We start from the raw sequence: 54,061 nt of genomic DNA on the forward strand, positions 1-54,061 counted from the left end.
CGGCCTTGTTGCCGGTGCGCAGAACATTGGTGGCGCCGATATTGCCGGACCCGATACTGCGCAAGTTGCCCAGTCCCATGACCCTGGCGATGATCATGCCGAAGGGAACGGACCCCATAAGGTAACCGATCACAGCCCACAGGATCAGTTGGGTCATGGTACTGTCGATCAGGGGCATCAGGTTCTCCGGTAAACTTCTTTGCCAGCGACAAAAGTCGCTGTGACCTTACCCTGCATCCGCTGGCCGTCAAACGGTGTGTTCTGCGACTTGGATTTCAGGGCGAACCGGTCCAGCACAAAGGGGACATCGGGATCGAACAGCACCAGATCGGCCGGTGCGCCCTTGGACAGGCGACCGCACTCCAGGCCCAACCGTTTCGCCGGGTTCAGGGCCATGGCGCGAAACAGCGTCGGCAGGTCCAGCTGCTCGGCATGATAAAGGCGCAGCGCGGCGGGCAGCAGTGTTTCCAGCGCCACCGCGCCCGAGGCGGCTTCTTCAAACGGCAGACGCTTGCTTTCTTCGTCCTGCGGCGTGTGCATCGAGCTGATCGTGTCGATCAACCCGGTGCGCAGCGCCTCGATCACCGCCAGCCGGTCGTCTTCGGACCGCAGCGGGGGTTTGACCTTGAAGAAGGTACGGTAGTCGGCCACGTCCAGTTCGTTCAGCGTCAGATGATGGATCGAGGTGCCTGCAGTGACGTCCAGCCCATTGCGCTTGGCGCGTTCCAGCGCGGGCAGGGCGCGGGCGGTGGTGATCTGGTCGGCGTGGTATTTTGCACCGGTCATTTCCAGCAGGGCGATGTCGCGGTCCAGCCCCATCCGCTCGGCCATCGGCGATACGGCGGGCAGGCCGCGCAGGGCAGCGATCTTGCCACTGGTCGCGGCGGCCCCGGCGCTCAAGCCTGGTTCCTGCGGATGCGCGATGATCAGTGCGCCGCAAGATTTCGCGTAGGTCAACGCGCGAGAGAACACTTTGGTATTGGCGATAACGTGATCGCAATCGGTGAACGCAACGGCTCCTGCGTCTTGCAGGAAACCGATCTCGGTCATTTCGCGGCCTTCGCGGCCCTTGGTCAGGGCGGCCATCGGCAGCACGTTAACCGGTGTATCGGCCTGAGCCCGACGGGTGACGAATTCCAACGTTTCCGGCGTGTCGATGGCGGGGTTGGTGTCGGGCCGGGTGACCATGGTGGTCACACCTCCCGCAGCAGCGGCGAGACCTGCGGATTTATAGCTTTCCTTGTGCCGTTCACCCGGTTCGCAGACCTTTACGCCGATATCGACAATGCCCGGTGCCAGACAGTGGCTGCCGCAGTCGATGATTTGGGAGTCGCAAACCGGTGCCTGCCCCTCTCCGCGCGCCACAATCCGGCCCTCGGCGACCTGCAGCCACCCGGTTGCATCCGTTCCGGCCTCGGGGTCGATCAGGCGGGCGTTTGAGAAGAGAACGGTGCTCATGAAATGGCCCTTTCGATTGCGGCTTTGGTGGCGGCAGGGTCTGCCTGGTATTTGATCAGATGTTTGTCACCGCTTTTGGTGACGATCTGGACGAAGCTGCCTAGGATGTTGACCGCATCGATCTGGTTCAGTGGCACATTGCGGGGGCCGGGGCCGGTCAGGATGGTATCCGTCATCTGCCATGTGGCAACCAGTTCTTCGGAGGCCAGATACCAGGCGCGGATGCCGATGGCGGCAAGCCCCGCGGGTGCGCCGGTCCAGACGTAGGGGTTGCCGATCAGCCAGAGAACCAGCATCGCACACGCCATGGCACCGGCAGCGAGCCAGGCGTTGGTGCGGATATAGGCGCCTTTGTCCGGTGCGAAACTTACAGGATCAGCCACAGGACACCTCCGATAACCAGAAAGATCACCAGAGCCAGAATGGCCGACCCCATACGGCGCGGTTTGTCATCAACAGGGGCGGTCAGAGGCGCCGAGAACGGTTTCGCGCTTTCGGTTTCGATCGGGCCGCCGGTCCAGTTGGTGGCCTCTTCGGTATAAAGACCGGTCAGGTGCAGCCTCGGGTCCGGCGTCAGTGTTACCGGGCGGTCGCCAAAGGCGGCACTGCGCACGACCATCACCCAGCCTTCGATGGCGTCCAACGCGGCGCGGTCCAGTTGGTCGGCAGAGACGCCGCAGCCCTCGTTCAGATAGCCGTAAAGCCCGAGGTCTTCGAGGTCCGAGACCGGAAAAACGTCGATCTGGTCCGGGTTCAGTCCGTCAACCCCCAGAACCTGATCGGCAGCGCCCGGTTCGCGCAGGAACTTCGCCTCTTCGGAACGCATGTCCAGCGTGAACAGGCGGATCACGCCGCGTTCGTGGGGGGCGACAGTCAGATCGCTCATGCGGCCTCGCGCAGGTTGCGGGCCAGCAATTCCATTGCGGCCATCCGCACCGCGACGCCCATCTCGACCTGTTCCTGAATGACGGACCGGTTGATGTCATCGGCCAGTGTGCCGTCGATCTCGACGCCACGGTTCATCGGGCCGGGGTGCATGACGATCGCGTCGGGTTTTGCCAGCGCCAGCTTGGCGGCGTCCAGCCCGTAGCGATGGTAGTATTCCCGTTCCGAGGGGATAAAGCCGCCATCCATCCGCTCTTTCTGAAGGCGCAGCATCATGACCACGTCGACATCTTTAAGGCCCTCGTTCATGTCGTCGTAGATTTCGGCTCCGAACTCGGCGAATTGCGCAGGCACCAGCGTCGGCGGGCCGATCAGGCGGATGCGGTTCTCCATCTTGCCCAGCAGGATCAGGTTCGAGCGGGCCACACGGGAATGGGCCACGTCTCCGCAAATGGCGATGTTCAGACGGTGTAGCCGGCCCTTGGCGCGGCGGATCGTCAGCGCGTCCAGCAGCGCCTGCGTCGGGTGCTCGTGCCGCCCGTCGCCCGCGTTCAGCACGGCGCAGTTCACCTTCTGCGCCAGCAGATCGACCGCGCCGGAATGCGGGTGCCGCACCACCAGCAGATCGGGATGCATCGCGTTCAGTGTCATAGCTGTATCAATCAGCGTCTCGCCCTTTTTGATCGAACTGGCCTGCATCGCCATGTTCATCACATCCGCGCCCAGCCGCTTGCCCGCAATCTCGAAGCTTGCCTGCGTGCGGGTCGAGTTCTCGAAGAACATGTTAATCTGGGTCAGCCCCGCCAGCACATCCGAGTGTTTCGACGACTGGCGATTCATGTCGACGTATTTCTCGGCCAGATCCAGAATGACGGTGATATCGGATTGCGACAGGTGTTCGATGCCAAGAAGGTGACGATGGGCGAAACGCATGGGCGGGCTCCTGTCTGACAATCGGGCCGCTTATAAGAAGCCACGCAGCGCAAGGCAACCTAAGGATCAGAGCTCTCGGGCAGTTTCTCGCACCCGCCTTTCGGCAGGCACTGCTCGCCGGGTTTGCACCATTTGCCATAACCGCAATCGATGGCCCGGACCGGCACACAGCCCTGATTTCTGGAGCATTTGAAGCCGGGACGGCACTGCGATCCAGTTTTTTCGCACAAAAACCAGCCCGGACGGGAGCAACCGCCAGCCGTTAGGCAGGACGATCCCGCAGAGCAGACATTCCCGTCGTCGCAGGCGCTTGGCAGCCCGGGGTTGAACTCAGGCGTGATCCGTTCGCATTCTCCGCGCCCGTTGCAGAAACTGTTGCTTGGACAATCCAGGCGCGACGTGCATTTGTTTGCCCCTGCAGGCGCACAGCGGGTGCCGCCTGCCACGCAGCGTTCAAATGGCCCGCAAGACCGGCCCCCGCCGCAATAGGTTCCGCCTGCGCGGATGCAGTGGCCGTCAAAGCTGCACCGCTGTCCTCCGCTGCAGCAGGTGCTGCCGCATTGGAACTGCCCTGCGCGGCACTGCCCGTGCTTGTCGTGAAAGGTCGCCATGGCCGGTCCGCTGCCAAAGACGTTGAACAGCAGCAGGAGCAGGAGATATCTCAGAGCAATCAGCATGTGCATGGCCATCGTCGGTGCGACCGGGTGCCATGGCAAGGTCTATTCGCTTTCCCTCGGGCCAAAGCTGGTTAGATTATGAGGCATGGAATCGGCAATGGACCATCATACCGCGCGCGCCCTGCTGGAATGGCAGGTTGAACTGGGCGTCACCGACGCTATCGGTGACGCGCCGGTTGACCGCTATGCCTTGCCGGATACCGCGCCGAAGGCCCGGACACAGGTTGTTGAACATTCGTCGCAAGAAAAGCCGCGACAGGCGGACCCAATTGCGGCTGCCGAAAAGGCCGCGCGCGGGGCAGGGTCGCTGCCGGAATTGCGCGCAACGATGGATGCGTTCGATCTGTGCGACCTGAAGCGGGGCGCACGGCAGCTGGTGTTTGCGGATGGCACCCCCGGCGCGCGGGTGATGATCATAGGCGAAGCCCCGGGCCGGGATGAGGATCGCGAAGGCAAGCCGTTCGTGGGTCGCGCCGGGCAATTGCTGGACCGGATGCTGGCTGCCATTGATCTGAACCGGGCCGAGAATGTCTATATCACGAACGTCCTGCCATGGCGCCCGCCGCAGAACCGTGATCCGAAGCCCGAGGAAATCGGCATGATGAACCCGTTTCTGCAGCGTCATATCGCATTGGCAAACCCTGAGGTTCTTGTGGTGATGGGCAATATCAGCTGTCAGGCCGTGCTGGGAAAACGCGGCATCACGCGGCTGCGCGGGAATTGGGAACAGGCGCTGGATCTGCCGGTCATACCAATGTTTCACCCTGCCTATCTGCTGCGGCAGCCGCAGATGAAGCGGCAGGCCTGGGCCGATCTGCTGGAACTCAGGGCGTGGCTGGAGGCGAAGCGATGAAAATACTGGCGTTCTCGGACCTGCATATGGCGCGCAACCGCGCCGCCGATCTGGTTGCGGCCAGTGCAGAGGCCGATCTGGTGATCGGGGCCGGGGATTACTGCAACATGCGTCAGGGTCTGGACGAAGCGATGGCCATGCTGTCCGGTATCGCGGCACCGATGGTTCTGGTGCCGGGCAATGCGGAAAGCGCTGAAGAGCTGGCAGATGCCGTCCCCGACGGGGTGCATGTGCTGCACGGGTCCGGTATGACCGTCGACGGGCTGCGGCTGTTCGGTCTGGGCTACGGCGTGCCGGTTACGCCTTTTGGCGACTGGTCCTGTGACATGACCGAAGGCGATGCGACAGAAATGCTTGCGCGATGCGTCGGGACTGACATCCTGATCGCGCATTCACCGCCGAAAGGATACGGCGATAAGACGTCTCAGGGGCTTTCAGTCGGGTCTACGGCCATCCGGAATGCAATTGAACGGATTCAGCCCGCGTTGGTGCTTGGTGGCCATATCCATGACAGCTGGGGGTATCGCGGTTCGATCGGCCGGTCGCAGGTCGCCAATCTCGGTCCGCAAGTCAACTGGTTCGAGGTCCGCGCATGATCGAGACCGTGACGCTGCTGGCCTTTGTGCCTGCGGCCATCGCACTGAACCTCACGCCGGGTGCGGATATGATGTTCTGTTTCGGGCAGGGGCTGCGATCCGGCACAAAACCCGCGATTGCCGCCAGCGCCGGAATTTCGATGGGCTCGATGATCCATGTTTCGCTGGCCGGACTGGGATTGGGCGCGGTTGTTGCCGCTGTTCCGTGGGTGTTCGACGCGATCCGCTGGCTGGGTGTCGCCTATCTGCTGTATCTGGCATGGGGTGCGATACGGCACGGCGCGATCTCGGCCGAAGGTCCGGCAAAACCGACACGCTATGCCTTTCGCGACGGGTTTCTGGTCAACCTGACCAACCCGAAGGTCATTCTGTTTGTCCTTGCCTTTATTCCGCAATTCGTAAACCCCGCCTCGGGGTCCGTTCTGCTGCAATTCCTGATCTTCAGGGCGATCATTTCCATCGGCGGGTTCGTTATCAACGGGCTGGTGGGCGTGTTTGCCGGGGGCGCGGGTCAAATTCTGATCAACAGCCCCCGCGCGTCCAGAATTCTGGGCTGGGTCAGTGGCGGCATCTTCACCGCTCTGGCGATCCGGCTTGCCATCATGGAAAGGGCCTGACGCCAAATGTCACGCATTGATGAAACCATGGAGTTCATCCCGGTTCGTATCGCCGTTCTGACCGTGTCAGATACGCGCTCGATCGAGGAAGACCGTTCAGGCCAGACCCTGGTCGGCCGGATTGAACGGGCCGGCCACACCCTTGCCGACCGCAAAATCCTGCCGGATGAGCGCAGCCAGATCGCAGATCAGCTGCGCGCCTGGATCGCCGAGCCCAATATTGACGTTGTCCTGTCGACCGGGGGGACCGGCCTGACGGGGCGCGATGTCACGGTCGAGGCGCATCGAGACGTCTATGAAAAGGAAATCGAGGCGTTTGGAACCGTCTTCACCATCATCTCGATGGAAAAGATCGGCACTTCGGCTGTTCAGTCGCGCGCAACAGGCGGCGTGGCGGGCGGGACCTATCTGTTTGCCCTCCCCGGCAGTCCCGGCGCGTGCAAGGACGCCTGGGACGGGATTTTGGAAAAACAGTTCGATTACCGGCATCGCCCCTGCAATTTTGTGGAAATAATGCCGCGATTGGACGAACATCTGCGACGGAAGTAGACTGGTCATACGTTCAAGTCCTTATAACCGCCTTGTGGCTTGGCTTATTTTCCGGTCCAGCTACATTTCGCGTATGGCAGCCTGTTGCAACTTGGGTGAATGATTGATGCGATTTCTGAGGCAAAGCCTTGTCGGTGTCTTTCTGGCGTCCCTGACGCTGGCCCTGTTGTTTGTGGCTGCACAGATGATCGCAAATGCGCTGCAGGATGTGTTGACCAGGGACGAAAACCGCCCGCCAGCGCAGGAGAGGGTATTTGCGGTCAGCGTCAAACCCGCGCTGGTGGAAACGGTAATCCCCTATCTGGATGCATTTGGCGAAGTGCAAAGCCGCCGCAGGCTTGAGTTGCGCGCAGCTCTGGGTGGGCGGGTTGTGTCCCTGGCCGAGGAATTTGAAGATGGCGGCGTTGTGTCCGCTGGCGAGGTGCTGGTTGAACTGGACCCCGCCGATGCGCAATCGGCGCTGGACCGTGCCAAGTCCGATCTGCTGGATGCCCAGTTCGAAGAGCGCGATGCCGAACGGTCGCTGCTGCTGGCGCAGGACGAGTTGAACTCGGCCGAAGCTCAGGCCGAGTTGCGCGGACGCGCCCTGCAGCGCCAGAAGGATCTGCAAAGCCGTGGCGTTGGTGCCGCCGCCAGCGTGGAAGAGGCTGAACTGGCCGCAGCGTCGGCTCAGCAATCGGTTCTGGCCCGGCGGATCGCACTGGCGCAGGCCGAATCCCGTGTCGATCAGGCCACCACGTTGCTGGCCCGCGCGCGGATCGCCTTGGAAGCGGCCGAGCGGGATCTGGACGACATGACGATTCGCGCCCGGTTTGGCGGCACGCTGACCGATGTCACACTGGTAGAGGGCCGATTGGTGACGGCCAATGAAAAACTGGCCGAACTGGTCGATCCGGACGCGCTGGAAGTGGCGTTTCGGGTGTCGACCGCACAGTATGTGCGCCTGCTGGACGCGCGGGGCGAGCTGATCAAAGCCCCCGTTTCCGTGTCGCTGGAAGTGACCGGCACTGACCTGGTCGCCCTTGGCCGGATCAGCCGCGACAGCGGATCGGCGGGGGAAGGGCAGACCGGTCGGTTGATCTATGCCCGCCTGAATGATGCGTTTGGTTTCAAACCCGGTGACTTCGTAACGGTCTCGGTCGAGGAACAACCCGTCGAGAATGTTGTTCGCATGCCGTCGACGGCTCTTGATGCGTTTGGCACCGTACTGGTGCTGGGTGATGGCGACCGGCTTGAGGCGCTGCCTGTGCAATTGATCCGCCGACAGGGCGATGAGGTTCTGCTGCGCGGGCAGGGGCTGGAAGGGCGCGAGGTGGTGATCGGGCGCACCCCGTTGCTGGGCGCGGGCGTACGTGTGCGCCCCTTGCGGGCCGAAGCCCGGGCGCAATCGGACACGGATATGGTCGAGTTGTCGGATGAACAACGCGCGCAGTTTGTGGCGCAGGTCGAAGCCAGCGCAGGCATGTCGCAGGACGCCAAGGCCCGCGTGCTGGGCCAGTTGAGCGAGGCGAAAGTGCCTGCATCGCTGGTGCGCCGTCTTGAAAGCCCGACAGGGGGATAAGCGTCATGATGCGCGAAATCCCCGGTGCAGCAGGCGGTATCCTGAGCTACTTCATCCGGCACCGGACCGTGGCCAATCTTTTGCTGCTGGTGATGTTGGTTCTGGGCGCCGCCGCGATTCCGAACATGCGGGCGCAGTTCTTTCCCGATGTGGTGCTGGAACGGGTGGACGTCACCGTCAATTGGGATCAGGCCGGCCCCGAGGATATGGACAGTGCCATCGTCAGGGTTCTGGAACCGGCCCTGCTGGCTGTCGAGGGCGTGACCAGCACCGAATCCAGTTCGCATCCCGGACATTCGCGCATCCGGATGGAGTTCGAACCGGACTGGGACATGGCCCGCGCCGTCGAGGAGGTGCGCACCGCTGTTGACGCTGTAACCGATCTGCCGGACGACGCTGACGAGCCTATTATCCGGCGCGGCGCCTGGCGGGATCGCGTCACGGACGTCGTACTGACCGGACCGGTCGGGACCGAACAGCTTGCGAACTTCACCGATGAGCTGATCAGCCGCCTGTTCGCAGCCGGTGTGACCCGCACATCGATCCGCGGCATTGCCGCGCCGCGTGTGGTGGTCGAGGTGCCGACCGCGCAGCTGATTGCCAATGACATCACCCTGTCCGAAATCGCCTCGGCCATTGCGGCCGAGGTCAATGCCAGCCCTGCGGGGCTGGTAACTGGGGCAAATGCACGCATCAAAGCCGGCACAGAAAAACGTACGCCCCAAGAAATCGAAGGCATTGCGCTGCGCACGTTCGAGGACGGCGCGAAGCTGGTGGTCGGCGATGTGGCGCGGATTTTCGTCGAAGGCGTCACCCGTCATCGCAGCTATTTCGTCGATGACGACCCGGCCATGTCGATCCGCGTCGATCGCTCGAATCTTGGGGATGCGATCGACATCCAGCATCGGGTCGAGGATGTCGTCGCCGAGATGCAAGCCAGTCTGCCCGATGGTGTCACGATCGAACTGATCCGGACCCGGGCGCAGGCCATCACCGACAGGCTGAACATTCTTGTAGACAATGGTCTGCTCGGCCTGGGTCTTGTGGTCTGCCTGCTGTTTCTCTTTCTCAATGCGCGTATTGCGTTCTGGGTTGCAGCCGGAATTCCCGTCGCCATGTCCGCCGCGATCGCGTTCATGTATATCGGCGGGCTGTCCATCAACATGGTTTCACTGTTCGGCCTGATCATCACACTGGGTATTGTGGTCGATGACGCCATCGTGGTCGGTGAACATGCCGATTTCCGTGCACGGCGATTGGGCGAGGCACCGATGGTTGCAGCCGAACGGGCCGCGCGACGGATGGCGATGCCCGTCTTTGCCGCAACAGTCACGACGGTTATCGCCTTTTTTGGCCTGACCCTGGTTGGCGGGCGCTTCGGGGTGTTGATCCGCGATGTCCCGTTTACCGTGATTGCCGTCCTGATCGCCTCACTGATCGAGTGTTTCCTGATCCTGCCGAACCATATGGCCCATGCCATAAAACACTCGGCCAAGGAACACTGGTATGACCTGCCCAACCGGGTGGTGAACAAGGGGTTTCGCTGGGTGCGCGACCACCTGTTCCGGCCGCTGATCGGCTGGGTGGTCTGGGCCCGCTATGTGGTTGTCGCGGTGATGGTGGTGATTCTGGCCAGTCAGGTCGCGCTGTTTATCCGTGGAGATGTGAACTGGCGCTTTTTCAACGCGCCCGAGCGTGGTTCGGTCACAGGCAGCTTCATCATGCGCGAAGGGGCGACGCGGGATGACACGCTGGAAATGATGCGCATGTTGCAGCAGGCCGCCGAAGAGATGGGTCAGATCTATGCGGAGCGCCATGGGCGCAATCCCATCGAATATGCGCTGGCCCAGATCGGCGACACGCCGGGCTATGGGCTTGCGGCGGCAGACGGCAAGGACGGGTCGCTGCTGGGGGGTATTTCCATCGAACTGATCGATGCCGATCAGCGCCCCTATTCCAGTTTCGAGTTTGTCGGAGAATTGCAGGAATATGTTCCGCGCCATCCCAAGGTCGAGCTTGTCACGTTTCGCGGCTGGCGGTCCGGCCCAGGCGGCGATGCGATCGATGTTCAGTTTTATGGGGCTGAGATCGACACGCTCAAATCGGCGTCCGAGGATTTGCAGACCGAACTGTCGAAATACCCCGAGGTTTCCGCGCTGCAGGACGATCTGGCCTATGACAAGGAAGACTTCATCCTGGAACTCACAGCACAGGGTCAGGCCCTGGGATTCCGGATCGAAACGCTGGGCCGGGTTCTGCGCAGCCGCCTGAACGGCATCGAGGCCGCAACCTTCCCGGATGGTCCGCGCAGCGCCGAAATACGGGTTGAACTGCCCGAAAGCGAACTGACGGCCGATTTTCTGGAACGCACACTGATGCGGTCGCCCGAAGGGATATACGTACCGCTGGCCGATATCGTTTCGGTCCAGCGAAAGTCAGGCTTTTCCACGATCCGGCGCGAGAATGGCTTGCGGGTGGTCTCGGTAAATGGCGACATCTCCGAAGATGACCCCGATCGTGCTGCAGAAATCGAACGCGCACTCAGTCAGGAAATCCTGCCCAAAATCGCCTCCGAGCGGCAGGTCGAATGGCGCATGTCGGGGCTGAGTGAGCAGGAAGATGATTTCCTGTCGCAGGCGCGCACCGGCCTGATCCTGTGCCTGACGGGCATTTATCTGGTTCTGGCCTGGGTCTTTGCGAGCTGGACGCGGCCGTTGTTAGTCATGGCGATCATTCCATTTGGCCTCGTGGGTGCCATCTGGGGCCACTACATCTGGGCTGTACCGCTTAGCATGTTCACGGTCGTGGGCCTGCTGGGGATGACAGGGATAATCATCAACGACTCCATCGTGCTGGTGACGACCATCGACGCCTATCAACAGGACAGGGGGTTGATTCCGTCCATTGTCGAAGGCACAGCCGACAGGTTGCGGCCGGTGATGCTGACCACTTTGACCACGGTCCTGGGTCTCACACCGCTGCTGTACGAAGGCTCGCAGCAGGCGCAGTTCCTCAAGCCCACAGTAATCACGCTGGTCTACGGTCTTGGGTTCGGAATGCTTCTGGTTCTGTTGCTTGTACCTGCGCTGCTGGCCATCCTGAATGACGTGACACGTCCGATGACCTCAATGCGTCGCGCCCTGCGCGCGCCGGATAGGGTGGTGCAAGGGATGATTGTCATAACCGGTTTGGCATTGCTGGCCTGGTTTGCGGTGACGATGGTGTGGCCCGCTGTCGCGGGCACGCCGCTGACCGCTCTGGCCGACTTTTACCCCGGCGAAGATGGTTCTGCGGTTCTGCGTATGGGACTGGGTGTGTTCGCTGCCGGTGCGGCGCTGATCCTGGTGCTGAGCGTCGCGCTATCCGGTCTGATTTACGCGCGGCTCAGAGGCCGGATCGGGGCTTGACCCCGTCCAATGCGGTCTCCAGCAGGTCGGCGACACGTGCGCTCATATTCAATTCGCCGCGCGTGATCTGATCGATGGGAAACCAGCGCGCGTCCATCGCGTCATCGCCGGCAACCGGATCGCCGGCCTGATATCGGCAGGCTACGCCGACCAGCAGGTAATGCGACAGAACCTGCCCGTTGGGATCACGACGCAGCAGATCCAGATTGTCCAGATACTGCAGAGGTTCAGCCATCACCGATGTTTCCTCGTGCAATTCACGCTGCGCGGCCTGCATCACGGTCTCGCCCCATTCGACATGACCGCCGGGAAATCCCCAAAGCCCGGCATCCGGTTGCTTGGAGCGCTGAACCAGCAACACCTGATCCTGATGGACAACAACGGCCAGAGCGCCGATTTTTGGGTATTGCATCACCGGATCAGCCCGCGCTGCATCCCTGAATGTCAACCGCGTGGCTGCTGCCCAGCACTGTGATCCTGACGGCTGACCGGTCCAGTGCAAAGGGACTGCCCGATGCATTGACCACCTCGGTCCGGGCGATCAGCGTGTCGCCCTGCCGCCGGGTTTCGGGATGCGCGGCCCACAAGGCCGGATTGCCCGGCTCGATCACGGCGACCTCGGTCCCTCCGGCTGATGGCATGGTGATGCGCGCCTCGATTTGCATGCCATCTTTTGTGGGCGACAGGTGGCACTTGGCGCTGGCCACACGGGCCTCGTTGGCGGAATAGGGGCGTTGTGCCAATGCGGCGGCAATGGCCGGGTTGCGTCCTGCGTTCTTGTCCAGGGTATGATCGAAACCCAGCCGCTCGGGGATGCAGACATCCTTGCACACGCCCAGATCCATCTCACCGCGCAGACGCACTGGTTTGGCAGGGTTCTTTGGCGTGATCTCGACCGGAAGAACCAGCTGATCCTGATACCCGATCGAGCGCAACCCGTTCTGGTCAAAAACATCCGGCGCAGGCCAGGTGATCGAAATGTCGCCAACGTTGCGCGACCCTTTCCAGTCGAACTGTGGCGGGATGCCCGCATCGCCCGGCGCGCGCCAGTAAGTTTTCCACCCGTCTTTCAGGGTCAGGCGCAACGCACCCAGATAGGTGCCGTTGGCAGTGCGCCCGCCATCCAGAATATCCAGTTGCACAGGTTTGCCCACGCTCTGCGACAGGGCAGGCGAGGCAAGGGCAAAACAGGCGGTCAGCGCAACTGCGGCGGGTCTGAGAAGTGATCGCATACTACATAAATGCGCGCTCTGGCGCGCGATTCCAAGTCACGTTCCGGTCACTGGGGTGAAATACCGCTAAATGTCGGACGATCCCTTGCCAATTGTGGTCCCACGGGTTCATTGTTGAGACAGGACTCAGTCAGAAACGGCGGCTTATGGATCTTACCGGAAAACTGTTGATTGCGATGCCGGGAATGGGCGATCCGCGCTTTGACCACTCGGTTGTCTATATCTGCAGCCATGGTGAAGACGGCGCCATGGGGCTGATTGTCAACAAACCGTCGGACCTACGCATCAAGACATTGCTGGGGCAGCTCAATATTGCCTGCAACATTCCCGTCATAGGTGAGCGTCTGGTCCATTTCGGCGGTCCGGTCGAGATGTCGCGCGGCTTCGTCCTGCACAGTGCCGATTACGAAGCTAACCTCCACTCGATGCAGATTTCGACCGATTTCAGCATGACGGCTACGCTGGACGTGCTGGAAGATCTGGCTTCGGGGCGGGGGCCTTTGAACTCGATGCTGACGCTGGGATACTCCGGATGGGGCCCGGGCCAGCTTGAGGATGAGATTGCCATGAATGGCTGGCTGACGACCGATGCAACCTCGAAACTGGTGTTCGATGTCGCTGATGACGAAAAGTGGGAGGCCGCGCTGGCAACCCTTGGCGTTGATCCCCTGACCTTGTCGGCCAGCGCAGGACGCGCCTGATCAGCTGTCGCGCGGGGCCGCCGCGCGGCGCAGCCGGTCGTTGATTGCCGCCCCAAGGCCATGGTCGGGGATCGGCGAGACCGCAATCGGGCGGCCTGTTGTGTTCAGCGCATGAAGGGCAGAAAACAGGTTGGCCGCAGCTTCGGTCAGCACACCATCAGCCGAAAGATTCAGGTCACAGTCGACCGGTCCAAAGCCCAGCAGGACCTCATCCCCTTGTCGGGACAGCGCATTCAGCCGAACCGGCGCGTCCGGAGCGTAATGAGACTGTAATTGTCCCGGCGCCGTCAAAAGGTCCCCGGGCTGGTGATGATGCAGTCGTGTGTTCAGAACCTCCTCGATCTGTTCCAGCGCCACGCCCCCCGGACGCAGCAGCGCCGGTTCTCCGGCCAGGCCGACGATGGACGATTCCAGCCCGACACCGCAGGGGCCGTCATCCAGAATGGCTGCGATACGCCCACCCAGACCGGCGCGCACATGCTCGGCGGTGGTCGGGCTGATCTGTCCTGACGGGTTGGCGGATGGCGCGGCCACCGGACCATCGAATTCGGCCAGCAATGCCCGCGCGCTGGGATGCGCAGGCACCCGGACGGCCAGCGTGTCCAGCCCGGCTGTGACCAGCGATGAAATGCCATGTCCGTCGCGCAGCGGCAGGACCAGCGTCAAAGGCCCGGGCCAGAACGCGGCGGCCAGTCGCTCGGCCTGATCGGACCAGCGGACGAACCGCTGCGCTGCCTGAACGGATGCGACATGCGCGATCAGCGGATTGAAGCTGGGCCGCCCCTTTGCTTCATAAATCCCGGCGACCGCTTCGCCATTTCGGGCATCACCGCCCAGGCCATAGACCGTCTCGGTCGCAAACGCGACCAGAAGACCCTGCCGCAGCAGGTCCGCAGCGCGTGAGATGCCGGCCGGATCTGCGCTCAGGTCGAGTGTGCCGTGGGGGATCATGACTGGTGACGCCGCGTTTTGATTGCTTGTAACATGGGGAAGAGTAGGTAATGCCTTCGAGCCCAGATGCATAGTGCCGTGCGCGGATGATTCCAAGCCCGCCTGCGCAAACCGAACTGACAGCCCCGAGGGAAGCCATGACGTATCGCGCCCCAGTCCCAGATTATGAATTCCTGTTCCGCAACGTGATCGACTTTGACCAGATCGCAGCCACCGAGATGTTTTCAGAGGCCAGCGCGGACGTGGTCAGCGCCATTCTGACCGAAGCAGGCAGGATGTGCGAAGAAGTGATGGCCCCGCTGCAACGCCCCGGTGATCTGGAACCGGCGCGGCTGGAAAACGGGGTTCTGCGCTCGTCTCCGGGGTATGCCGATGGCTGGAAGGCGATATCCGAAGGGGGCTGGATCGGGATAAGCGGCGATCCTGAATATGGCGGCATGGGCCTGCCGATGACCTTGACCAGCGCAGTGAACGAGATGATGAGCGCGGCCTGCCTTTCGCTGCAACTGGCCCCGCTGATGAGCCAGGGCCAGATCGAGGCGCTGGAGCATCACGCCAGTGCCGAGCTGAAAGAGCTTTATCTGCCCAAACTGATGTCGGGCGAATGGTCCGGCACGATGAACCTGACCGAGGCGCAGGCCGGGTCGGACGTGGGTGCCCTGGCCTCAAAGGCGGAACCGAACGGGGATGGCACCTACGCGGTGACGGGTCAGAAGATCTTCATCTCGTGGGGCGACAACGATTTCGCGGAAAACGTCTGCCACCTGGTGCTGGCGCGCCTGCCGGACGGCGTTCCCGGGACCAAGGGAATTTCCCTGTTTCTGGTGCCCAAGTTCATCCCGGATGAGAACGGCAATCCAGGCGTGGCGAACGATCTGAAGGTTGTGTCGCTTGAGCACAAGATGGGCCTGCACGGCTCACCGACCTGCGTCATGCAATATGACGGGGCCAGGGGCTGGCTGGTTGGCAAGGAACATGGCGGCATGGCCGCGATGTTTACGATGATGAACAATGCCCGTCTGGGTGTTGGCGGGCAGGGCGTCGGCGTTGCGGAAGGCGCCTATCAGCATGCGCTGGCCTACGCGCTTGAGCGCAGGCAGGGCAAGACGCCCTCGGGTGCGATCATCGACCATGCCGATGTGCGCCGCATGCTGATGGAAATGCGCGCGGATGTGTTCGCGGCACGGGCCATCCTGCTGGCCAATGCAGTGGCCATCGACATGGCCAACGCGACCGGCGATGCGAACTGGTCGGCCCGCGCTGCGCTGCTGACGCCGATTGGCAAGGCTTTTGGCACCCAGACTGGCATGCGTGTCGCCGAAACCGGCGTGCAGGTTCACGGCGGCATGGGTTTTATCGAGGAAACCGGAGCGGCCCAGTATTACCGCGACGTCCGCGTGACCGCGATTTACGAAGGCACCAATGGTATTCAGGCGATGGATCTGGTCGCCCGCAAAATGATGGACGGCGGTGAGGTTGCGGCACGGCTGCTGGATGAAATCGAAGATCACGCAGAACAGGCGCGGGCCACCATGCCGGAACTGGCCGGCCCGGTCTGGGAAGCCACCGAAAGTCTGCGAGAGGCCACCGAATGGCTGGTTTCCCAGTCGGAAATGAACAACCGCTTTGCCGGGGCCGTCCCATATCTGCAAGCTTTTGCGCGGGTTCTGGGCGCGCATTACCATCTGGCGGCGGCGCTGGCGGAACCCGATGGGCCGCGGTTCAAGCTGGCACGGTTCTACATCAACGCTTTGTTGCCCGAATATGCGGGCCTGCTGGCACAGGCGCAAAACGGGGCGGACGATATCTTTGCGCTCAACCCGGATGAGCTGCTGGCATGAAGGATGGTGAGCAACGATTGACGACACACTACCCCTGGCCGGACCCTCCGGCCCCCGGTGAGGCGATGGAGATTGCCGAAGGCGTCCTTTGGCTGCGCCTGCCGCTGCCCATGGCGCTGGATCATGTCAATGTCTATGCGCTGGATGATGGCGACGGCTGGACGGTGATCGACACCGGTATTTCGTCCAGAAAGTCGCGTGGCATCTGGCAAACGCTGATGGACGGGCCACTGGCAGGCAAGCCGGTGACCCGTGTTGTCGTTACGCATCATCACCCCGACCATGTTGGCAATGCAGGGTGGTTCCAGACCGAACACGGCGCTGAACTGGTGGCCAGCCGCACCGCATGGCTGTTTTCGCGGATGCTGACACTGGACGTGCAGGAAACCTGGCCGCAGGAAACGTTGGACTACTACCGCAGCGCGGGCATGGCGCATGAAATTCTGGCAAAGCGCATGTCGGACCGGCCCTTCAACTTTGCCGACACCGTTTTTCCGATGCCGTTGGGCTATAGCCGGATCAAACAGGGCGACGTGATCCGCATGGGCGGGCGTGACTGGGACGTTCACATGGGCAATGGCCACGCGCCCGAACACGCCACGTTCTGGAGCCGCGATGACAATCTTGTCCTGTCCGGCGATCAGATCATCAGCTCGATCAGCCCCAATCTGGGAGTCTATGTCACCGAACCCATGGCGGATCCGGTGGCCGAGTGGCTGGAAGCCTGCGAGCGGCTGTCGGCGCTGGCGCGTCCCGATCATCTGGTGCTGGCCGGGCACAAGCTGCCCTTCACCGGATTGCCGGTTCGCATGCGGCAACTGGTCGACAATCATCACGGCGCGCTCCGGCGGCTGCTGGATCATCTGGACCGGCCCAAATCTGCCGCCGAGTGCTTTGCCCCCCTGTTCAAGCGTCCGATTGGCGATGGTGAATACGGTCTCGCGCTGGTCGAGGCGGTTGCACATCTGAACCATCTCTACCACATTGATGCTGTAACCCGGTCGCGCCGCGCGGACGGGGCGTGGGAGTTTCAGCGCAAAGGGTAAGCCATGCAGGATCAGATCGAAACCTCGGCCGAGGCCGCAGAATCCGCCGCATTGCCACGCTGTTACGAGGTCCACGCCAACTCCAGTGCGCAATCGGGCAACAAGGATCTTCCCGGCCGCCTGAAAAAGCCGGTCGAAACCAAAAGCCCGGCCCAGTGGGCCTATGAACGCCTGATCCTGTATATCCAGAATTTTGAAAAGACGCTGGACGGCGATCAGGAGGTTGCCATGGGCTTCACCGGCGGCGATGCCGGGGTAATGCGGATCGAGGGGATGGGTTATTTCGACCCTGACGTGATCACCTTTTTCGGCTCGGACGCCACCGGTGCGCGCACCCAACTGGTACAGCATGTCAGCCAGTTGAACGTGATGCTGCGCGCGCTGCCCAAATCGGTCGAGGACAAGCCTGCCAACCGCATCGGTTTTCGGCTGGCTGCGGATCTGGAAGAAAGCTGACAGTCCCGCTTGCAATTCACGCAATCGCAGCCTTGAATGAGCGTATCATTCAGGAGAGCGCCGCGTGACACATTTCTCAACCGTTACAGAGGCCTGGCGGGGGGCTTGGGCGCGCCGTCGGGTGTTCGTACCGATCTATGTTGCGGTGCGACTTTTGCTGGTGGCGCTGATTGCGCCGGGCGTGGCGATAGCCGTGCAACTGGCGGTGTCCCTGTCCAATCAAAGTGCCCTGACCGATCAGGCCATTGCCGGGTTCATCCTGTCCCCGGTGGGCTTTATCGCGGCGATCCTTGCGCTCAGCCTGTTTCTGCTGGCCGAAGTGTTTGTCTTCTCCGTCATGGCGGGTTCTCTGCGCATGGGCGAGGCCGATCCCTGGCGCGCCGGCAGCTCCGCCATCCAACTGATCCTGTCCCGACTGCCCGCTTTGTTCGGCTTTGCGGTCCGGTTTGTCCTGCGCGTGTTGCTGCTGGTTCTGCCCTTTGCAGCCATTGCCGCCGTTGTCGCGTGGTGGACACTGACGGAATACGACATCAACTATTACCTGACCTTCCAGCCACCCTCGTTCTGGGTGGCGGTCGTTCTGATCGGGTTAATCGTTCTGGCATTGGCCTGGGTTTTGATCCGCAGGCTGTCGGCCTGGGCCCTGTCGCTGCATCTGGTTCTGTTTGAAAGCTGCAATCCGGCAGAAGCGTTTGAAACCAGCACCGGGCGGATGGAGGGCAAACGCGGACGCCTAAAGATCGAACTGGCGCAGTGGCTGGGCATACGCATCGTGATCGCAGCCGGAATTGCGGCTGTGGCTGGGTTTCTGTTCGATCTCGTACCCCTGCAACCGGGTGGTCGTCTGCAACTGGCACTGACCTACACACTGGTCATCGCCGCGCTCTGGTCGCTGGCCGGTCTTGTTCTGGCGGCCGTCGCGCTGGGCGCTTTGGCGGTGCTACTGGACGGTTTCTTCGAGGCAAAAACGTCAGACATCCCCCACCCCGAACCGGGCAACTTGAGGTTGCCGCTATTTGGTGTTTTGGGGGCTGCCGTCCTTGCAGTGCTGGCCGGTGGCTGGTTCGGGCAGCGGCTGCTTGAACAGGTGCAGGCCCCCGACCACGCGGATGTCATCGGCCACCGCGGGGCCGCGGCCTTGCGGCCCGAAAACACCATGGCGGCCGTTCTTAAGGCCATCGAGGATGGCGCGGACTGGGTTGAGATCGACGTGCAGGAAACGGCCGATGGTGAGGTCATCGTCGCCCATGACAGCGATTTCATGAAACTGGCGGGCGTCAACCTCAAGGTCTGGGATGCCACAATGGACGACGTCGCGGACATCGATATCGGCAGTTGGTTCGGACCCGAATACGCCTCGGAACGCACGCCGACCCTGCGTGAGGTGCTGGAAGCCGCAAAAGGCCGGTCGAAGGTGATCATCGAACTGAAATATTACGGCCATGACGTCGATCTGGAAAACCGGGTTGCCACAACTGTCGAAGAAATGGGGATGCAGGACGATATCGCCACAATGTCCTTGAAATATCCGGCGGTGCAGAAGATGAAGGCCCTGCGCCCGGACTGGCGCGCCGGTGTACTGGCTGCGACCGCAGTCGGCAATCTGTCGGGGTTGGATGGCGATTTTCTGGCGGTGAACGCGGCGATGGCGACACCCGGGCTGGTCCGGTCTGTCCATGCTGCCGGCAAGGATTTGTATGTGTGGACGGTGAACGATCCGTTGCAGATGTCGGCTTTGGCGTCGATGGGCGTCGATGGTCTGATCACCGACCGGCCTGCCATGGCCCGCGAGGTTCTGCGCGTCCGAGCCGAGATGGGTCCGGCTGAACGTTTGCTGCTGTGGTTGGCCACCGAGTTCGGGATGACCGTGGACACAGAGGCGATGCGCGATGCGAGCCCTTAAAACGGCGCTTATCCTGATCGCCCTTGGCACATCCACCGCCGCGCAAGATCTGATGCGCGGCATCGAGATGCCCGGCCATCAGGCCCTGATGACACAATCGGCCGGGGCCGAAGTGACGCCATTTGAAACCGATGGCTGCTCGGGCGGGCTGTCGGCCAGCTGGCGATTGGTGGCTGACATCATCCCAAGCTTCGCCGCACGCTATGAAAACAACCCTCCGTGGGAATATTGCTGCGTTACCCATGACAGCGCCTATCACAACGCCGGCGGCGCAACGCGGGCCGAAGACAGCTATGACGCCCGCCTGTCGGCGGACGATGCACTGCACGCCTGTGTCGAACAACACGGCGATGCGCATGCCGAAGAATACGCGGATCGTTACGGGGTGACACCCGAACAGGTCCGAACCGCCCATTCGGTCACCGCGGATGCCATGTATATGGCGGTGCGATTTGGTGGCGGCCCCTGTTCCGGCCTGCCATGGCGATGGGGCTTTGGTTTTCCGGGCTGTTCGGTATTCGGGTCACAGTCACCTGCGCGCGAATGACGTGGTGACAGCGCTTTCGTTTTCCTTTATCCAAAGCCCAAACACGCGAATTCAGGAGTCTTCCGACATGGCCGAACACAAGCACGGCGAGATGGACATCACAGTTCAAACCAAAACCTTCGAAGGGTTCGTCAAAGCCACAGTCTGGTGCTGTGTGGCCATTGCTTTCCTGGGATTGTTCCTGGCGGTTTTCGCGTCTTGATCTGAACGGGGCGAACCGTGCTCAGAATAATTGTCGCCTGCCTGCTGGCAGTGACCGTGGCTGGCTGCACCGGATCGAATCGTCCGCAGGCAGACCTGGCCGAGGTCGCTGCACGGTCCTACCGTGACCCCGGCCCGTCGACGCTGACGCTTTATACGATGATCAACACCCGGACCGGATCGGGCGCGCATACGTCGCTGATGATCAGCGCCAGCGAGCGGGTGATCTTTGACCCTGCGGGATCGTTCCGCGCGGATGTGGTTCCGAACAAGGATGATGTCCTTTACGGCATCACGCCCGCCGTAGAACGCGCCTATCGCAGCTCGCACGCGCGCGAGACGCATTTTGCGCGCATCCAGACCATCGAGGTCACGCCGCAACAGGCCGAGATCGCCTATCAACTGGCCAAGCAGTCCGGCCCGGTGGCCAGCGCGTATTGCGCCCATTCGACGGCCAGTATCCTGAGGCAAGTGCCGGGGTTCGAACAGATCGACGTCACATTCTACCCGGTCAAACTGTCGGAACAGTTCGCCCAGATTCCGGGCGTGGTGACAGAAGAATACCGCGAATACGACGACGCGGACCTGCAAAAGGGTCTGGCTGCGAACAACGCGCGCCTCAATCAACTGGACGCGACCTCAACCCAGTAGGTAGAGCAACCCGTACAGCGTGGCGGCGCCCGAAAAGATTGCCGCCAGAACGTTCTTGGTGACCAAACCGACCGACAGCGCCACCACGGCGGCAGCCATGCGGGGCAGGTCCGGCTGACCTTCGGTTGCGGCGGGCCAGACAACAAGTGGTGCGATCAGCGCCGGAATGATCGCCACCGCCGTGTACCGCAGATGACGCAGCAGCCACGGCGGCATGGGGCGGTCTCCGACGAGGCCGATAAAGGTAAAACGCAGGGCAAAGCTGCCGACGGCCAGGCCGACGATGATGATCCACATGGTTGTCGGGTCAATCTGGGTCATGTCTCTTTCCGCTCCAGCCTGCGTTCCAGCATCAGTTCGGCCTGCGCGCCCGCCATCATGCCCGCCGCGCCCGCGATCAGCAGGCCCAGATTGAATGGCACCGAAACGGCCAGCAGGGCGACAATGATCGCAACCAGCGCCGCAATCACATGCGCCAGCGTCCGCATCATTGGTCCGATCATGGCCAGAAACGTGATCGGCAGGGCGAAATCCAGCGCCCAGCTTTCCGGGATTTGAGCGCCCAGCACCGCCCCGAGATAGGTGGCGAATATCCAAAGCGGGGTGATCGGTGTGACCGAGCCAAAGAAATAGGCCATCCTTTGTGACACGGTCATCTTCGGTTCTTTTTCAAACTGGACGATCCCGCAGGCATAGGATTGATCGACCGTCAGGTAAGCCGCAATGGCCCTTTGCCACAACGGGGCGGCCCCAAGATAAGGTGTCAGCGAGGCGGAATACATCGCCACCCGCAGGTTCACCGCAAGCGCCGAGATCAACACAATCGCCGTGGGCGTGTTGTCCTGCAACAGTTGCAGGGCGGTGAACTGCGCGGCACCTGCAAACACCGTTGCGGAAAACGCGATGGTCTGAACGATATCCAGCCCGGCCTCTGTCGCGAAAACACCAAACAGCGTGCCAAAGGGGATGGCCACGAAGATAAACGGCGTGCCGTCCCGAAAACCCTTCCAGAAGTAAGACTTGGATGTGGTGTCTGCCATGGCTAGATCCTATGGTGTCGCCAGCACAACTAGCGGTCTTGGGAAAGGGTTGCAATTGGCCACGCACACGGACCTGTCGGACTACATCATCGCGCCTGATCCCGGCGCGGCCCGCCTGACCCGCGCGGTGGAAGGCGTGGACCAGAACGGCGAGGTCAGCCAGATCTCGGTGGTCGAGGAGCGCCCGCTGACGATTTTCCTCAATGCGCAGGAGATCGTGACGGCGATGACCATCGGCGACTACCCCGAATATCTGGCGCTGGGTTTTCTGCGCAATCAGGGGATGCTGCTGGCGGATGATGAGATCACCGGCGTCGATTATGACGACGATCTGGAAACCGTGGTTGTTCGCACAGCGCGCCAGACCTCGTACGAGGACAAGCTGAAGAAAAAGACCCGCACCAGCGGTTGCGCGGTCGGTACCGTCTTTGGCGACATGATGGACGGGCTTGAGGATGTTCGCCTGCCGCAGGTTTCTTTCCGCACCTCATGGCTTTATGAACTTGCGGCCCGGATCAACCGTACCCCGTCGCTGTATCTTCAGGCCGGGGCGATTCACGGCACCGTCCTGTGCCGGGAAAACCGCCCGCTGGTCTATATGGAAGATGTGGGTCGCCACAACGCCGTCGACAAGATCGCTGGCTGGATGCTTTCGACCAGGGAGGAGGCTGGTGACAAGATCCTCTACACCACGGGCCGCCTGACGTCCGAGATGGTGATCAAGACCGCGATGATGGGCATTCCGGTTCTGGCTTCGCGATCGGGATTCACGGCATGGGGCGTTGAAATTGCACGTGAGGTCGGGTTGACCCTGATCGGTCGTATGCGCGGCCAGCGGTTCGTATGCCTGTCCGGCGAGGATCGTCTTGTTCGGGATATCGACCCCTCGTCCGTGGCGGTTGAGGACAAAAAACATCGCAGGAAAAGCGCAGGATGACCAAACCAAAGGGCGTGATCCTTGCAGGCGGTCTGGCCACCCGGATGGGCGGAGGCGACAAGGGCCTGCTGCAACTGGGCGGGCAAAGCCTGCTAACCCGGGTAATTGACAGGCTGGCGCCGCAGGTCGATGGTCTGGCGCTGAACGCCAATGGCGATCCGTCCCGGTTCAGTGCCCTGAACCTGCCTGTGCTGCCGGACACAATCGAAGGTTTTGCCGGTCCGCTGGCCGGTGTTCTGGCCGGTCTCGACTGGGCCGCGGAGCAGGGCGCCAATAGCATCGTCACCGCTGCTGCCGACACGCCGTTCTTTCCCCGCGATCTGGTGGCGCGGCAGATGCAGGCGGCTGAAGGACAGGCGCATCCGCTTGTATTGGCGACGACCCCGCGCACGGGTGACGAAGCTCTGAAATCCGGCGGTGGAAAGCGGGTCAACCGGCACCCGACATTCGGGTTGTGGCCAGTCGCATTGCGCGACGATCTGCGGGCCGCGTTGCAGGACGGGCTGCGCAAGGTCGTCTTGTGGACCGATAAACATGACGGTCGCGAGGCGTTGTTTCCGGTAGACCCTTTCGATCCGTTCTTCAACGTGAACACGCCCGAAGACCTCGAAAGGGCGCAGACCTTGCTGGAGCAGGCATGAGGGTCTACGGCGTCACCGGCTGGAAAAACGCGGGCAAGACCGGGTTGATGGAGCGACTGGTGGCCGAGATCACCGGACGGGGGTTCACGGTTTCAACCGTCAAACACGCGCATCATGCCTTTGACGTCGATCAGCCGGGCACCGACAGCTACCGTCACCGTGGTGCCGGCGCCTCCGAGGTTCTGCTGGCGTCCGGGCAGCGTGTCGCCCTGATGCAGGAACTGCGCGGCGCACCCGAGCCGTCTCTGGACTCGCTGCTGGCCCGGCTCTCACCGGTCGATCTGGTCCTGATCGAAGGATACAAACGCGAACGCCACCCCAAGGTCGAGGCATTTCGGGCCGAGCCCGGCAACCCGCTGATCGCTTTAAAGGATGAAACGATCCGGGCGGTGGCCAGCGACACGCCACTGGATCTGGATCGCCCGGTCTTTGACCTAAACGACACTGCGCGCATTGCTGCGTTCATCCTGCAAGAGGTTGGTTTGTGACCACATTCGACACCTTTGCGATGGTCGATTGGTCTGGTGGAAATGACACAGGGCCAACGCCCCGCAAGGATGCGATCTGGGGATGTATGGTGCGCGACGGGGCCACTGGTCAGGCTGAATACTTGCGCAATCGTAAGGTCGCAGAAGATTGGCTGACCAGGTTGATTGAAACGGAACTGAATGCGGGTCGGCGCCTGTGTCTGGGGTTCGATTTCCCATTCGGCTATCCTAGGGGCTTTGCCCGCGCACTGACCGGTGCGGACGATCCGCTGGGCTTGTGGGAGTGGTTCGAACACCGGATCGAAGACGCGCCGAAGGCCAATAACCGTTTCGATCTCGCCGGCCGGATCAACCGGGATTTCGGCGGCAGGGGCCCGTTCTGGTTCAACGGTCTGGCCCGCGATGTTCCGGGCCTGCCGAAAACCAAAGCGGATTATCACAATCCCTTTCCGGATCGCCGTCAGGTGGAAGCTCTGGCCAAGGGTAGCTTCACCTGCTGGCAGATGGGCGGATCCGGCGCGGTTGGCGGGCAGGTGATGACCGGACTGCCGGTTCTGTCCCGCCTGCGTCGCCGATTTGCAGGGCAGGTGGCCGTCTGGCCGTTCGAAGTGCTGGACAAACCGGTCGCCTTTGTCGAAATCTGGCCCTCACTGACGCTGGGGGCGGAACCCGATGATCGGATCAGGGACGCCTGGCAGGTCGAACAAGTCGCGAAGTCTCTGGCGCAGATGCCAGAGGCGGAACTGACCCGGCAGCTGACCGTCAGCGCCGCCGAAGAAGGATGGATTTTGGGCGTGCCACAGGACAAACCGAATATCACACCACCGCCATTGCAAAACGACTGCTTTGCCCTGCCCGCAGGCGTGGACTGGACCCCGGTGGATGAGGCATTGGCCTTGCTGCAGGACCGGCTTTCGGTAGTGAAGGGGGCTGAGACCGTGCCACTGGGTCAGGCGACAGGTCGTATTCTGGCGGCGGATCAGATCGCGAAACGCTCCAATCCGCCGCAACCCAATACGGCGGTAGATGGCTATGGGTTTGCAGGGCCTTTTGCAGAAGGCGCACAGGTTCTGCCCCTGATCCAAGGGCGCGCGGCGGCGGGTATACCGTTTGAAGGCACCGTTCCCCCCGGTCAGGCCCTTCGGGTTCTGACCGGGGCGGCTCTGCCTGCGGGTGTGGATACCGTCATTCTGGAAGAGGATGTGACCGTTCAGGACGGCCACATTGCCTTTCACGGCCCTCTAAAAAAGGGCGCGAATACCCGAAAGGCAGGCGAGGATGTGGCCGCCGGAGATCTGGCTTTGGCCGCAGGTCGCCGCCTGACACCCCCGGATCTGGCGCTGCTGTCAGCAGTGGGAATTGCCGAGGTTCCGGTGCGCAAGACCCTGCGCGTGGCGGTTCTGTCCACCGGTGACGAACTGATCGAAGCCGGAGAGCCCGCCGGACCCGGGCAGATATTCGATGCCAACCGCCCGATGTTGCTGTCTCTGGCAGCCCGGATGGGATTCGCTGCGGTTGATCTGGGCCGTGTGGCCGATGATCGTGACGCGTTGGCGACGCGGCTGGACGAGGCGTCCGAGCGGGCCGATGTGATTCTGACCAGTGGTGGCGCATCCGCGGGCGACGAAGATCATGTCTCCGCTCTGCTGCGGCAGGCCGGGGCGATGCATGAATGGCGTATTGCGCTGAAACCGGGCCGTCCGCTGGCGCTGGGGATGTGGAAGGGCACTCCGGTCTTCGGCTTGCCGGGCAATCCGGTGGCGGCACTGGTCTGCACGCTGATCTTTGCGCGCCCCGCCCTGGGGCTGATGGCCGGCGAAGGCTGGCAGGAACCGCAAGCGTTTGACCTGCCCGCCGACTTTGAAAAACGCAAGAAACCTGGTCGCCGCGAATATCTGCGTGCACGGGTCCGGGACGGTCGTGCTGAAGTATTCGCGTCAGAAGGTTCGGGCCGGATCAGCGGCCTCAGCTGGGCCGAGGGACTGGTCGAGATCGAAGACGGCGCGCGCCATATCCGGCCCGGCGACCCTGTCCGGTTCATTCCCTATGGCAGTTTCGGGCTGTAGCGGCGCCTGTCAGTCGAAGGTACCCGCAACCCGTCCCAGCAGCATGAACGCGCGGGCGGTTCGGGTTTCACCTAGCGCGGTCAGTTCAGCATCGCTGGCGATGGGCTCGAATTCCACGATCATGTTGTCGAACCGCCGCAGAAAATGGTGCGCGGCGTCGCGGAAAATCGGGTCCTGCTTCATTCGCGCCGCCGTCAAGGCCAGCGAGGACCGGTCCCGAATGCCGCCCAGAGCGGCCACTGCACGGCCGCGTGCGCCCTGCGCGAACTGGCGCCAGATTTCAGGTCGGGCCATGTCGGGACGCAGGTCGTCCATATAGATCCCCTCCTGGCTGAGAAGGGTCAGCACATCCTGCGAGGCCTGCACCAGTTGTGCGGTCTTCCTGTCCTTCAGCGCCAGCCTCAGGGCGTCGAACCCTTCGGCATCGTCCTGTGTTTCAGGAAAGTTCAGGGCACGGATAAAGATACCGGTCGGCAGAGGGCGCGCGATGTCTTCCGCTGGTGTGCCAAGCGCAAGTGAGGTCTGGTCTCCCGGTGATGGTGCCGCCCTGCGCACAGGTTCGCGGCGCTTGGAAGAAAACGTAGCCAATGCGCTTTCCGTCTTCTTCGCTGTCTGCGCGATTTCATCCAGCTTCTTGCTGACGGCGGGCTCATACGTACTGGCGGCGCGCTGCTGCTGCGTGACATAGGCGTTTCGGATCGCGTCGATTGCCGTCTGCAGTCGGGCACTTTCCTCGCGCATGACGCGGCTGGCGCGCATGGCCATGGCCGCCACCCAGATCATGGCCACGGGCATGAACACTGCAAGCAGCGTGACGATGAAACTGCTGGTTTCGACCCGGCCGGGCAGCACCAGAAAAACCACCGAAACAACCAGCCAGATCAGGCTGAGAACAACAGCCGCGATCTCGATGCCGCTCATCGACGGCGCTCCGGGGCGATCATAGATGCCCAGAGATGTCGGTTGTTTGGTTTCGCGGTCAGGATTGGACCCCGACATGATCAACGCTCCGATCAGGCGTACTCGATACTCAGAATTTCATAAGACCGCACACCGCCGGGGGTGCGGACTTCGACACTGTCCCCCTCTTCCTTGCCAATCAGGGCGCGGGCAAGGGGGGATTTGATGTTCAATAGGCCTTTTTCGATGTTGGCCTCATATTCACCCACGATTTTCCAGGTCTTTTCTTCGTCGGTGTCTTCATCGACCAGCCTGACCTTGGCGCCGAACTTGATCGCGCCCGACAGTTTGGCCGGATCAATTACGTCAGCCAGCGACAGGATACCTTCCAGCTCTTTGATGCGCCCTTCGATAAAACCCTGTTTTTCACGGGCCGAATGATACTCGGCGTTTTCCTTCAGGTCGCCCAGTTCCCGCGCCGTCGCGATGGCCTCGATGATCGCCGGGCGTTCGACGGACTTCAGGTTCTTCAATTCCGCCTCAAGCGCGGCATTGCCCGCGGGCGTCATGGGAATTTTTTCCATTTTGTCTTCGTCCACGCATAAATTGAGTCGCCCCGCCGCTCAAAGCGTCGGGGCGAATGATGGGTCGTCAGATACCTGACCCAAATGCAGCGTGAAATGCAAGGGGGCTCAGTGGTTCCGGTGCTTTATTCGCGAACTCGCGCCGTCGGGATGGGGCAAGGCATGCCTGCGGCGATGCCCCAGAAGGTCGCCCCTGCGCCAGTGATGCGCTTCGGTTCCCAGCCACAGCAACTCAATCATACTGCACCACCTCGAATTCGATGCCGTTGTCATCCTCGAAATAGAACCGCCTGCCGGGTTCGTAATCCGCATGGTTGTGCGGCTTGAATCCCGCTTTGCGCACCTTGCTTTCAGTGGCATCGATATCCTCGACCAGCACGCCGACATGGTTCAGCCCGCCGACATAGTCGTAACTGTTCTCACCCGAGCGCATGGGTTTGCCCGGCGCATAGAGCGCGAGATAGGTGTGTGCGCTGCCCACGTGGACCGTATAGCCGCCAGCGATTGCCGGACCTTCCCACCGGGTTTTCCAGCCAAAGACCTTCTCCATCCAGTCTGCCGAAGCCTTTGGGTCGCGGACAGTGAAATTGGTGTGTTCAAGCGTCGCCATCATGGGATCTCCTTTGCGAATTCAGGCTTGTCACGACTCACCGTAATTTCTAAACCTAACTTTAGGTCAAGAAGTTTTTTGAGGTTCTGATGGCTGCATCCGAAGGGCTGGCAATTGGCGCACTGGCCCGGCGCACCGGACTGGCTGTTTCAGCCATCCGGTATTACGAGGCACAGGGCCTGATTGCACCCTGGCGCAATGCAGGCGGGCAGCGTCGCTATCAACGTGCCGATATCCGGCGGCTGAGTTTTGTCATGATCGCCCAGCAATTCGGCCTGACCCTGCCGGAGATCCGAGAGGTGTTGTCGGGCCTGCCCGGAAACCGCACCCCCACACCGCAGGACTGGAAGCAGATCAGCACCACCCTGCGCGCCCGGCTGGATCTGCGAATCGATACCCTGACACGATTGCGCGACAATCTGGATGGCTGCATCGGGTGCGGCTGCCTCAGCCTGCCGAAATGCGCCCTTTACAACCCCGATGACCGGGCAAAATCCAATGGTAGCGGTCCCAGGTATCTCATGGGTGATACACCAGACGGCTGAACTGCCGTATTGCTGCTGTTTTACGCCGTGTTTCGATTGACCAAGGTCTTGCCGACCGGGTAATCAGCCGTGAAACAAAATTGCGCACACCACGCAGTGAAAGCGCCAATTCGGAAAGTTAGCTAAGGAGCCCGCGATGGCCGAGATTGAACGCGAAGCGATGGAATACGATGTGGTGATCGTGGGCGCAGGCCCCGCGGGCCTGTCGGCGGCCATTCGTCTGAAACAGCTGGATGCCGACCTGAACGTCGTTGTTCTGGAAAAGGGCTCGGAAGTGGGCGCACATATCCTGTCGGGTGCGGTACTGGATCCGTGCGGTTTGGATGCGCTGATCCCCGACTGGAAGGAAAAGGGCGCGCCGCTGAACGTGCCTGTGCACGAAGACAATTTCTACATGCTGGGGGAGGCGGGCAAGATCCGCATCCCGAACTTCCCGATGCCGCCGCTGATGAACAACCACGGCAACTACATCGTGTCGATGGGCAATGTCTGCCGCTGGATGGCGGAACAGGCCGAGGAACTGGGCGTCGAAATCTTCCCCGGCATGGCGTGTTCTGAACTGGTTTATGGCGACAATGGCGAAGTCAAAGGCGTTGTTGCTGGCGTTTTTGGCCTGGAAGCGGATGGGTCCTATGGCCCAAATACCGAGCCGGGCATGGAGCTGCACGGCAAATATGTCTTCCTGTCGGAAGGTGTGCGCGGCTCGCTGTCCAAGGAAGTCATCGCCAAATACGACCTGTCGGCCGGCAAAGAGCCGCAGAAATACGGCGTCGGCATGAAAGAGATCTGGGAGATTGATCCGGCCAAGCACAAGGAAGGATCGGTCACGCACACGATGGGCTGGCCGCTGGGCAGCAATGCGGGCGGCGGGTCGTTCATCTATCATCTGGAAAACAATCAGGTCTATGTCGGTTTCGTGGTGCACCTGAACTACAAGAACCCGCACCTGTATCCTTACATGGAATTCCAGCGCTTCAAGCATCACCCGATGGTCGCCGAACTGCTGAAAGGCGGCAAGCGCGTGGCCTACGGCGCCCGCGCGATCACCGAAGGCGGCCTTCAGTCGATGCCGAAACTGGTCGCACCCGGCGTGGCGCTGTTGGGCTGTTCTGCGGGCATGGTCAACGTGCCGCGCATCAAGGGCAACCACAACGCGATGCTGTCGGGCAAGGCCGCAGCCGAGGCTGCTTATGACGCCATCAAGGCCGACCGCTCGGGCGACGAACTGACCGCCTACGAGGCCGACGTGCGCGAAGGCGCAATCGGCAGCGACCTCAAGAAGGTGCGCAACGTCAAGCCGCTGTGGTCGAAATACGGCCTGACTGCTTCGCTGGTGCTGGGCGGCATGGACATGTGGACCAACACGCTGGGCTTCTCGTTGCTGGGTACTCTGGGTCATGGCAAGAACGACGCGGAATCGACCGAAGATGCCAGCAAGCACAAGCCGATCGACTATCCCAAACCTGACGGAACGCTGTCGTTCGATCGTTTGACCAACGTTTCCTTCGCGGCCACCAATCACGAGGAAAGCCAGCCCTGCCACCTGCGCCTGGCCGACCCCGAGATTCCAGTCAAGGTCAACCTGCCCAGGTTCGACGAACCGGCGCAGCGCTACTGCCCGGCGGGCGTCTACGAGATGGTCGAGGATGAAAACGGTCCGCGATTCGTGATCAACTTCCAGAACTGCGTCCACTGCAAGACCTGCGACATCAAGGATCCCAGCCAAAATATCACCTGGACCACACCGCAGGGCGGCGACGGGCCGAACTATCCAAACATGTAAGCGAAAACCCGGGCAATGGCGGCGTCGTGAAGGCTCTGCCATTGCCTCTCAGGGGCCAAAGCCCTAGCTTATCGTTCAGATAACGATAGCGAGGCAGAATTCTGGTGATTTCCCTGGTTCGACGAGTGGCATTGGCTGCAATGCTTTCTTCCCCTATTGCCGTTCCGGTCTTGGCCGATACCGGCGCCGGGGCGTATCTTGCGGGTCGTCAGGCGATCTATGAAAGCGACTATACGGCGGCCGAGAAATATTATTCGCAGGCCCTTCGCTTTGATCCGGAAAACCTGCACCTGCTGGAAAGCGTGGTCGTGGCCCGTCTCGCGCTGGGCGAGATTCAGCGAGCCCTGCCCGTCGCGAAGAAAATCGTGGACAACGACTTGCCAAGCCAGGCCGCGCGCATGGTGCTGTCGGCGGCTTTGGTGGCAGACGAAAAATATGACGCGTTTCTGGCCCTTGATCCTGAAACGCAAGGTGTCGGGCCGCTGGTTGACGGGCTAATGATTGCCTGGACCAACATGGCGCAGGGCGCCATGACCAAAGCGATGGAGCAGTTTGACAAGGTTTCCACGCAGGACGGTCTGAGGGAGTTTTCGCTGTATCACAAGGCAATGGCCCTTGCGTCCGTGGGCGATTTCGAAGGGGCTGAGGCAATTTTTGCCGAAAACAACGGAACCATTGCCCGCTTCAGCCGCCGCGCTGCACTTGCCCGGGCCGAGGTCCTGTCGCAACTGGACCGCAATGCCGACGCGCTGGCATTTCTGGACGAAGTGTTTTCCATCGGCAGCGACCCGACCATCGAAGGCTACGAGACCCGCCTGACCGACGGCGAAACCCTGCCTTTCACACATATCGGTTCCGCGCGGGACGGCATGGCCGAGGTTTTCTTTTCGGTCGGCGCGGCACTGAATGGCGAAGCGGCACAGAACTATGTCCTGCTTTACACACGTGTGGCGACCTTTTTGCGCCCCGACCACGTCGACGCGATTTTGCTGGGGGCAGAGCTGCTGGACGATCTGGAACAGTTTGATCTTGCCGTGGCGGCCTATCGGACAGTGCCTTCCGACAGCGCCGATTTTCACGTTGCCGAACTGGGCCGGGCCGAAGTTTTAGGGCGTGCAGGAAAGAAAGACGCTGCAGCGGAAGTTTTGCAGAACCTTGCGGCACAACGCCCTAACCTGCCGTCCGTTCATGTGGCACTGGCCGATTTGTTGCGTCGGGACGAAAACTATGCCGCCGCCGTGCCGTCCTACGACCGGGCGATTGAGCTGACCGAAACCGGGGCGGGCGGCAGTTGGTTTCTGCATTATGCTCGCGGAATTTCGCATGAGCGTCTCAAGAACTGGGATCAGGCCGAGGCGGATTTTCGCCGCGCGCTTGAACTGAACCCGGATCAGCCGCAAGTGCTGAATTACCTCGGCTACTCGTTGGTCGAACGTCGCGAAAAGCTGGACGAGGCGCTTGAAATGATCGAACGCGCCGTCGCCACGCGCCCGGACAGCGGTTATATCGTGGACAGCCTCGGCTGGGTTCTGTTCCGGCTCGGCCGCTATGAAGAAGCCGTTGAGCATATGGAACGCGCCATCGAACTGATGCCGGTCGACCCGGTGGTCAATGATCATCTGGGCGACGTGTACTGGGCCGTTGGACGCGACCGCGAGGCCGAGTTCCAGTGGAAACGCGCCCTGTCTTTCATCGACCCCGACGACACCGATGGTGAGGCCGATCCCGACCGTATCCGGCGAAAGCTCGAGATCGGGCTGGACGCGGTTCTGGCGGAAGAAGGCGCAGAGCCGCTTCAGGTTGCCAATGAAGGCTGAGGCATTTGCCCCCGCCAAGATCAACCTGACCCTGCATGTGACCGGCCAGCGCGAAGATGGCTATCACCTGCTGGATTCTCTGGTCGTGTTCGCAGATATCGGTGACCACCTGACGTTCGAGCCCGGTCCGGACCTGTCGATGGACGTCACCGGTGAACATGCCCGGGGTGTCCCATCCGATCAGCGTAATCTGGTTTGGCAGGCGGCGGATGCAGTTGGCTGGACAGGCCGAATTACCCTGAACAAGTCGTTGCCCCATGGGGGCGGTATCGGCGGCGGGTCTTCGGATGCGGCCGCGACATTGCGTGTGCTCGCGGGATCGGGCAACGGAAAGCTGCCGAACCCGGTGTCACTGGGTGCTGATATCCCGGTCTGTTTGATGGCGAAAGCCGTGCGAATGCGGGGCATAGGCGAAAAGATCAAGCCTGTTTCTCTGCCACAGCTTTATGCGGTTCTGGTCAACCCTTGCGTCGGGGTACCGACCGGTTCCGTGTTCAAGGCGATGGAAACGCGCCACAACCCGGCTATGCCCGAGGATATCCCTGAATTTGAAACGGCGGAAGACTGCGCCGCGTGGCTGAAAGGCCAGCGCAACGATCTGCAGGCACCGGCCATGGGCATTGCGCCTCAGATCGGGCGGGTTCTGGATGAGCTCGACGCCTCTCGCGGTGTTCTTTTGTCGCGTATGTCCGGCTCGGGCTCGACCTGTTTCGGGCTTTACCCGTCCATGAAGGCCGCGCATTTCGCGGCCTATGAAATCGGCGCGGCCCATTCCGACTGGTGGTGCCGCGCAACGCAGCTTAATTGAGGCGCGCGACCACGTAGTCGGCCAGATCCCGGAGCAGCGACCGGATCTCGTGATCGGGCAGCACCTCCAGCGCGGTTTTGGCCTTGGCGGCCCAGCCGATGGCATCCGAACGGGTGGCCTCCAGCGTGCCGTATTTGTTCATCAGGCTTAGCGCGTGATCCAGATCGCCATCCTGCTGGCGGCCCTTGCCAATCGTGCGTTCCCAGAAGGCGTGTTCGTCTGCCGTGGCCTGCGCCACGGCCTTGATCACCGGCAGGGTCAGTTTGCGCTCGCGGAAATCATCGCCGACATTCTTGCCGGTTGCCTTGCTGTCGCCCTGATAGTCCAGCAGGTCATCGGCGATCTGAAAGGCGATGCCAAGCGCGTCTCCATAGTCGAACAGCGCTTTCACCTGCTCTTCCGATGCACCGGCAATCACGCCGCCTACCTCGGTTGCAGCCGAAAACAGCGCGGCCGTTTTTCCGCGCACCACCTGCAGATAAATGCCCTCGTGGGTGCCCAGGTCGGTGGCTGCCGTCATCTGCAACACTTCACCCTCGGCAATCGTGGCCGAAGCGTTTGCCAGAATGTCCAGAACGCGCAACGACCCGGTTTCCACCATCAGCTGGAAGCTGCGGGAAAACAGGTAATCGCCAACCAGAACACTGGATTTGTTGTCCCACAGCAGGTTTGCCGTGGGCCGCCCGCGCCGCTGGGCGCTTTCGTCCACGACGTCGTCATGCAGCAGCGTGGCGGTATGAATGAATTCGACCGTCGCGGCCAGACGCACATGGTGGTCGCCGGAATAGCCAAACAGACGGGCTGCGGCCAGAGTCAGCATGGGGCGCAGACGCTTGCCGCCCGCCTCAACCAGATGAGCGGTCACTTCGGGGATACGGGGGGCGTGTTCCGACGCCATGCGCGTGCGGATCAGATGGTTTACCGCATCCATTTCACCGGCCAGAATGTCGGCCAGCCGTTCATGTGGTTTCGAGATTGTGCTGACGTTCATCACACTCCTGATACAAGGCTCGACTTCCGCCGCCCCTTGCCCTTACATCCATCCCCATGGAAGAACTATTGCGCAGCACCGATCCGACAATCCTGGCCTTTGCATCCGCTCTCCTTGAAGGCGAGGATATAGACTGCTTTCAGATGGACGTAAATATGAGCATCCTCGAAGGCGGTATAGGAATTTTCCCCCGCCGCCTGATGGTGCGCGCCGACGACCTGATCCGCGCCGAACGGGTAATGCGTGACAACGACATCCCCTTGGGCCGATGAGCGGGTTCTCCGACAGCGAGCTGAGCTGCAACGAGTTCCTCGGCGGACGCGTGCGGCTGTGGCAGCCTTTGTCCGGCTATCGCGCAGGTGTTGACCCGGTTCTGCTGGCGGCCTCGGTTCCGGCCACGGCAGGCCAAACCGTGCTGGAGCTTGGCTGCGGGGCAGGCGCCGCCATCCTCTGCCTTGCCGCCCGCGTGCCGGGCCTGCACCTGACGGGGGTCGAATTGCAACCCGCCTACGCCGATCTGGCGCGGCGCAACGCCGCAGAGAACGATGTGCCGCTGGCAGTGATACAGGCAAACCTGACCGATCTGCCCAATGAGCTGAGGCAAAGACAGTTCGATCACATCATCGCCAACCCGCCCTATTACCGCCCCGGCGCGCACAGCCCGGCGCAGGATCTGGGGCGACAGGTGGCGCTGGGCGAGCAAACACCTCTGTCGGACTGGATCGGCGTGGCCGCCAGGCGACTGGCCCCGCGCGGCTATCTGCACATGATCCAAAAGGCCGAACGCCTGCCGGACATGTTGTCGGCCTGTGCCGGCAGACTGGGTTCAGTCGAAGTCCTGCCGCTGACGCCGCGCGCGACCCGAAACGCTGAACTGGTCATTCTGCGCGCGCGGAAAGAGGGGCGCGCCACCTTCCAGCTCCATTCCCCGCTGATCCTGCACACAGGCGCACGGCACGAGAGGGACGGTGAGAGCTATACGCCCGAGGTAACTTCGGTGCTGAGGAACGGGGCCGCGCTACCCGGATTCTCGGTTTGATAGGCGGTGACCGGCCGAATTTGTCGGATTTGTGACAGATTCTGTGCGTCTGCGGCGTGACAGGCTGGAAACGATGTGGTCAACTTCCCATGTAATACTCAGACATCCAACTAAGGAGGATCGCCATGAGCGTGAGCGCACATCTGACGGAACTGAAGAAAAAACACGAAAGTCTCGGTCTCGAAGTGGAAAAAGCCCAACGCTCGCCAGGAATTGATGATCTCCATATTGCGCAGCTCAAAAAGCAGAAGCTCAAGCTGAAAGAAGAGATCGAACGCCTGTCCAATTAAAGCGTCCAGCACCTGACCTGAATCACTCTGTATCGCCAATGTCCCGAAAGCACCAAAGGCGCGAAAGGTTATTGGCGATGCAAGTTCAGGGCAGGGCGAACTAGGACTTCAGACTGGCCCGCGCCGCAATTGTGGCCCCGCCGGTGATCAACAGCGCCGCGACCGCCAGACCCCAGGACGGGGCGGCGATCCCGGCCAGAACCAGCGCAAGCGTAGACAGCAACGGTGCCGCATAGGACGCGGTGCCCAGTATCTGAATGTCGCCCCGCTTGACCCCGATATCCCAAACATAAAACGCCAGCCCGACCGGTCCCAGACCCAGGGCAAGGATCGATGCCCAGCCGAATGCGGTCGAGGGCCAGACCGTTTCTTCCACCGCAAGATGCAGCGCGCCCGAGGCAATTGCCGCGGCGATGCAGAAAACGGCAACCGAACTGGTGGGGGTATCGCCCAGACGGCGGGACAGAACAGAATAGCCCGACCAGGTCAACGCGCACATCAGTGCCAGCGCATATCCGGGCAGGTGTTGCACCTGAAACCCGGTGCTGCCGCCACCGGCAATGATCAGCGTCGCGCCCGCGAAACCGAAGCAGGCACCAATCAGATGCCCGATGCGCAACCGCTCGCCGGGCAACAGCCCCGACAGCAGAACGATCAGCAAAGGCCAGAGATATGCGATCAAACCCGCCTCGGCTGCGGGGGCCATCCTCAGTGCCGAGAAATACAGGGCGTGATAGCCGAACAGACCCAGCGTTCCGAACAGATAAGTTGTCCAGGGTACGCGCCCAAGTTGTTGCAATCCGCCGGTGGCCCAGGTCCAGATCAGGCCCAGGGTGCCGCCGATTGAAAAGCAGACGGCGTTCAGCAGCAACGGTGGTGTCGGTGTCGAGCCGACCGTGAACAGGGCCAGCAGGGACCACAGCAGCACAGCGATAAAACCAATGGCCGTTGCGCGCATTCTGCTCATGGGGCAGCCTCTTCGGGAATCTGAAATTGACAGGGCCGGCCCATTTGGACCGGCCCGTTCAAAATTGCAATCGTTCTTGATCAGACGAAGAACTGCGCACCGTTGGCCGAGATGGTCGAGCCGTTGATGAACTGGGAATCGTCCGATGCCAGGAACGCCACGCAGCGCGCGATTTCCTCGGGCTCGCCCAGGCGGCCGGCCGGGATCTGACCGATGATCGATTCGCGGACTTTTTCAGGAACCGCCATCACCATTTCAGTGGCAATGTAGCCCGGGCAGATAGCGTTGGCGGTGATGCCCGCACGTGCACCTTCCTGCGCCAGCGACTTCACAATGCCCAGATCGCCCGCTTTTGTCGCGGCATAGTTCACCTGCGCGAACTGGCCCTTCTGTCCATTGATCGAGCTGATGACGATCACGCGGCCAAACTTACGCTCGCGCATGCCGGGCCAGACCGGGTGTACGGTGTTGAACACGCCGGTCAGGTTGGTGTCGATCACCTGATGCCACTGCTCGGGCGTCATCTTGTGGAAAGGGGCGTCTTTGGTGATGCCGGCATTTGCCACAACGATGTCGATCGGGCCAACCTCGGCCTCGACCTTTTCGATACCCGCCTTGGACTCGTCATAGTCGGCGACGTTCCACTTATAGGTGGCGATACCGGTTTCCTCGGTGAATTTCGCGGCGGCTTCGTCATTCCCCGCATAGGTGGCTGCAACGTTGTACCCTTCGGCCTTGAGCGCCTTGGAAATTGCTGCGCCGATGCCGCGGGAGCCGCCGGTTACGAGTGCTGTACGTGCCATTTAGGAATCCTCCAAATTTAGTCGGCTTGGTAATTCTGTTACTCTGAGAGAGATTGGTGCGCAATATCGTTTCGTTCAGGTCTTTGCTTTTCTGCTCAGCGAAATTGTCGCAGCTACGGTGTAAGGCTTGATTGTAACAAAAAAGGGCGTCCGTGGGACGCCCTTTTCTATTTGGTTCTCAACGCACTTAGTCGCGCTCCACGCACAGGGCGACACCCATGCCGCCGCCGATGCACAGGGTCGCCAGACCCTTCTTCGCGTCGCGGCGCTTCATTTCGAACAGCAGCGTGTTCAGAACGCGGCAGCCCGAGGCACCGATCGGGTGGCCGATGGCAATCGCGCCGCCGTTCACGTTCACGATCGACGGGTCCCAGCCCATGTCCTTGTTCACGGCGCAGGCCTGCGCGGCAAAGGCTTCGTTCGCCTCGACCAGATCCAGATCGTCCACCGACCAGCCGGCTTTCTCCAGCGCCTTGCGCGACGCGTAGATCGGGCCCACGCCCATGATCGACGGGTCCAGACCGGCAGTGGCGTAGGATGCGATACGGGCCAGCGGCTCGATCCCGCGCTTTTCGGCGTTTTCAGCAGACATCAGCAGGGTTGCGGCCGCGCCGTCGTTCAGGCCCGAGGCGTTTGCCGCGGTGACAGAACCGTCCTTGGTGAAGGCAGGGCGCAGCTTGGCCATGGCTTCCATGGTCGCGCCGTGACGGATGTATTCGTCGCTGTCCATCACGATGTCGCCCTTGCGGGTCTTGATGGTGAACGGCGTGATCTCGTCGGCGAACTTGCCGGCCTTCTGCGCGGCTTCGGCCTTGTTCTGCGAGGCAACGGCGAATTCGTCCTGCATGTCGCGGCTGATCTGCCACTTCTCGGCGACGTTTTCAGCGGTCTGACCCATGTGATAACCGTTGAAGGCATCCCACAGACCATCGCGGATCATCGTGTCGATGTATTTCATGTCGCCCATCTTGTGACCGGCGCGCAGGGCGGCGGCATGGGGCGAAAGGGTCATGTTTTCCTGGCCGCCGGCGGCGACGATTTCGGCATCGCCCAGCTGGATGTGCTGTGCGCCCAGAGCAACGGCACGCAGGCCCGAGCCACAGACCTGGTTGATGCCCCAGGCCGCGCTTTCCTGCGGCAGGCCGGCATTGATGTGCGCCTGGCGCGCGGGGTTCTGGCCCTGAGCGGCGGTCAGAACCTGGCCCATGATGGTTTCGCTAACCTCGCTTTTGTCGATTCCCGCGCGTTCTACAACGGCCTCAAGCACAGCGGCCCCAAGATCGTGGGCGGGAGTGTTGGCAAACGAGCCGCCAAAGCTGCCGACACCGGTACGTGCGGCGGATGCGATTACTACGTTGGTCATTCGATTAATCCTTTACCGTCATGGTCCTGTGGGAAATGTGACGGCGCAGATCGTAGAGGATCCCCCTGCAATCAAGAGCGCCCCGTGATCCCCGCTCCAGCACCATTTGGATATCGCAATGCTGCACGCGCAGCAACGGGCAGCTTGTCTCAGGGCGGCAGGTCGTAGGCTGAAATGTGTTGCGGCAGGTGTTAAGTCCCTGTCTCCTGTGTCTTTTCCGCTTTCCATGGCGGTTTGACCGAGGGCGCGCCGAACAGAAAGCCCTGCAGGCAATCGACACCGCTGGCCACCAGAAACTCGGCATCCTGCTTGGTTTCGACCGATTCGGCAGTCACGAGGATCTCGAATTCGCGGGCAACCGCGATCAGGGCTCTGACCAGCGCCTGATTGTCGGGGTTCGTGCTGACACCACGCACGAATTGTCCGTCGATCTTAGCCGCGTCGAACAGAAACTCGCGAAAGTGGCGAAAGCTGAAGTTGCTGGCGCCAAAATCGTCCAGCGCAAAGGCGATGCCGCGGGCCTGCAGACGATCCATGAAATCGACCACCAGTTCCGGTACCTGCATCGCCGAACTTTCCGAGATTTCAAGGATCAGCCGTTCACCCAGAGCGGGGTCATTTTTCATGAACCGCTCAAGAATACGCGACCAGCGGGCGTAACCGATCGAGCGGGCCGACATGTTGACCGACAGACGGATCCCCGGATTGCGCGTCAGGGTGCGCAAACCCATTTCAAGCGCGACACAGTCCAGCTCGCGCCCGATTGGCGTGTTTTCAACCTCGGGCATGAACTCGCGCGCGGGAATGACCCGCCCGGTTTCGTCCAGCACCCGGATGAACCCTTCTTAGAACGCCACACGGTGGGGGGCATTGGCCTGCATGACCGGCTGAAAGGCCAGCTTGCATTGCTTGTGTTTCACCGCCTCTGTCGCCATTTGCACCGTCGACAAATCGCGCGAAGCCACCGCCGCGTTCAGCGGATTGTCCGCGCCTTCCGGCAGATCAGCCAGTTTCCTGTCCCGCATGGGCACGCCCAATCCTTGCGTAAGATCAATAGGGGTCCGCGCCCATATCAGAGCAAAGAAGTGAATCTGACGTTAATCGAGACAGAAGCGTAAAAGCTGCTATGTGCCGGGGATCATTTGGCCGATCGGCTGGTCTGGCGCAATGTGTTTGCCGCGCCGATCAGGGCCCCAAGAAGGCCCAGCGTCATCATTGCAAAGCCCAAACCCAGGAATACCGAAGGTCCTCCGCCAATGGCTATCAGCATGGCAAGGACAAGGCCGGTCAGGCCAAAAACAGTATAAAGGGTCGTTGTACGAGACATAATGGCCTCCGGGCACGCTAAATCAAAACATCGTTCTAATATGAAGCCGGGGCCAATAATATCAAGTATTCAGCGTAAGATAGTCGTTGCGCTCAGGAATGTTCCGCCTGTTTTGCGGGCAAAAATTCCTCGAGATGTTCAAATCCGGGCGTTCCGCGATCTTCGGGATGTCGGGCCAGATGGCTGGCCTTGATCTGCTCAGAATTCTTCCGGCTTCCGTCATGGCTGTAGCCCGGCGGCGCAAAGCAATAGGCCAGGCGCTGCCGCCATGTCAGCTCGGGCTGCGTCGCGTCGCGCCAGATGCCGACCCATTCGTGAAAGGCCACGCGCAGCGGGTTGAACGTGCCGATATTATGCACCAGCCCATAGTCGACACGGTCATCATCCTGTTCCGGTACAAAAGTACCGAACATCTTGTCCCAGATGATGAACACACCAGCATAGTTGCAATCCAGGTAACGCGCATTGCGGCCATGATGCGCGCGGTGATGGCTAGGGGTGTTCATCACCGCCTCGAACCAACGCGGCATTTTGCCGATGGCTTCTGTGTGAATCCAGAACTGATAGATCAGGTTCAGCCCGCCGACGAACAGCACCATCGCGGGATGGAACCCCAGCAGGATCAGCGGCGCGCGTACCACCATCATGAAGGTGAACGTATAGGTCCACGTCTGCCGTAGCGCCGTGGTCAGGTTGTAATGCTGCGAACTGTGATGGTTCACATGGCTGGCCCAGACCCAGCGGATGCGATGGCCAAACCGGTGCACCCAGTAATAGCGCAGGTCATCCAGCACGAAGCAAAGAAAAATCACCGGGATCGAAGTGCCCAGGTCCAGCGGCGTAATCCGCCACAACCACATGAAAAACGCGTATGCGATGAAGCCCAGCAGAAAGCCCGAGGCGATGTTGCCCGCACCCATGATCAGCGAGGTTACGGCGTCGCGCGTCTCATACCGTCCGCCGCGGCCCTTGATGGCAATCCACAGAAACTCGGCCAGAATGGCGGCGATGAAAAACGGGACGGCCCATTGCACGGCGTCGGGAAAGCTCACTTGGTCGGTCATGAAGGGTCCATCATCAGACGCCAGTGCTGGCGTTCGCTGTTATCAAGGCTGAGGATTACGCGTGGGGTGCTGAAATCATGAAACTGAACCTCGATGCCTTTGGGATGGTCCATCCAGTCGAAATCAAGCAAATGCCGCGCCACGGTATCCGCACCGAACGACCACAAAAGCCCCTTGCCAGCGTCCGTGCGGATCAGCGCCGCATGGCCGTCATGGGCAATCATGACATCAATGATGTAGTCCTCCGGGGCATGTCGCAGCCATTCCGACCGCGCCGTGTCCGGTGTCAGAAGGCGCAAACGGGACTTGCCCGTCGCATGCAGCAACAGGGTAATTCCGGCGATACCGCCGACCACCAGAACCAGCAGGATTTCAAGCGGCATTCCGTCCTCCCGCCGACAAGTTGCAAGGCGGATAACCGACTGTCAAAGGTGGCGTCGCGTCAGCCTTTTTCCAGACTTTCCAGGATTTCATGCTGCACCACGCGCCGGACGAACGGGACCAGACCTTCGGGACCAGACGTGCGGTCTTTCAGGTGAATGCAGATATCCGGACGGCGGGAGGCGATTATGCCCACCATTTCGCCCCGTACCTTGTCATCCAGTCCCGCGCCCATGATGGCGCATGCGATCCGGGGTTCGGCGTCCAGTTGCCGCCGCACCTCATCAGGGTCATGTGCACCCAGCCATTGAATCGGCAGGTGATCCAGTTGCTGCGCGACATCTCCGATCACATTCGGCAAGCGTCCAATCAGCAAAACCACAGGTCTCATCGTCACCTCCATTCCCAAAACGCAAACTGCCCCGCCCAACAGGAGGGGCGGGGACAGTATATCACGAGATTGAAATGGACGGGCCTACATTACCGGATTGTACCGATAGTCTTTTTCAGCTTTCGCCCTCTGTGCCGACCAGCGCCGCGATGATCGCCTTGGCGCTGTCCGAGTTCCATTCCGCATCCCCGATCAGGCGCGCGATCTCCTTTCCCTCGGGGTTCAGGATGACGGTGATCGGCAAGGCGATGACGCCGAATTCACGCGCGGCGGCCTGGCTGGGGTCCTGATGGCGCGGAAGGTTGACGATTCCGTTCTCGTCGAAGAACTTCTTGATCCCGGCAGGGGTGTTACGACCGGTGGCCAGGGTGAGAACCTGAAATTTGTCGCCGCCGAATTCTTCCTGCAACTCTGCAATCTGGGGCATTTCCTTGCGACAGGGCGCACACCAGGTGGCCCAGAAATTCACCAGCACATATTTGCCGGCGTAATCTTCAAGTGTGCCGACCCCGCCGTCGTCTTCCAACTGGAACTCGATGGTCTTGGCCGGTTTGGGTTCTTTATGCAGGATCAGCCGTTTCAGGCTGCCGTCACGCAGCGGCGCCAGAGTTTCGGCATCACTAGCCAAAGCCGCATTTGCACCCAGCGCAAGGGCCATATAAAGGGGGATCAGACGTAACAGGCGCATATCAACTCCGGGTTTTCCAACATGACCGATCAATCCTCGAACCAGATGTGGGGCGGCCGCTTTGCCGCCGGACCAGACGCGATCATGGAGGCGATCAACGCCTCGATCGGGTTCGATCAGCGGATGGCAGCCCAGGACATCGCAGGCTCGCGCGCCCATGCCGCCATGCTGGCTGCCACGGGCGTTATAACTGATAGTGACGCGCAGGCCATTCGGGAAGGGCTGCTCACCGTTTTGTCAGAAATCCAGAACGGAGAATTTCAGTTCTCGACCACGCTGGAAGACATCCACATGAATGTCGAAGCGCGCCTGAAGGAAGTGATCGGAGAGCCCGCAGGCCGTTTGCACACGGGCCGCAGCCGTAACGATCAGGTGGCAACCGATTTCAAACTCTGGGTCCGCGATCAGCTGGACGCGGCGGAAACCGGGTTGCTGGCCCTGATCCGCGCGCTTTTGGCGCAGGCCGAGGCCGGGGCGGACTGGGTCATGCCCGGATTTACCCATCTGCAAACCGCGCAGCCAGTGACGTGGGGTCACCACATGATGGCCTATGTCGAGATGTTTGGCCGCGATCTATCCCGCGTGCGCGACGCCCGAGCCCGGATGAACGAATCGCCGCTGGGTGCCGCCGCGCTTGCGGGCACTTCTTTCCCGATCGACCGGCACATGACGGCCGAGGCGCTCGGTTTTGACCGCCCCGCGGCGAACTCGCTGGATGCGGTCAGCGACCGCGACTTCGCGCTGGAATTCCTTTCGACCGCCTCGATCTGTGCTGTGCATCTGTCGCGCTTCGCCGAGGAACTGGTGATCTGGTCCTCGGCCCAGTTCCGGTTTGTGACGCTGTCCGACCGGTTCTCGACCGGATCGTCGATCATGCCGCAAAAGAAGAACCCGGATGCGGCGGAACTGATCCGCGCCAAGGTGGGGCGCATCTATGGCGCCAATACCGCGCTGATGATGGTGATGAAGGGCCTGCCGCTGGCCTATTCCAAGGACATGCAGGAAGACAAGGAACAGGTCTTTGACGCCGCCGACAACTGGATGCTGGCGCTGGCGGCGATGGAAGGCATGGTCAAAGACATGACCGCCAACCGCGACAGCCTTGCCGCCGCCGCCGGATCAGGTTTTTCGACCGCTACCGACCTGGCTGACTGGCTGGTGCGCGTTCTGGGCCTGCCGTTCCGCGACGCCCACCACGTCACCGGCGCGCTGGTGGCCATGGCCGAAGCCAAGGCCTGCGACCTGCCCGATCTGACCCTTGAAGATATGCAGTCTGTCCATGCCGATATCACGAATGATGTCTATTCTGTCCTAACCGTCGAAAATTCGGTAAACTCACGTCAGTCCTATGGCGGCACGGCACCGGATCAGGTCCGCGCCCAGGCCGAGCGATGGAAGGGACTGGTGTGAAACAAGTCATGCGCATCCTCATGCTGATCGCGGTCGGAGTTGCTCTGGCCGGGTGCGGCGCGGACGGCGAGCCGACCACCCCAACCATGAGCGCCAGTGTCGGTGTCGGATCAAATGGCGTTCACGTCGGCGCAGGCGTCGGATTCTGGCGCGGACCCGTCGGTGTGTTCTTTGGTGTCTGACCGGCCGAACGAAAGAACGAAAAACTCTTGATGAAAACCTTTCTTCTGATCCTTTCGCTGGCCGCCCTTGCAGCTTGCGACCCAAACTACAAACCGCGCTCTGAACCGGCGTCGGAACCCAGAGGTTCGGGCATTTCCATCTCGGGGTATGGCCGCGTGGGAATTTCGACGACAAAATAAGGGTTCCGCCGGAATCATTTGCTCCGAATGCCCTTTTTGGTCTAAGCGCGCAGTCATGGATCACTTTCTCTACCGCGACGGCGCGCTCTACGCCGAGGATGTCCCTATTTCCGAGATTGCAGCCGCGGTCGGAACGCCGTTCTACGTCTATTCCACCGCGACATTGCTGCGGCACTTTCAGTTGTTCGATGACGCGCTTGAGGGCACCGATCACCTTGTCTGCTACGCGATGAAGGCGGCCAGCAATCAGGCGATTCTGAAAACGCTGGCGCAAGCCGGTGCGGGAATGGACGTGGTCTCGGGCGGGGAATACATGCGCGCCAAGGCAGCCGGTGTGCCGGGCGACAGGATCGTGTTTTCGGGCGTTGGCAAGACGGCGGATGAAATTCGCACCGCACTGACCGGTGGCATCCGCCAGTTCAACGTGGAATCCGAGCCCGAGATGGAGGTGATCAATGCCGTCGCGCAGGAGCTGGACGTTGTGGCGCCGATCACAGTGCGGGTGAACCCCGACGTCGACGCCAAGACCCACGCCAAGATCGCGACCGGCAAGTCCGAGAACAAGTTCGGCATCCCGATTGCGCGCGCTTCCGAAGTCTACGCCCATGCTGCCAGTCTACCCGGGCTGGAGGTGATCGGCATCGACGTTCATATCGGCTCGCAACTGACTGAGCTTGAGCCGTTCGAGCTGGCATATACCAAGGTGGCGGAGCTGACAGAAAAGCTGCGGTCTGAAGGGCACGATATTCGTCGCCTCGATCTGGGCGGTGGCCTCGGCATTCCGTACACCCGCTCGAATGACGCACCACCACTGCCAGTGGAATACGGTGCACTGATCAAGAAAACGCTGGGCCATCTGGGTTGCGAGATCGAGATCGAGCCGGGCCGATTGATTGCCGGAAATGCCGGGCTGATGGTCAGCAAGGTGATCTATGTGAAATCCGGCGAGGGTCGCGATTTCCTGATCCTTGACGGCGCCATGAACGACCTGATCCGCCCCGCAATGTACGAGGCGTATCATGACATTGTCACCGTTCACGAACCCATGCCCGGGGTCGAACAGCAACCCTATGACATCGTGGGCCCGGTCTGCGAAACCGGTGATACCTTTGCCAAGCAGCGCGATATGCCGCCGCTGAACGCCGGTGATCTGGTCGCGTTCCGCAGCGCCGGGGCCTATGGTGCGGTGATGGCCAGCGAATACAATACCCGTCCCCTGATCCCCGAGGTTCTGGTGCATGGGGATCAATTTGCGGTTATTCGTGAACGCCCAAGCTTTGACGAAATCATAAACCGCGATACCATACCCCCATGGCTCTGACGCGATGATCGCACGGGCCTGATCAGGAGGCCCGCCTTGAGCGACAGATCAAACCTGCCTATTCCCCGGCTGTCCCTGTGGCTGACGCACGCAGGGATGCTGGCCGAGCGGGTTTTGCGCGCGTTTTGGCCGTTTTTCTCGGTTTTGATGGCCATTCTGGCCGCTCTGATGTTGGGTCTGCAGGATCTTGTCAGTGTCGAATTTGTCTGGGCGGCGGGCAGTGTCGCGCTGATCGGACTGCTTTCTGCGCTCATGTTCGGGGTCAGGCGATTCCATCTACCGACACGCGCCGAGGCGTTGGTGAGGCTAGATGAAACACTGCCGGGACGCCCGATCCAGGCCTTGGTAGACGATCAGGCCATCGGCTCCATGGACGCGGCCTCGGTCGCCCTGTGGCAGGCGCACCAGAAACGCATGGCACAAAAGGTGGCGCAGGCCGAACCCGTAAAGCCTGACCTTAGGCTGGCAGACCGCGACCCCTTTGCCCTGCGCTATGCAGCGCTTCTGGCGCTGGTGATCGCAACCCTGTTCGGGTCGTTCTGGCGTATCGGATCCGTGGCCGAGATGACGCCGGGTACTGCGACAGCGGGGCAGGGGCCAAGCTGGGAAGGCTGGATCGAACCGCCCAGATACACCGGTCTGCCGACGCTCTATCTGGCCGATCAGCCGGGCCCCGATCTGACGCTTCCACAGGGCAGCCGCATCACGTTGCGCTTTTACGGAGAAGTCGGGTCACACAGCCTGACCGAGACCACGTCTCTTTTGGGGGCCGAGGCCGAGACCAATCCCGAACAGGATTTCGTGGCCGAACATTCAGGGCAATTGAAGATCGAAGGCCCCGCAGGGCGCGAATGGGCGCTGAACCTGCTTGCCGACGCGGCGCCGCAGATTGCGGTGACCGATGTGGCCGAAGCCGAGGCGGGTGGTCAGATGAAACTGCCCTTTGCGGCAAGCGATGATTATGGCGTGGTCTCGGGCACCGCATTGATCGAACTTGATCTGGCCTCGGTTGATCGCCGCTTTGGCCTGACTGCAGACCCTGAACCGCGCGAAGCCGTGACCGTTGAACTGCCCATGCCGATCACCGGCGACCGGGCCGATTTCACGGAAGACCTGATCGAGGATTTCTCGGAACATCCCTGGGCACACCTGCCGGTCACGATAACCCTGATGGCACGGGATGCCGCCGATCAGGAAACCTGGTCCGATCCCTATCAGACGGCCCTTCCTGCGCGCCGTTTCTTCGACCCGCTGGCTGCCGCGGTGATTGAACAACGGCGTGACCTGTTGTGGGCCCGTTCCAATGCGCCGCGCATTGCGCAAGTTCTGCGCGCCGTGTCCCACCGCCCCGAGGATTTGTTTCGGTCCGACACCGCCTATCTGAGGCTTCGGGTCGTGCTGCGCCGGTTGGAGACGTTCACCGATTATGGCCTGAAGCCGGATCAGCAAGCCGAAATAGCCCAGGCCCTGTGGGATCTGGCCGTGCTGATCGAAGATGGCACTCTGGCCGATGCGCTGGAACGCATGCGCCGCGCGCAGGAGCGCCTGACGGAGGCGATGAAGAATGGTGCCAGTGACGAGGAAATCGCCGAGCTGATGCAGGAGTTGCGCGAAGCCACGCAGGATTACATGCGACAGCTTCAGCGGCTGGCACAAGAAAACGGTGAAGGCGGCGAGAACCAGACAGGCCCAAATGGCGAGTCTCTGCAGATGACCCAGGACGATCTGCAGCGGATGATGGACCGCATTCAGGAACTGATGGAACAGGGCCGCATGGCCGAGGCGCAACAGGCGCTGGAAGAGTTCCAGCAGATGATGGAAAACATGCGCGTGACCCAAGGTCAGGGGCAGGGCGGACAGTCCGAGGGTCAACAGGCCATGGAAGGGCTTGCGGAAACCCTGCGCGAACAGCAGGGCCTCAGCGATCAGGCGTTCCGGGATTTGCAGGAACAGTTCAACCCCGGTGCGCAGGCCGGCGAAAGCCGCGGCAACGAAGGCCGTTCCGGTGGCCTGGGCCGGGGCCAGAGCCATGAAGGCCAGGGCGGTCAGGGTGACGGCTCGAACGATCAGGCCGGCGGCGGACAACAGGGCCAGGGATCGCTTGCAGACCGCCAGCAGGCCCTGCGCGAGGAACTCAGACGTCAGGAACAGGGCCTGCCGGGTGCCGGAACCGCCGAAGGTGAAGCGGCGCGCGAGGCGCTGGGCCGCGCCGGTCGCGCCATGGACGAAGCGGAAGACGCCCTGCGCGGCGACGATCTGGCCGAAGCCATTGACCGACAGTCCGAAGCGATGGAGGCCCTGCGCGAGGGCATGCGCTCGCTGGGCGAGGCGCTGGCGCAGAACCAACAGAACCAACCGGGACAGGGCTCGCAGGAAGGCGACATGGAGGCCAACAACCGCGATCCACTGGGCCGCAGCCCGGGTGCTGCCGGGTCGATCTCGACCGACGACAACCTTTTGCAGGGGGAAGACGTCTATCGCCGCGCGCGTGAACTGCTGGACGAAATCCGCCGCCGCACCGGTGAATCCGATCGGCCCAAGATCGAGCTGGAATACCTCAAACGCTTGCTGGAACGTTTCTGACGCTTGGTTTTGCGCGGTTCAGTTCTGAACCGCCCCGGATTGCGCTTGAAGCCAGACGCGCGCCTGATCCACCAGCGAGACATAGGGTTTCAGAACAGGGTCGGCCTGCGGAACAGCTTCACTGATCTGCTGCGCGTTGCCGTAGATCAGAAACAGAAGAACGCCGATGATCAGGATCAGTGAGAATCCCCGCAGAAAGCCGCCCGATTTGCGCTGCGCGGGCTGATCGTCGGTATCGGACGCGTTCACTTCATCGCTGCGCAGGCTGGAATTGATCGCCTCGACATCCGGCAAAGCGTCTTTCTGCCCCGCATCTGCGGCGGTTTCCACGGGAACGGATTGCGTCGCAGGCGCCGGTTTGGCGACCGGTTCCAGCGCAAGATCAGGCTGGCTTTCAAGGCCGCCCCCTTCCTTGGCCCGCAATTCCGCCTCGCGGGCTGCCTCCTCCTTCAGGATGCTGGCGACAGAGGGGTCGACACCGCTTTTGGCTTCGGCAGGCTGCGCCTCTGCGGGCTCGTTCATGTCGTCCGCTGGCGGCGATGCGGGCTCGGGCGCCTCATCGGTTGCAGCATCCGGTGCTGCCGGTTCGGGCGCAGAGACTGCTTCAGCCGGGTTCTTCGCCTGAAACCACGTCTCTTCACAATTGGAACACTGAACGTCGCGGCCTTCTTCCGGAATAACCTCATCCGGAACTTCATACTGGGCACTGCAATTGGGACACGTAAGACGCATGCTGCCTCCTGGCCGATTGATCGGCCTGATAGTAGTTTTTTAAGGAACCATATTCCGTTAAGACCCAACAGCAAAGGGCGATTTCGGTTTCACGGGTCAAGTGTCACCAAATCGACCCGGTGCAGGCATTGAAACCGCAACCGCGCTCGGGCAAGAAGAGCGGCAGAAAAAACCTGGGGGCGCACCTTGTGATCGAGCTGGAGAATGTCAGCTACACCTATGGCGACGGCGAACTGCTGAGCGACGTGTCGATTCAGCTGCCGCCGGGGTCCTTCCACTTTCTGACCGGTCCTTCGGGTGCGGGCAAGACCACGTTCCTCAAACTGTGCTACGGCGCTCTGTTGCCGACATCCGGTCGTCTCAGCGCGTTTAACAGCGATATTGCCCGGCTGGACCGCGACCAGATGGCCCTGTTGCGTCGCCGGATCGGCGTGGTCCATCAGGATTGCCAGTTTCTCGACCACATGACACTGGCGGAAAACGTGGCTCTGCCGCTGATGGTTTCGGGGCGGGCCGAAACGGCCGAACAGGACAACCTGACAGAACTGCTGAGCTGGGTCGGGCTTGGATCAAGGCTCGAGGCGCATCCGCCGGAACTGTCGGGCGGCGAACGCCAGCGCGCCGCGCTGGCCCGCGCGGTGATCCTGTCGCCGGATGTGGTGCTGGCGGATGAACCCACCGGCAATGTGGACTGGGAAATGTCGCAGCGCCTGCTGCGCCTGCTGGTCGAACTGAACCGGATGGGCAAAACGGTGCTGATCGCGACCCATGACCTCAGCCTGATCCGCGCCGCCAAAAGCCAGGTACAGGCGCGTGTTCTGCGGATCTCGCAGCGCAAGCTGCAGCTCGCGGGGGCCGATCTATGAGCAATGGCACCATCCGCAACCTGCTGTCGCGCGACAAACGCGCCGACCGGGTGGTTCCGCCCACAGGGTATACCGCGCATCTGACCCTGTTCGTCTCGGGCGCGATGGGATTTCTGGCGGTATTTGCGCTGGCCCTGTCGCTGGCTTCGGGCCGCGTGGCGGATCGCTGGGCGTCGGAACTGGCCGGTGCCGCCACCTTGCGCATCAACGCCCCTGCCGGACAGCTTGCGGCCCAGACCGAAGCCGCCCTGACCGTCCTTGGCCAGACCCCTGGAGTCGCCTCGGCCCGCGCCTTGACGGATCAGGAACAGGCCGCTCTGCTATCGCCATGGTTCGGACCCGATCTGCCACTGGACACTCTGCCCGTGCCGCAACTGATCGAGATTATCGAAGGCGAACCGGGGCTGGATGCCGCCGGGCTGCGCCTTCGCCTGAGCGCCGAGGTGCCTGGCGCGGTTCTGGATGACCACACACGCTGGCGCGAACCGCTGGTTGACGCGGCCATGTCGGTGCGGCGACTGGGCTGGATTTCCATTCTGCTGATCGGCGGTGCAACCGCCGCAATGATCACGCTGGCTGCCAACGCCTCGCTGGCCGCCAACGCCCGGATCATCGAGGTCCTACGCCAGGTCGGAGCCCGCGACCGTTTCATCGCCGGAGCCTTCGTGCGCCGCTTTACCTATCGGGCGCTTCTGGGGGCCGGGATCGGAACCCTGTTTGGAATGATCGGCGTGTCACTGCTGCCCGATACCTCGGATGCGGGCGGGTTTCTGACCGGGCTCGGCTTTCAGGGGGCAGGATGGTTGCTGCCGGCCGTCATCCCGCTTCTAGGTGCTACGGTTGCGTTCTTCGCGACCTGGAGCGCCGCCCGCAGAAAACTAAAGGAGCTTTCCTGATGCGAACAGGTTTTCAATGGATTCGCTCTTTGATCTTCATGATCACAATCTATGCCTGGATGCTGATCCTTGGCGTTGTCTTCGCGCCCTATGCCCTGTTCACCAAACGCGGCGCATTGCAGGCCTGCAAGACCTACGCCCGCAGCACGATCTGGCTGGCCCGCTGGATGGTCGGCATCCGCTGCGAGGTGCGCGGATCACCCCCCCATGACGAAGTCGTCATCGGCGCCAAGCACCAGTCCTTCCTCGACATCATCATGATCTTCAGCGCCATCCCCCACGGCAAATTCATCATGAAACAAGAGCTTCTGTGGACCCCGATCATTGGCATGTATGCCCGCCGCTTGGGGTGCATTCCGGTCAACCGCGGCAAAAGGGGCGCGGCCGTGGCGAAGATGGTCAAGGATGTTGCAAAGGAATTCACCGAACCCGGACAGCTGGTGATCTACCCGCAAGGCACCCGTGTCGCGCCGGGCGTTCAGAAACCATACAAGGTCGGAACCGCGGTGCTATATGAAGGTCTCGGGTTTCCATGTGTTCCGGTGGCCACCAATGCGGGCGTTTTCTGGCCCCGCTCCGGGATCATGCGCAAGCCCGGCCTTGCGATTGTAGATTTCCTGGATCCGATCGAACCGGGTGTGGCCCGGGACGAATTTCTGGACCGGCTGGAACAGGAGATCGAGACGCGGTCGAACAGTCTGATGCGGGAAGTGGGGTTTGATCCGGATGGAGTTCATTGACGATATAACCGCGCTTGAGGCGCTTTATGGCAAACCCGGCGCGCCGTCCTTGCGCAAGGTGGTGCGCCATCTGACACCGCTTTACCGAAAATGGATCATGGCTTCACGCCTTTGTATTCTCAGCACGGTGGGCCCCGAAGGTGTCGATGGCAGCCCGCGTGGCGATGATGGCCCCGTGGTGCTGGAGCTTGACGCCAAAACTCTGGCGCTTCCGGATTGGCGTGGAAACAACAGGCTGGATTCCTTGCGCAATATCGTCCGCGACCCGCGCATTTCGCTGATGTTTATTGTGCCGGGGTCGAACAACGTCGTTCGGCTGAACGGCACCGCGCGCCTGACCGCAGACATCGGAATGCGTGACCGGTTCCTGAAACACGGAAAGACCCCGGCAACCGTCATCGTCATCGAGATTGACGAAATCTACACCCAATGCGCCCGCGCCCTGATGCGGGCCGGAACTTGGGCTGGCAGGGACGAGAGCACCGATCTGCCAACGATCGGCGAAATGCTGGCCGAAGCGTCAGGTGGCGAGGAAGGCGGCGCGGACTACGATCGTGAATGGGTCGCCCGCGCGGCAAAAACCATGTGGTAACGGGGGCTCTGCCCCCGCCGCGCGTGCCGCGCGACTCCCCCGGGGTACTTTCGGCCAGATGAAGAGCGGATCCGAACTTCATCTGGCTCCAAATATCCCGGAGCGCGAGGCAGAGCCTCGCATACCTTGGTTCAGTCTGGTGGATCCCTACGAGTGTATCGGACCGTCGCCACAGGCCAGTGCTGCCTCGCGCACTGCTTCGGAATAGGTGGGGTGGGCATGGCAGGTCAGGGCCAGATCTTCGGCCGACGCACCAAACTCCATCGCCACGCAGACCTCGTGGATCAGATCGCCGGCAGCCGGGCCGATGATATGCGCGCCCAGAATTCGGTCCGTGTCCTTGTCGGCGAGGATTTTGACAAATCCATCGGCGGCAAAATTCGCCTTGGCGCGGCCATTTCCCATGAACATGAATTTGCCGACTTTGTAGGCGCGGCCCTGTTCCTTGAGGGTCGCTTCGGTCTCGCCCACATTGGCCACCTCGGGCCAGGTGTAGATCACGCCGGGAATGACACCATAGTTGACGTGCCCATGCTTGCCTGCAACCTGCTCGGCGGCGGCCATGCCTTCGTCTTCGGCCTTGTGCGCCAGCATCGGGCCTTCGGTCACGTCACCGATGGAATAGATCCCCGGCACATTGGTCTGCCAGTCGGCCCCAACCTTGATCTGGCCGCGTGGCGTCATCTCAACACCGAGAGCGTCCAGTCCCAGTCCGTCCGAGTACGGCTTGCGCCCGGTGGCGACCAGCACGGTATCGGCTTCGATCACGTGTTCGCTGTCGTCCTTGAGCAGCTTGTAGGTCACCTTGGCTTTGGTCTTGGTGGCTTCGGTCTTCTGGACTGCCGCCCCCATGACGAATTTCAGGCCCTGTTTCTTGAGGATGCGCTGGAAGGTCTTCTGCACCTCGGGGTCCATGCCCGGCGTGATTTCCTTGAGGAATTCGATCACCGTCACCTCGGCCCCCAGGCGGCTGTAGACCGAGCCCAGTTCCAGCCCGATCACGCCGGCGCCGATGACAACCATCTTCTTCGGAATCTTGCCCAGCGACAGCGCCCCTGTCGATGTCACGACCACCTTTTCATCGACCTCGACACCCGGCAGAGCAGACGGTTCGGAGCCGGAGGCGATGATGATGTTCTTGGCCTCATGCACCTCGTCGCCCACCTTGACTTGACCGGCAGCGGGGATCGAACCCCATCCCTTCAACCAGTCGATCTTGTTCTTCTTGAACAGGAACTCGATGCCCTTGGTGTTGCCCTCGATCACCTCGTCCTTGTAGGCCTGCATCTGTTTCCAGTCGACAGAGGGGCTTTTGCCCTTCAGGCCCATCTTGGCAAAGTTATGCTCGGCCTCATGCAGCTGATGGCTGGCATGCAGCAGCGCCTTCGACGGAATGCAGCCCACATTCAGGCAGGTACCGCCCAGCGTATCGCGGCCTTCGACCACGGCGGTTTTCAGCCCCAGCTGGGAGCAACGGATGGCGCAGACATAGCCGCCGGGTCCGGCGCCGATAACGATGACATCATAATTTGCCATAATATTCTCCTAAATCGACCGGATCACCCGGTGGCCGCACGACCCGGCATCTGCGGGTCGGGGCATGTTCGTCCTTAGACGGGTTCCAACAGCTTGATCGTGATATGGGCAATGCCGCCGCGCTCGTGATGCATGGCCAGCTCCTCGGATCCGAAAAAATCCCTCGCCTTGTTCAGGTCCACCACCTCGAACATAGCAATTGCGTGATCCTTCTGATCGGGATCGCGCCAGACATGCAGGTCGCGGATGCCCGCGGCCTTGCGCATTGGCTGATCCTCGCGGAACACTTTCAGCCAGGCATCGAAATCGGCCACGTCGGCCTGCCAGAGTACATGTGTCGCCATGATTACAGATCCATCAGGAGGCGGCGCGGATCTTCCAGCGCCTCTTTTACACGTACAAGGAAGGTCACGGCGCCTTTGCCGTCAACGATCC

The 54,061-nt window shown here is 61.5% G+C and carries 60 protein-coding genes and 1 pseudogene (2 of these 61 only partly in view); 34 read left to right on the top strand and 27 right to left on the bottom strand.

Translation table 11 applies throughout. From position 1 onward, the window contains the following. The 5 genes in view from plsY to AC2FIR_RS03525 are tightly spaced (each overlapping or abutting the next) and all read right to left on the bottom strand, a layout consistent with a single transcriptional unit that may run on beyond the window. Positions 1-178 carry the 5' end (the start) of a glycerol-3-phosphate 1-O-acyltransferase PlsY gene (plsY, locus tag AC2FIR_RS03505; protein WP_170614342.1) on the bottom strand. 428 nt of this gene lie to the left of the window's left edge, so 178 of the gene's 606 nt are visible here — the first part of the coding sequence; the start codon lies at positions 176-178; the stop codon falls past the left edge of the window. Next, on the bottom strand, positions 178-1,458 hold the full coding sequence (gene pyrC, locus AC2FIR_RS03510) for a dihydroorotase (protein ID WP_496744992.1): 1,281 nt from the start codon (positions 1,456-1,458) through the stop codon (positions 178-180). Before pyrC ends, plsY begins: the two co-directional genes overlap by 1 nt. Continuing rightward, entirely contained in the window at positions 1,455-1,841 is a 387-nt protein-coding gene (locus tag AC2FIR_RS03515) for a hypothetical protein (RefSeq protein ID WP_321249373.1), read from the bottom strand. The genes pyrC and AC2FIR_RS03515 overlap by 4 nt, the downstream gene beginning before the upstream one ends. Next, positions 1,826-2,344 carry a hypothetical protein gene (locus tag AC2FIR_RS03520; protein ID WP_496744990.1) on the bottom strand — a complete coding sequence of 173 codons (519 nt, stop codon included), beginning with the start codon at positions 2,342-2,344 and terminating at the stop codon, positions 1,826-1,828. Before AC2FIR_RS03520 ends, AC2FIR_RS03515 begins: the two co-directional genes overlap by 16 nt. After that, positions 2,341-3,276 (bottom strand): aspartate carbamoyltransferase catalytic subunit, encoded by a 936-nt coding sequence (locus AC2FIR_RS03525; RefSeq protein ID WP_496744988.1) that lies wholly within the window; start codon positions 3,274-3,276, stop codon positions 2,341-2,343. The genes AC2FIR_RS03520 and AC2FIR_RS03525 overlap by 4 nt, the downstream gene beginning before the upstream one ends. A gap of 762 nt (positions 3,277-4,038) precedes the next feature. Between AC2FIR_RS03525 and AC2FIR_RS03530 the strand changes: the two genes are divergently transcribed. The 6 genes from AC2FIR_RS03530 to AC2FIR_RS03555 all read left to right on the top strand — a co-directional run bounded on the left by AC2FIR_RS03530 (position 4,039) and on the right by AC2FIR_RS03555 (position 11,536). Beyond that, on the top strand, positions 4,039-4,806 hold the full coding sequence (locus AC2FIR_RS03530; RefSeq protein WP_170614347.1) for a uracil-DNA glycosylase: 768 nt from the start codon (positions 4,039-4,041) through the stop codon (positions 4,804-4,806). After that, entirely contained in the window at positions 4,803-5,402 is a 600-nt protein-coding gene (locus AC2FIR_RS03535; RefSeq protein WP_170679613.1) for a metallophosphoesterase family protein, read from the top strand. The genes AC2FIR_RS03530 and AC2FIR_RS03535 overlap by 4 nt, the downstream gene beginning before the upstream one ends. Continuing rightward, the gene (locus AC2FIR_RS03540; protein WP_496761919.1) at positions 5,399-6,019 is read left to right on the top strand and encodes a LysE family translocator; all 621 of its coding nucleotides are present in this window, start codon (positions 5,399-5,401) and stop codon (positions 6,017-6,019) included. Before AC2FIR_RS03535 ends, AC2FIR_RS03540 begins: the two co-directional genes overlap by 4 nt. A gap of 6 nt (positions 6,020-6,025) precedes the next feature. Then, positions 6,026-6,568 carry a molybdenum cofactor biosynthesis protein B gene (gene moaB / locus AC2FIR_RS03545; protein WP_170807379.1) on the top strand — a complete coding sequence of 181 codons (543 nt, stop codon included), beginning with the start codon at positions 6,026-6,028 and terminating at the stop codon, positions 6,566-6,568. Between the two features lie 106 nt (positions 6,569-6,674). Further along, entirely contained in the window at positions 6,675-8,129 is a 1,455-nt protein-coding gene (locus AC2FIR_RS03550) for an efflux RND transporter periplasmic adaptor subunit (RefSeq protein ID WP_170679619.1), read from the top strand. Between the two features lie 5 nt (positions 8,130-8,134). Further along, positions 8,135-11,536, top strand: a complete 3,402-nt coding sequence (locus tag AC2FIR_RS03555; RefSeq protein ID WP_496744984.1) for an efflux RND transporter permease subunit — start codon at positions 8,135-8,137, stop codon at positions 11,534-11,536. On the opposite strand, the gene AC2FIR_RS03560 is transcribed toward AC2FIR_RS03555, so the two are convergent. Both AC2FIR_RS03560 and AC2FIR_RS03565 read right to left on the bottom strand, forming a co-directional pair. Further along, positions 11,514-11,948, bottom strand: coding sequence for an NUDIX hydrolase (locus AC2FIR_RS03560; RefSeq protein ID WP_480813070.1), 435 nt, complete (start codon positions 11,946-11,948; stop codon positions 11,514-11,516). The genes AC2FIR_RS03555 and AC2FIR_RS03560 overlap by 23 nt on opposite strands. Positions 11,949-11,955: 7 nt before the next feature. Then, positions 11,956-12,768, bottom strand: coding sequence for a protein-disulfide reductase DsbD domain-containing protein (locus AC2FIR_RS03565; protein WP_480904662.1), 813 nt, complete (start codon positions 12,766-12,768; stop codon positions 11,956-11,958). A 146-nt stretch (positions 12,769-12,914) separates the two neighbouring features. Between AC2FIR_RS03565 and AC2FIR_RS03570 the strand changes: the two genes are divergently transcribed. Next, positions 12,915-13,469: a YqgE/AlgH family protein gene (locus tag AC2FIR_RS03570; protein WP_170679624.1), complete on the top strand. Its 555-nt coding sequence runs from the start codon at positions 12,915-12,917 to the stop codon at positions 13,467-13,469. Here the strand turns inward: AC2FIR_RS03570 and AC2FIR_RS03575 are convergent, their stop codons facing one another. Beyond that, positions 13,470-14,420 (bottom strand): L-threonylcarbamoyladenylate synthase, encoded by a 951-nt coding sequence (locus tag AC2FIR_RS03575; protein WP_496744981.1) that lies wholly within the window; start codon positions 14,418-14,420, stop codon positions 13,470-13,472. A 137-nt stretch (positions 14,421-14,557) separates the two neighbouring features. On the opposite strand from AC2FIR_RS03575, the gene AC2FIR_RS03580 reads away from it, so the two are divergent. The 7 genes from AC2FIR_RS03580 (at position 14,558) to AC2FIR_RS03610 (ending at position 21,065) form a co-directional block, all read left to right on the top strand. Then, a complete protein-coding gene (locus AC2FIR_RS03580) occupies positions 14,558-16,261 on the top strand; it encodes an acyl-CoA dehydrogenase family protein (protein ID WP_496744980.1) in 1,704 nt (567 codons plus the stop codon). Beyond that, positions 16,258-17,307, top strand: coding sequence for an MBL fold metallo-hydrolase (locus AC2FIR_RS03585; protein ID WP_480912550.1), 1,050 nt, complete (start codon positions 16,258-16,260; stop codon positions 17,305-17,307). The genes AC2FIR_RS03580 and AC2FIR_RS03585 overlap by 4 nt, the downstream gene beginning before the upstream one ends. 3 nt (positions 17,308-17,310) lie before the next feature. Next, entirely contained in the window at positions 17,311-17,763 is a 453-nt protein-coding gene (locus tag AC2FIR_RS03590; protein WP_170614358.1) for a DUF6173 family protein, read from the top strand. Positions 17,764-17,827: 64 nt separating this feature from the next. Continuing rightward, the gene (locus AC2FIR_RS03595; protein ID WP_496744978.1) at positions 17,828-19,666 is read left to right on the top strand and encodes a glycerophosphodiester phosphodiesterase; all 1,839 of its coding nucleotides are present in this window, start codon (positions 17,828-17,830) and stop codon (positions 19,664-19,666) included. After that, a complete protein-coding gene (locus AC2FIR_RS03600; protein ID WP_170816942.1) occupies positions 19,653-20,213 on the top strand; it encodes a hypothetical protein in 561 nt (186 codons plus the stop codon). Before AC2FIR_RS03595 ends, AC2FIR_RS03600 begins: the two co-directional genes overlap by 14 nt. A 67-nt stretch (positions 20,214-20,280) precedes the next feature. Beyond that, on the top strand, positions 20,281-20,415 hold the full coding sequence (locus AC2FIR_RS03605; protein ID WP_170614361.1) for an aa3-type cytochrome c oxidase subunit IV: 135 nt from the start codon (positions 20,281-20,283) through the stop codon (positions 20,413-20,415). 17 nt (positions 20,416-20,432) lie between these two features. Further along, a complete protein-coding gene (locus AC2FIR_RS03610) occupies positions 20,433-21,065 on the top strand; it encodes a hypothetical protein (RefSeq protein ID WP_480491275.1) in 633 nt (210 codons plus the stop codon). On the opposite strand, the gene AC2FIR_RS03615 is transcribed toward AC2FIR_RS03610, so the two are convergent. Next, the gene (locus AC2FIR_RS03615; protein ID WP_170614363.1) at positions 21,054-21,386 is read right to left on the bottom strand and encodes an AzlD domain-containing protein; all 333 of its coding nucleotides are present in this window, start codon (positions 21,384-21,386) and stop codon (positions 21,054-21,056) included. The genes AC2FIR_RS03610 and AC2FIR_RS03615 overlap by 12 nt on opposite strands. Then, on the bottom strand, positions 21,383-22,105 hold the full coding sequence (locus AC2FIR_RS03620) for an AzlC family ABC transporter permease (RefSeq protein WP_170807388.1): 723 nt from the start codon (positions 22,103-22,105) through the stop codon (positions 21,383-21,385). Before AC2FIR_RS03620 ends, AC2FIR_RS03615 begins: the two co-directional genes overlap by 4 nt. On the opposite strand from AC2FIR_RS03620, the gene AC2FIR_RS03625 reads away from it, so the two are divergent. From AC2FIR_RS03625 to AC2FIR_RS03640, 4 genes are read left to right on the top strand one after another with little or no spacing between them, the layout of a single operon-like run. After that, on the top strand, positions 22,104-23,042 hold the full coding sequence (locus AC2FIR_RS03625; protein WP_496761921.1) for a formate dehydrogenase accessory sulfurtransferase FdhD: 939 nt from the start codon (positions 22,104-22,106) through the stop codon (positions 23,040-23,042). The two genes, AC2FIR_RS03620 and AC2FIR_RS03625, sit on opposite strands and share 2 nt — an antisense overlap. Next, positions 23,039-23,683: a molybdenum cofactor guanylyltransferase MobA gene (gene mobA, locus AC2FIR_RS03630; protein WP_496744974.1), complete on the top strand. Its 645-nt coding sequence runs from the start codon at positions 23,039-23,041 to the stop codon at positions 23,681-23,683. Before AC2FIR_RS03625 ends, mobA begins: the two co-directional genes overlap by 4 nt. Further along, positions 23,680-24,171: a molybdopterin-guanine dinucleotide biosynthesis protein B gene (gene mobB, locus AC2FIR_RS03635; RefSeq protein WP_496744972.1), complete on the top strand. Its 492-nt coding sequence runs from the start codon at positions 23,680-23,682 to the stop codon at positions 24,169-24,171. Before mobA ends, mobB begins: the two co-directional genes overlap by 4 nt. Next, positions 24,168-26,237 carry a molybdenum cofactor synthesis domain-containing protein gene (locus AC2FIR_RS03640; RefSeq protein WP_480440891.1) on the top strand — a complete coding sequence of 690 codons (2,070 nt, stop codon included), beginning with the start codon at positions 24,168-24,170 and terminating at the stop codon, positions 26,235-26,237. The genes mobB and AC2FIR_RS03640 overlap by 4 nt, the downstream gene beginning before the upstream one ends. A 9-nt stretch (positions 26,238-26,246) precedes the next feature. On the opposite strand, the gene AC2FIR_RS03645 is transcribed toward AC2FIR_RS03640, so the two are convergent. The 3 genes from AC2FIR_RS03645 to AC2FIR_RS03655 all read right to left on the bottom strand — a co-directional run bounded on the left by AC2FIR_RS03645 (position 26,247) and on the right by AC2FIR_RS03655 (position 28,334). Continuing rightward, entirely contained in the window at positions 26,247-27,236 is a 990-nt protein-coding gene (locus AC2FIR_RS03645) for a hypothetical protein (protein ID WP_496744970.1), read from the bottom strand. Between the two features lie 14 nt (positions 27,237-27,250). Next, positions 27,251-27,721 carry a transcription elongation factor GreA gene (greA, locus tag AC2FIR_RS03650; protein ID WP_170614368.1) on the bottom strand — a complete coding sequence of 157 codons (471 nt, stop codon included), beginning with the start codon at positions 27,719-27,721 and terminating at the stop codon, positions 27,251-27,253. Positions 27,722-27,953: 232 nt separating this feature from the next. After that, the gene (locus tag AC2FIR_RS03655; RefSeq protein ID WP_170614369.1) at positions 27,954-28,334 is read right to left on the bottom strand and encodes a VOC family protein; all 381 of its coding nucleotides are present in this window, start codon (positions 28,332-28,334) and stop codon (positions 27,954-27,956) included. Positions 28,335-28,420: 86 nt separating this feature from the next. Between AC2FIR_RS03655 and soxR the strand changes: the two genes are divergently transcribed. The 4 genes from soxR to AC2FIR_RS03675 all read left to right on the top strand — a co-directional run bounded on the left by soxR (position 28,421) and on the right by AC2FIR_RS03675 (position 33,284). Next, the gene (gene soxR / locus AC2FIR_RS03660) at positions 28,421-28,876 is read left to right on the top strand and encodes a redox-sensitive transcriptional activator SoxR (RefSeq protein ID WP_170614370.1); all 456 of its coding nucleotides are present in this window, start codon (positions 28,421-28,423) and stop codon (positions 28,874-28,876) included. Between the two features lie 136 nt (positions 28,877-29,012). Continuing rightward, positions 29,013-30,659, top strand: a complete 1,647-nt coding sequence (locus AC2FIR_RS03665) for an electron transfer flavoprotein-ubiquinone oxidoreductase (RefSeq protein ID WP_170614371.1) — start codon at positions 29,013-29,015, stop codon at positions 30,657-30,659. 140 nt (positions 30,660-30,799) lie between these two features. Beyond that, the gene (locus AC2FIR_RS03670; protein WP_496744968.1) at positions 30,800-32,476 is read left to right on the top strand and encodes a tetratricopeptide repeat protein; all 1,677 of its coding nucleotides are present in this window, start codon (positions 30,800-30,802) and stop codon (positions 32,474-32,476) included. Next, entirely contained in the window at positions 32,466-33,284 is an 819-nt protein-coding gene (locus tag AC2FIR_RS03675) for a 4-(cytidine 5'-diphospho)-2-C-methyl-D-erythritol kinase (RefSeq protein ID WP_496744966.1), read from the top strand. Before AC2FIR_RS03670 ends, AC2FIR_RS03675 begins: the two co-directional genes overlap by 11 nt. On the opposite strand, the gene AC2FIR_RS03680 is transcribed toward AC2FIR_RS03675, so the two are convergent. After that, positions 33,277-34,275, bottom strand: a complete 999-nt coding sequence (locus AC2FIR_RS03680) for a polyprenyl synthetase family protein (protein ID WP_480904707.1) — start codon at positions 34,273-34,275, stop codon at positions 33,277-33,279. The genes AC2FIR_RS03675 and AC2FIR_RS03680 overlap by 8 nt on opposite strands. Before the next feature lie 56 nt (positions 34,276-34,331). On the opposite strand from AC2FIR_RS03680, the gene AC2FIR_RS03685 reads away from it, so the two are divergent. From AC2FIR_RS03685 to AC2FIR_RS03695, 3 genes are all read left to right on the top strand, one after another. Then, complete coding sequence (locus AC2FIR_RS03685) at positions 34,332-34,547, top strand: putative signal transducing protein (protein WP_170614375.1); 216 nt, start codon at positions 34,332-34,334, stop codon at positions 34,545-34,547. Then, positions 34,544-35,314, top strand: coding sequence for a tRNA1(Val) (adenine(37)-N6)-methyltransferase (locus AC2FIR_RS03690; RefSeq protein ID WP_496744964.1), 771 nt, complete (start codon positions 34,544-34,546; stop codon positions 35,312-35,314). Before AC2FIR_RS03685 ends, AC2FIR_RS03690 begins: the two co-directional genes overlap by 4 nt. 125 nt (positions 35,315-35,439) lie before the next feature. Then, on the top strand, positions 35,440-35,604 hold the full coding sequence (locus AC2FIR_RS03695; protein ID WP_170614377.1) for a YdcH family protein: 165 nt from the start codon (positions 35,440-35,442) through the stop codon (positions 35,602-35,604). A gap of 100 nt (positions 35,605-35,704) precedes the next feature. On the opposite strand, the gene yddG is transcribed toward AC2FIR_RS03695, so the two are convergent. From yddG to AC2FIR_RS03740, 9 genes and pseudogenes are all read right to left on the bottom strand, one after another. Next, positions 35,705-36,571 (bottom strand): aromatic amino acid exporter YddG, encoded by an 867-nt coding sequence (gene yddG / locus AC2FIR_RS03700; protein ID WP_496744962.1) that lies wholly within the window; start codon positions 36,569-36,571, stop codon positions 35,705-35,707. 80 nt (positions 36,572-36,651) lie between these two features. Beyond that, the gene (gene phbB / locus AC2FIR_RS03705; RefSeq protein ID WP_170614379.1) at positions 36,652-37,374 is read right to left on the bottom strand and encodes an acetoacetyl-CoA reductase; all 723 of its coding nucleotides are present in this window, start codon (positions 37,372-37,374) and stop codon (positions 36,652-36,654) included. 187 nt (positions 37,375-37,561) lie between these two features. Then, a complete protein-coding gene (locus AC2FIR_RS03710) occupies positions 37,562-38,737 on the bottom strand; it encodes an acetyl-CoA C-acetyltransferase (RefSeq protein ID WP_170614380.1) in 1,176 nt (391 codons plus the stop codon). A 191-nt stretch (positions 38,738-38,928) separates the two neighbouring features. Next, positions 38,929-39,762 (bottom strand): annotated as a pseudogene (locus tag AC2FIR_RS03715) (EAL domain-containing protein). A gap of 113 nt (positions 39,763-39,875) precedes the next feature. Next, positions 39,876-40,064, bottom strand: a complete 189-nt coding sequence (locus AC2FIR_RS03720; protein WP_496744959.1) for a hypothetical protein — start codon at positions 40,062-40,064, stop codon at positions 39,876-39,878. Between the two features lie 92 nt (positions 40,065-40,156). Further along, the gene (locus AC2FIR_RS03725; protein WP_170614383.1) at positions 40,157-41,128 is read right to left on the bottom strand and encodes a sterol desaturase family protein; all 972 of its coding nucleotides are present in this window, start codon (positions 41,126-41,128) and stop codon (positions 40,157-40,159) included. Continuing rightward, positions 41,125-41,511: a hypothetical protein gene (locus tag AC2FIR_RS03730; RefSeq protein ID WP_496761924.1), complete on the bottom strand. Its 387-nt coding sequence runs from the start codon at positions 41,509-41,511 to the stop codon at positions 41,125-41,127. The genes AC2FIR_RS03725 and AC2FIR_RS03730 overlap by 4 nt, the downstream gene beginning before the upstream one ends. 59 nt (positions 41,512-41,570) lie before the next feature. Continuing rightward, positions 41,571-41,900, bottom strand: a complete 330-nt coding sequence (locus AC2FIR_RS03735) for a hypothetical protein (RefSeq protein ID WP_170614385.1) — start codon at positions 41,898-41,900, stop codon at positions 41,571-41,573. A gap of 115 nt (positions 41,901-42,015) precedes the next feature. Further along, positions 42,016-42,588 (bottom strand): TlpA disulfide reductase family protein, encoded by a 573-nt coding sequence (locus AC2FIR_RS03740; RefSeq protein ID WP_496744954.1) that lies wholly within the window; start codon positions 42,586-42,588, stop codon positions 42,016-42,018. Between the two features lie 21 nt (positions 42,589-42,609). Between AC2FIR_RS03740 and argH the strand changes: the two genes are divergently transcribed. The 5 genes from argH to AC2FIR_RS03765 are packed head-to-tail and all read left to right on the top strand — an operon-like array spanning position 42,610 to position 48,264. Beyond that, positions 42,610-43,998 carry an argininosuccinate lyase gene (gene argH / locus AC2FIR_RS03745; RefSeq protein ID WP_496744952.1) on the top strand — a complete coding sequence of 463 codons (1,389 nt, stop codon included), beginning with the start codon at positions 42,610-42,612 and terminating at the stop codon, positions 43,996-43,998. Between the two features lie 8 nt (positions 43,999-44,006). Next, complete coding sequence (locus AC2FIR_RS03750; protein ID WP_170614388.1) at positions 44,007-44,180, top strand: argininosuccinate lyase; 174 nt, start codon at positions 44,007-44,009, stop codon at positions 44,178-44,180. A gap of 30 nt (positions 44,181-44,210) precedes the next feature. Then, on the top strand, positions 44,211-44,360 hold the full coding sequence (locus AC2FIR_RS03755; RefSeq protein WP_321249298.1) for a hypothetical protein: 150 nt from the start codon (positions 44,211-44,213) through the stop codon (positions 44,358-44,360). Between the two features lie 55 nt (positions 44,361-44,415). Next, positions 44,416-45,681 (top strand): diaminopimelate decarboxylase, encoded by a 1,266-nt coding sequence (gene lysA / locus AC2FIR_RS03760; RefSeq protein ID WP_480912525.1) that lies wholly within the window; start codon positions 44,416-44,418, stop codon positions 45,679-45,681. Between the two features lie 36 nt (positions 45,682-45,717). Continuing rightward, the gene (locus tag AC2FIR_RS03765) at positions 45,718-48,264 is read left to right on the top strand and encodes a TIGR02302 family protein (protein WP_496761927.1); all 2,547 of its coding nucleotides are present in this window, start codon (positions 45,718-45,720) and stop codon (positions 48,262-48,264) included. 18 nt (positions 48,265-48,282) lie between these two features. Here AC2FIR_RS03765 and AC2FIR_RS03770 read toward each other — a convergent pair whose 3' ends face one another. Beyond that, positions 48,283-48,996, bottom strand: coding sequence for a zinc-ribbon domain-containing protein (locus AC2FIR_RS03770; RefSeq protein ID WP_170614391.1), 714 nt, complete (start codon positions 48,994-48,996; stop codon positions 48,283-48,285). Positions 48,997-49,184: 188 nt separating this feature from the next. On the opposite strand from AC2FIR_RS03770, the gene AC2FIR_RS03775 reads away from it, so the two are divergent. Genes AC2FIR_RS03775 through AC2FIR_RS03790 form a run of 4 tightly spaced genes read left to right on the top strand, consistent with a single transcriptional unit; the run spans position 49,185 to position 52,090 of the window. Beyond that, entirely contained in the window at positions 49,185-49,862 is a 678-nt protein-coding gene (locus AC2FIR_RS03775; RefSeq protein ID WP_170614460.1) for a cell division ATP-binding protein FtsE, read from the top strand. Then, the gene (locus AC2FIR_RS03780; RefSeq protein ID WP_170614392.1) at positions 49,859-50,758 is read left to right on the top strand and encodes a cell division protein FtsX; all 900 of its coding nucleotides are present in this window, start codon (positions 49,859-49,861) and stop codon (positions 50,756-50,758) included. Before AC2FIR_RS03775 ends, AC2FIR_RS03780 begins: the two co-directional genes overlap by 4 nt. Beyond that, a complete protein-coding gene (locus tag AC2FIR_RS03785; protein ID WP_480912518.1) occupies positions 50,758-51,498 on the top strand; it encodes a lysophospholipid acyltransferase family protein in 741 nt (246 codons plus the stop codon). Before AC2FIR_RS03780 ends, AC2FIR_RS03785 begins: the two co-directional genes overlap by 1 nt. Next, positions 51,485-52,090, top strand: coding sequence for a pyridoxamine 5'-phosphate oxidase family protein (locus AC2FIR_RS03790; protein WP_496744947.1), 606 nt, complete (start codon positions 51,485-51,487; stop codon positions 52,088-52,090). Before AC2FIR_RS03785 ends, AC2FIR_RS03790 begins: the two co-directional genes overlap by 14 nt. 147 nt (positions 52,091-52,237) lie before the next feature. On the opposite strand, the gene lpdA is transcribed toward AC2FIR_RS03790, so the two are convergent. The 3 genes from lpdA to odhB form a co-directional block, all read right to left on the bottom strand. Then, positions 52,238-53,626, bottom strand: a complete 1,389-nt coding sequence (gene lpdA / locus AC2FIR_RS03795; RefSeq protein WP_170614395.1) for a dihydrolipoyl dehydrogenase — start codon at positions 53,624-53,626, stop codon at positions 52,238-52,240. Between the two features lie 74 nt (positions 53,627-53,700). Beyond that, positions 53,701-53,970 carry a hypothetical protein gene (locus AC2FIR_RS03800; RefSeq protein WP_170614396.1) on the bottom strand — a complete coding sequence of 90 codons (270 nt, stop codon included), beginning with the start codon at positions 53,968-53,970 and terminating at the stop codon, positions 53,701-53,703. Positions 53,971-53,972: 2 nt separating this feature from the next. After that, a protein-coding gene (gene odhB / locus AC2FIR_RS03805; protein WP_170614397.1) for a 2-oxoglutarate dehydrogenase complex dihydrolipoyllysine-residue succinyltransferase crosses the window boundary here: on the bottom strand, positions 53,973-54,061 show its 3' portion. The gene runs 1,429 nt beyond the window's last position; the window shows 89 of its 1,518 coding nt (coding positions 1,430-1,518); its start codon lies beyond the right edge, outside the window; the stop codon is at positions 53,973-53,975.

Source organism: Ruegeria sp. CDSB136, from assembly GCF_059610965.1.

What these genes read in the sequence shown, in the direction of transcription:
- AC2FIR_RS03740 (WP_496744954.1), bottom strand. Translation starts at nt 42,588, where the DNA reads ATGCGCCTGTTACGTCTGATCCCCCTTTATATGGCCCTTGCGCTGGGT.
- AC2FIR_RS03720 (WP_496744959.1), bottom strand. Translation starts at nt 40,064, where the DNA reads ATGTCTCGTACAACGACCCTTTATACTGTTTTTGGCCTGACCGGCCTT.
- argH (WP_496744952.1), top strand. Translation starts at nt 42,610, where the DNA reads ATGACCGATCAATCCTCGAACCAGATGTGGGGCGGCCGCTTTGCCGCC.
- AC2FIR_RS03625 (WP_496761921.1), top strand. Translation starts at nt 22,104, where the DNA reads ATGGCTAGATCCTATGGTGTCGCCAGCACAACTAGCGGTCTTGGGAAA.
- AC2FIR_RS03620 (WP_170807388.1), bottom strand. Translation starts at nt 22,105, where the DNA reads ATGGCAGACACCACATCCAAGTCTTACTTCTGGAAGGGTTTTCGGGAC.
- AC2FIR_RS03675 (WP_496744966.1), top strand. Translation starts at nt 32,466, where the DNA reads ATGAAGGCTGAGGCATTTGCCCCCGCCAAGATCAACCTGACCCTGCAT.
- AC2FIR_RS03530 (WP_170614347.1), top strand. Translation starts at nt 4,039, where the DNA reads ATGGAATCGGCAATGGACCATCATACCGCGCGCGCCCTGCTGGAATGG.
- AC2FIR_RS03520 (WP_496744990.1), bottom strand. Translation starts at nt 2,344, where the DNA reads ATGAGCGATCTGACTGTCGCCCCCCACGAACGCGGCGTGATCCGCCTG.
- AC2FIR_RS03655 (WP_170614369.1), bottom strand. Translation starts at nt 28,334, where the DNA reads ATGATGGCGACGCTTGAACACACCAATTTCACTGTCCGCGACCCAAAG.
- AC2FIR_RS03565 (WP_480904662.1), bottom strand. Translation starts at nt 12,768, where the DNA reads ATGCGATCACTTCTCAGACCCGCCGCAGTTGCGCTGACCGCCTGTTTT.
- greA (WP_170614368.1), bottom strand. Translation starts at nt 27,721, where the DNA reads ATGGAAAAAATTCCCATGACGCCCGCGGGCAATGCCGCGCTTGAGGCG.
- AC2FIR_RS03685 (WP_170614375.1), top strand. Translation starts at nt 34,332, where the DNA reads ATGGAAGAACTATTGCGCAGCACCGATCCGACAATCCTGGCCTTTGCA.
- mobB (WP_496744972.1), top strand. Translation starts at nt 23,680, where the DNA reads ATGAGGGTCTACGGCGTCACCGGCTGGAAAAACGCGGGCAAGACCGGG.
- AC2FIR_RS03770 (WP_170614391.1), bottom strand. Translation starts at nt 48,996, where the DNA reads ATGCGTCTTACGTGTCCCAATTGCAGTGCCCAGTATGAAGTTCCGGAT.
- pyrC (WP_496744992.1), bottom strand. Translation starts at nt 1,458, where the DNA reads ATGAGCACCGTTCTCTTCTCAAACGCCCGCCTGATCGACCCCGAGGCC.
- AC2FIR_RS03755 (WP_321249298.1), top strand. Translation starts at nt 44,211, where the DNA reads ATGAAAACCTTTCTTCTGATCCTTTCGCTGGCCGCCCTTGCAGCTTGC.
- AC2FIR_RS03790 (WP_496744947.1), top strand. Translation starts at nt 51,485, where the DNA reads ATGGAGTTCATTGACGATATAACCGCGCTTGAGGCGCTTTATGGCAAA.
- yddG (WP_496744962.1), bottom strand. Translation starts at nt 36,571, where the DNA reads ATGAGCAGAATGCGCGCAACGGCCATTGGTTTTATCGCTGTGCTGCTG.
- AC2FIR_RS03725 (WP_170614383.1), bottom strand. Translation starts at nt 41,128, where the DNA reads ATGACCGACCAAGTGAGCTTTCCCGACGCCGTGCAATGGGCCGTCCCG.
- AC2FIR_RS03690 (WP_496744964.1), top strand. Translation starts at nt 34,544, where the DNA reads ATGAGCGGGTTCTCCGACAGCGAGCTGAGCTGCAACGAGTTCCTCGGC.
- lysA (WP_480912525.1), top strand. Translation starts at nt 44,416, where the DNA reads ATGGATCACTTTCTCTACCGCGACGGCGCGCTCTACGCCGAGGATGTC.
- AC2FIR_RS03780 (WP_170614392.1), top strand. Translation starts at nt 49,859, where the DNA reads ATGAGCAATGGCACCATCCGCAACCTGCTGTCGCGCGACAAACGCGCC.
- AC2FIR_RS03665 (WP_170614371.1), top strand. Translation starts at nt 29,013, where the DNA reads ATGGCCGAGATTGAACGCGAAGCGATGGAATACGATGTGGTGATCGTG.
- AC2FIR_RS03800 (WP_170614396.1), bottom strand. Translation starts at nt 53,970, where the DNA reads ATGGCGACACATGTACTCTGGCAGGCCGACGTGGCCGATTTCGATGCC.
- AC2FIR_RS03570 (WP_170679624.1), top strand. Translation starts at nt 12,915, where the DNA reads ATGGATCTTACCGGAAAACTGTTGATTGCGATGCCGGGAATGGGCGAT.
- AC2FIR_RS03785 (WP_480912518.1), top strand. Translation starts at nt 50,758, where the DNA reads ATGCGAACAGGTTTTCAATGGATTCGCTCTTTGATCTTCATGATCACA.
- AC2FIR_RS03695 (WP_170614377.1), top strand. Translation starts at nt 35,440, where the DNA reads ATGAGCGTGAGCGCACATCTGACGGAACTGAAGAAAAAACACGAAAGT.
- AC2FIR_RS03735 (WP_170614385.1), bottom strand. Translation starts at nt 41,900, where the DNA reads ATGAGACCTGTGGTTTTGCTGATTGGACGCTTGCCGAATGTGATCGGA.
- AC2FIR_RS03585 (WP_480912550.1), top strand. Translation starts at nt 16,258, where the DNA reads ATGAAGGATGGTGAGCAACGATTGACGACACACTACCCCTGGCCGGAC.
- AC2FIR_RS03605 (WP_170614361.1), top strand. Translation starts at nt 20,281, where the DNA reads ATGGCCGAACACAAGCACGGCGAGATGGACATCACAGTTCAAACCAAA.
- AC2FIR_RS03560 (WP_480813070.1), bottom strand. Translation starts at nt 11,948, where the DNA reads ATGCAATACCCAAAAATCGGCGCTCTGGCCGTTGTTGTCCATCAGGAT.
- lpdA (WP_170614395.1), bottom strand. Translation starts at nt 53,626, where the DNA reads ATGGCAAATTATGATGTCATCGTTATCGGCGCCGGACCCGGCGGCTAT.
- moaB (WP_170807379.1), top strand. Translation starts at nt 6,026, where the DNA reads ATGTCACGCATTGATGAAACCATGGAGTTCATCCCGGTTCGTATCGCC.
- AC2FIR_RS03670 (WP_496744968.1), top strand. Translation starts at nt 30,800, where the DNA reads ATGCTTTCTTCCCCTATTGCCGTTCCGGTCTTGGCCGATACCGGCGCC.
- AC2FIR_RS03750 (WP_170614388.1), top strand. Translation starts at nt 44,007, where the DNA reads ATGCGCATCCTCATGCTGATCGCGGTCGGAGTTGCTCTGGCCGGGTGC.
- mobA (WP_496744974.1), top strand. Translation starts at nt 23,039, where the DNA reads ATGACCAAACCAAAGGGCGTGATCCTTGCAGGCGGTCTGGCCACCCGG.
- AC2FIR_RS03535 (WP_170679613.1), top strand. Translation starts at nt 4,803, where the DNA reads ATGAAAATACTGGCGTTCTCGGACCTGCATATGGCGCGCAACCGCGCC.
- AC2FIR_RS03730 (WP_496761924.1), bottom strand. Translation starts at nt 41,511, where the DNA reads ATGCCGCTTGAAATCCTGCTGGTTCTGGTGGTCGGCGGTATCGCCGGA.
- AC2FIR_RS03580 (WP_496744980.1), top strand. Translation starts at nt 14,558, where the DNA reads ATGACGTATCGCGCCCCAGTCCCAGATTATGAATTCCTGTTCCGCAAC.
- soxR (WP_170614370.1), top strand. Translation starts at nt 28,421, where the DNA reads ATGGCTGCATCCGAAGGGCTGGCAATTGGCGCACTGGCCCGGCGCACC.
- AC2FIR_RS03590 (WP_170614358.1), top strand. Translation starts at nt 17,311, where the DNA reads ATGCAGGATCAGATCGAAACCTCGGCCGAGGCCGCAGAATCCGCCGCA.
- AC2FIR_RS03680 (WP_480904707.1), bottom strand. Translation starts at nt 34,275, where the DNA reads ATGAACGTCAGCACAATCTCGAAACCACATGAACGGCTGGCCGACATT.
- AC2FIR_RS03710 (WP_170614380.1), bottom strand. Translation starts at nt 38,737, where the DNA reads ATGACCAACGTAGTAATCGCATCCGCCGCACGTACCGGTGTCGGCAGC.
- AC2FIR_RS03540 (WP_496761919.1), top strand. Translation starts at nt 5,399, where the DNA reads ATGATCGAGACCGTGACGCTGCTGGCCTTTGTGCCTGCGGCCATCGCA.
- AC2FIR_RS03615 (WP_170614363.1), bottom strand. Translation starts at nt 21,386, where the DNA reads ATGACCCAGATTGACCCGACAACCATGTGGATCATCATCGTCGGCCTG.
- AC2FIR_RS03550 (WP_170679619.1), top strand. Translation starts at nt 6,675, where the DNA reads ATGCGATTTCTGAGGCAAAGCCTTGTCGGTGTCTTTCTGGCGTCCCTG.
- AC2FIR_RS03555 (WP_496744984.1), top strand. Translation starts at nt 8,135, where the DNA reads ATGATGCGCGAAATCCCCGGTGCAGCAGGCGGTATCCTGAGCTACTTC.
- AC2FIR_RS03645 (WP_496744970.1), bottom strand. Translation starts at nt 27,236, where the DNA reads ATGTCGGGGTCCAATCCTGACCGCGAAACCAAACAACCGACATCTCTG.
- AC2FIR_RS03525 (WP_496744988.1), bottom strand. Translation starts at nt 3,276, where the DNA reads ATGCGTTTCGCCCATCGTCACCTTCTTGGCATCGAACACCTGTCGCAA.
- phbB (WP_170614379.1), bottom strand. Translation starts at nt 37,374, where the DNA reads ATGGCACGTACAGCACTCGTAACCGGCGGCTCCCGCGGCATCGGCGCA.
- AC2FIR_RS03575 (WP_496744981.1), bottom strand. Translation starts at nt 14,420, where the DNA reads ATGATCCCCCACGGCACACTCGACCTGAGCGCAGATCCGGCCGGCATC.
- AC2FIR_RS03600 (WP_170816942.1), top strand. Translation starts at nt 19,653, where the DNA reads ATGCGAGCCCTTAAAACGGCGCTTATCCTGATCGCCCTTGGCACATCC.